The following is a 56,516-nucleotide window of genomic DNA, read 5'->3' on the forward strand; positions in this document are numbered from 1 at the left end:
CCCAGCAGCGCGGCCAATGCGGGCGCGCTGCCGTTGTAGGGCACGTGCACCAGGTCGATCTGCAGTTCGCTCTTGAGCATTTCGCTGGCCAGCTGCAACGGGTTGCCCAGCCCGACCGAACCGTAGTTCAGGCGCCCGGCATTGGCCTTGGCGTAGGCCTGGAACTCCTTGAGCGTGCGCGGCGGCGCCTTGTCGTTGGTGACCACCACCAGCGGCGCCTCGGCCGCCACCGCCAGCACGCGGTAGTCCTTCTGCGGCACGTAGCTCATCTTCTTGTAGAGCTGCGGGTTGAGCACCATGCTCGCGCTGCTGGCCAGCAGCAGCGTGTAGCCGTCGGCCGGCGCGCGCGCCACGCCGCTGGCCGCCACCATGGTGTTGGCGCCGGGCTTGTTGTCGACCACCACGGCCTGGCCGATTTCCTTCGACAGTTCGGTGGCGAGCGCGCGCGCGACTATGTCGGCCGAGCCGCCCGGGGTGTAGGGCACGACGAGCTTCACGGCGTGGTCGGGGTAGTCGGCATGGGCCGAGCCGGCCAGGCCGGCGAGCAGGGACAGCGAGAGCGCGATGCCGCGCAGGAGAGGGGTCTTCATTTGTCTCTTCCAGTCTTTGTTTTGGGGGATGCGAAAACGGTCCATGGGGCCTGCTAGACGCGGCGCGCCTGGCCCTGCCAGTGCAGGTCGCGCAGGCGGCGCTTGGCGATCTTTCCGTTGTCGTCGCGCGGCAGCGGCGCCATCTCGATGCTGCGCGGCACCTTGAAGGACGACAGGCCGGCCTGCAACCAGGCACGCAGCGCTTCGCTTTGCAGATCGGTGCCGGGCACGGCCTCGACCACGGCATGCAGGCGCTCGCCGTACTCGGCGTCGGGCACGCCGAACACCGCGCAGTCGGCCACGCCGGGGAAGGCCAGCAGGCGGTGCTCGATCTCGGCCGGGTAGATGTTCACGCCGCCGGAGATCACCATGTCGGACGCGCGGTCGCACACGTACAGATAGCCGTCGGCGTCGAGGTAGCCCATGTCGCCCAGGCTGATGAAGCCGTCGCGCTCGATGGCCCGGCGCGCGGCGTCGTTGTGGCGGTAGCTGAAGTCGGGGTAGGCGGGCTGGCGCACGTAGATCAGGCCGATCTCGCCGGTGGGCAGTGCCGCGCCCTGCTCGTCGAGGATGCGCACCTGCGCGTCGAGCACCGGGCGGCCGGCGCTGCCCGGGCGCGCGAGTGCTTCCTCGGCGCCGATGGAGGTGATCATGCCGGCCTCGCTGGAGGCGTAGGTCTCGTGGATCACCGGGCCGAACCACTCGATCATGGCGCGCTTGACGTCGGGCGCGCAGGGCGCGCCGGTGGAGGCCACGAAGCGCAGCGACGACAGGTCGTAGCGCGCGCGCACCTCGCTCGGCAGGCGCAGCAGCCGCACGTACATGATGGGCACGAGGTAGACGGTGTCGATGCGGTGCTGCGCGATGGCGGCGAGCAGCGCCTCGGCGTCGAAGCGCGCCATGAGCACCACGCGGTCGGCCAGCAGCAGCGCGTTCTGCAGGAACAGGCTGGGGGCGCTGTGGTACAGCGGCGCGGGCAGCAGCGCGCGGCAACCCGCGCGCAGGCCGAAGGTCAGCGCGACCACCTCGCGGATGCGGGCCTGGCGCGCCTCCAGCTCGGCCACCGGGATCGGATGGCGCACCACGCCCTTGGGCCGCCCGGTGGTGCCCGATGTGTAGGCCATGTGGCCGCGCGGCGAGACCAGCGGGCCGTCGTACGGGGCCTGCGCGGCCAGCCAGCTTTCATAGGGCCTGGCGCCGGGCGTGCGTGCCTCGCCCGCGGCCAGCAGCGCCGTGCCCTCGGGCACGACATGCGCTACCGCATCGAGCAGGTCGCCGTGCGCCAGCAAGGCGCGCGCGCCGCTGTCCTGCAGCAGCACGCCGACCTCGTCGGGCGTGAAGTGCCAGTTGATCGGGCAGAAGTAGATGCCTGCCTGGCGGCAGGCATGCACCACGTCGACCTGCGTCTCGTCGTTGCGCAGCAGCACGGCCAGCACGTCGCCTTCGCGCAGGCCCAGGCGCAGCAGGCCGCCGGCCAGGCGCGCGCCGCGCGCGAGTTGCGCGGCGGCGTCGAGCACGCGGCCTTCGAAGTGAAATTCGGGCTTCACGGTGGTCGTCGTCATGCGGCGCCGCGCTGCGCCTTGTCGGACGCGTTCAGGGCCTGGATCTTCTCGCGCGCAGCCTGCCAGTCGGCGTCGCCCCATTCCTGGTACTGCGTGAAGTAGGCGCCGTTGGCCAGTGCGTCGGCACCGTCGAGGGTGATGGTCTGGCCGTTGATCCAGCTGTTCTGCGGTGCCAGCAGGAACGCGGCGAGCCGGCCGATGTCGCCGCCCTCGCCCAGGCGGCGCGTGGGGTTCTGCGTGGCCATGGCGTTTTCCTGGCTGTCGACCGGGCGCAGGCGGCCCGACGCGCCGGCCGTGGGAATCACGCCGGGCGCAATGGCGTTGAGCCGGATGCCCTTGGGGCCCCACTCCACCGCCAGCGACTTGGTCATGACGTCGATGCCGGCCTTCGACATGGCCGAGGGCACCACGAAAGGCGCGCCGGTGGCCACCCAGGTGACCACGATCGACAGCACGCTGCCGCCGCGCCCGGCCGCGATCCAGCGCTTGCCCGCGGCCTGCGTGGCGTAGAAGGTGCCGCGAAAGACGATGTCGGAAATGGCGTGGAAGCCGTTGGGCGACAAGTCTTCGGTGCGGCTGATGAAGTTGCCGGCGGCGTTGTTGACCAGGCTGTCGAGCGGGCCGTGGCGCGTCCAGATGGTTTCCATCATGTCGTCGACCGCCTGCGGCGAGCGGATGTCGAGCACGTGCGTGCCGACGGTCACGCCGAAGCGCGTGCGCAGCCGCTGCGCGGCCTCGTCGAGCACGCTGGCACGGCGCCCGCACAGGTGCAGTTCGGCGCCCAGCGCGGCCAGCTGCTCGGCCATCGCGAAGCCCAGGCCGGTGCCGCCGCCCGTGACGAGCACGCGCTGGCCGGCGAACAGGCCGTCCTTGAAGATGTTGTCTGTGTCCATGGTGTCTCCGGGGAATCTGATGGCATCGATCTTTATCGTTCACCCCGGTTCATACAATTCCCGTTCATTGACTCAGTCTGTATCTCCTGTGTTGACAATCCGATGGACTTGGACCTGAACCTGATCCGCACGCTGGTGGACATCGTGGACGCCGGCAACCTGAGCGAGGCCGCGCGCCGGCGCGACGTGACGCGCTCGCAGATCAGCAAGGAGCTGAAGAACCTGGAGCGGCAGGTGGGCGCCACGCTGCTGCGCCGCACCACGCGCAAGCTGGCGCCCACCGAGCAGGGGCGCACGCTGTACGAGCACGGGCTGCGCATGCTGGCCGAGGTGGAGTCGGCGCGCGCGGCCATCGACCGCCTGGGGCAGACCGTGCGCGGGCACGTGCGCATCAGCATCCCGACCGGGCTGGGCGAGTTCTTCGTGGGGCCGCGGCTGCTCGACTTCCAGCGCGCGCACCCGGAGGTGTCGCTGCGGGTGCTGTTCTCCAACCGGGTGTTCGACCTGATCGGCACCGAGATCGACATTGCGCTGCGCATCACCTCGGAGCCGCCGCTGGACCAGGTGGCGCGGCGCATCTGCGCGATCCGCTGGGGACTCTATGCGGCGCCCTCGTACCTCGCGGGGCACGCGCCCATCGCCGAGCCGGAAGACCTGGCGGCCTGCGTGGTGCTGTACGTGCCGGGGCCGGAGCGGCATTTCATGATGCCGATGCACCGGGGAGCGCAGCGGCGCGACCTGCGGCTGAAGCTGAACCTGCAGACCGAGCACTTCCCCTACCTGCGCAGCGCGGTGCTGGCCGGCACGGGCATCGGCCTGCTGCCGCGCTACGCGATGACCGACGACGTGCGGGCCGCACGCGCGGTGCCGGTGCTGCCGCAGTGGGAGCCCGAAGGGCTGGGCAATGCGCTCTACATCCTGACGATGCCCGATCGCCACCCGTCGCACGCCGCGGTGGCGGTGATGGACTACCTGCGCGAGGTGCTGGCGTCGATGGACGACGGCGATGTGCCCGATGTGCCCGATGTGCCGGCGGCTACGCCGTCATCTGCAGCGGGATCGTGACGGGGCCGTCGTTCAGCAGGTGCACCTGCATGTCGGCGCCGAACTCGCCGGTGGCCACCACCGGGTGCGCGGCGCGCGCCTGCGCCACGAAGTAGTCGTAGAGGCGCCGGCCTTCGTCGGGCGGCGCGGCCTGGGTGAAGCTGGGGCGGTTGCCGCCGCTCACGTCGGCGGCCAGCGTGAACTGGCTCACCACCAGCAGGCCGCCGCCGATGTCCTGCACGCTGCGGTTCATCTTGCCGGCCTCGTCGGAAAAGATGCGCAGCTTGAGGATCTTGGCGAGCATGCGGTCGGCCAGCGCGTCGGTGTCGCCACGTTCGGCGCACAGCAGCACCAGCAGGCCGGCGTCGATGGCGCCGACGGTGCGCCCGGAAATGTCGACGCGTGCATTCGCGACGCGCTGGAGAACGGCTTTCATAGGGGGTGGTGTTCGCCGGCCTGGGTGGCGCGGGCTTCCATGGTGAGGGGCAACAGCTGGATGGTGACGCGCAGGCCGGGCACGGCGTTCATGAGGGCCTGCTCGAGTTCGTCGCGCATGCTGGCGGCGTGCTGCAGCGTCCACTCGCCGGGCACGTGCATGTGCAGGTCGGCGAAGCGGCGCTGGCCGGCGCTGCGGGTCACCATGTCGTCGAAGCGCAGCCGCGTGCCCTCTGGCGTGCGCGCGGCGAAGTCGCCGATGGTGGCGCGCACGGTGGCCAGGGTCTCGGGGTCGACGGCTTCGTCCATCAGGCCCTGCGACGAGCGCCACACCAGCTTGACGCCCTCGCGCACGATGTTGAGCGCCACGCCGATGGCCAGCAGCGGGTCGAGCCAGAGCCAGCCGCTGAGCTGCACGCCGACGATGCCCACCACCACCGCGGCCGAGGTCCAGACGTCGGTCATGAGATGGCGGCCGTCGGCCTCCAGCGCGATGGAACGGTGCGTGCGCGCCGCGCGGAACAGCAGCACGGCCAGGGCGCCGTTGAAGGCCGAGCTGAGCACCGACAGCGCCAGGCCCCAGCCCAGTTGCTCGAGCGGCTGCGGCGACAGCAGGCGCTGCACGGAGACCCAGAGGATCGCGATGGCGGCGCCGACGATCAGGATGCCTTCGAAGCCCGAGGAGAAATACTCGGCCTTGTGATGGCCGTAGGGATGGTCGTCGTCGGCGGGGCGTTCCGCGATGGTCACCATGGCCAGTGCGAACATCGCGCTGGCGAGGTTGACGAAGGACTCCATCGCGTCCGAGATCAGCCCCATCGAGTTGGTCAGGTAACCTGCATAGCCCTTGAGCAGGATGGTGATGAGCGCAACCGCAACGGAGACGCGAAGCAGCGTCTTAGGGGTAAACGTCATGGGAAATCCAGCTGGAATTGGGGAAATGGCCACGCGAAAAGCGGTAAAAGGCCGCAGGAAGAACCTGAATTATCGGGTGCGTGTCTACATGTAACGCCTTCGGCTTAGTATTTCTGCCCATTGCGAAACATTCTTCGCAGACAGTCAGACCCGGATGATGAAAAACCTACTGATCGCCTTGTACAGCCTCGCCATTGTGGGCTCGGCCACGTTGGCCCAAGCCCAGCCCCAGACCCAGACGCCGCCGGCGGCGCCGGTCGCAGCACCAGCAGCCGCTGCCGCTGCAACACCCGCAGCAGCCGCTGCCGCAACGCCGGCACCCGTGGTCGCAGTGCCTGCCGCGGCGCCGCCCGCAACCACCGCCAAGGCCGACCTGCAGGCCGGCTTCGTGAAGTCGGTGCGCGGCAACGTGCAACTGCTCAACGGCTCCGGCACCACCCGCGCCGCGAACCCCGGCGACGCGCTCGGCGCCGTCGACCGCATCGTGACCGGACCCGACTCGTCGGCCTCCGTCGTGCTGCGCGACGACACCACGCTGGTGGTCGGCCCCTCGTCGCGGCTGGACCTGAAGGAGTTCCACTTCGACAGCACCACGCACGAAGGCGGCATGCTGGTGTCGCTGCTGCGCGGCTCCATGCGCATGATCACGGGCCTCATCGGCAAGACCAACCCCGACGCGGTGCGTGTCGAAACGCAGACCGCCACCATCGGCATTCGCGGCACCGACTTCATCGTGCAAGCCGACGGCCAACCATGAAGATGACGATGTCCCGACCCGGCTCCCGCCTCGCCCTGCTCACCGTCACGCTCGCGGCCGCGTTGCTCGCCGCCTGCTCCACGCCCGGCACGCGGGTGGTGCTGCTGCCGCAGGCCGACGGCAGGCCTTCCGCCGTGGTGGTGCGCGCCAAGGATGGCGAGGAAGTGCTCTCCCAGCCCTACCAGCGCGCCACGGCCGCCGTCGGCGCGCGCGGCGCCCCGGTCGTCGACCAGGCCGACGCGGCCAAGGTGCAGGCCGAGAACAAGCCGCTGTTCGACATGCGCCCGCCCCCGCCGCAGCGCTACACGGTGTACTTCGAACTCGGCGGCACCACGCTGACGCCGGCGTCGCAGCAGATCATGAACGAGGCGCTGGCCGCGGCGCAGTCGCGCAGCGGCAGCGACATCGTGGTGACGGGCCACACCGACACCAAGGGCAGCGGCGAGCAGAACGACCAGCTGTCGCGCCGGCGCGCCCAGGAAGTGGCGCAGCTCTTCGTGGAGCGGCAGTTCCCGGCCAAGCGCATCGAGGCCGTGGGCCGCGGCGAGCGCGAGCTGGCCGTGCCGACCGCCGACGAGGTCGACGAGCCGCGCAACCGGCGCGTGACGATCGAGGTCCGCTGACCGGCGTTTCGCGCCGGTCAGTTCAACTCAGCTCAGGGTTACGCGAGCGAACTTGCGGCGGCCAACCTGCACCACATAGGTTCCGGCAGGCAACTTCAATCCCTTGTCGCTGATCACCGCAGAGTCGACGCGGACACCACCGCCGTCGATCAAGCGATTGCCTTCTCCCGCTGAAGCCGTCAGGTTCGCCTGCTTGAGCATCTGGCCGATGCCCATCGGCGCACCCGACAGCGACACCTCCGGGATTTCGTCCGGCACGCCGCCCTTGCTGCGGTTGATAAAATCCTGCTCGGCCGCGTCCGCCGCCGCCGCGCTGTGGAAGCGGGCGGTGATTTCCTTGGCCAGCGCGACCTTCGCGTCCTTCGGGTTGCGCCCGCCGGCAATCTCGGCCTTCAGCGCCGCGATCTGCTCCAGCGACTGGAAGCTCACCAGCGTGTACCAGCGCCACATCAGGTCGTCGGAAATCGACAGCACCTTGGCGAACATGGTGTTGGCGTCTTCGCTGATGCCGATGTAGTTGTTCTTGCTCTTCGACATCTTTTCGACGCCGTCGAGGCCTTCCAGCAAGGGCATAGTGAGTATGCACTGCGGTTCTTGACCATACTCCTGCTGGAGATGACGACCCACGAGCAGGTTGAACTTCTGGTCGGTACCGCCCAGTTCGAGGTCGCTCTTGAGCGCGACCGAGTCGTAGCCCTGCATCAGCGGGTAGAGGAACTCGTGCACCGAAATCGACTGGCCGGCCTTGAAGCGCTTGCTGAAGTCGTCGCGCTCCATCATGCGGGCCACCGTGTACTTGGCGGCCAGCTGGATCATGCCGCGGGCGCCCAGCGGGTCGCTCCACTCGGAGTTGTAGCGGATCTCGGTCTTCTCGGGGTCCAGCACCAGGCTGGCCTGCCTGTAGTAGGTCTGGGCGTTGGCCTCGATCTGCTCGCGGGTCAGCGGCGGGCGGGTGCTGTTGCGCCCGGACGGGTCGCCGATGGTGGTGGTGAAGTCGCCGATCAGGAAGATCACCCGGTGGCCCAGGTCTTGCAACTGGCGCATCTTGTTGAGCACGACGGTGTGGCCGATGTGGATATCGGGGGCCGTCGGGTCCAGGCCGAGCTTGATGCGCAGCGGGGTTCCGGTGGCTTCGGAGCGCTGCAGCTTGCGCACCCACTCGTCCTGCGGCAGCAGTTCGTCAGCGCCTCGGAGGGATATTTCGAGCGCGCGTCCTACACTATTTGAGAGGGCCATGGATGTAACAGATTCGGCGTTCATGGGCTTTTTTAGCTGATTTTGGGGGTGCCGAAGCTATACTCAGCCCGACTTTTCAAGCGCCGAATTCTAAGCGGCGCTTCTTCCGCACCGTCTCCTGCCGCCCCGAACGTCCTGGGCCTTGCAGCACGGATTTGCAGAACCTGAGCTGGAATTCAAAGTTTGATCAACGGCATTCTTGCCGCCGAGGAGCTCCTTGCTTCTCGCGTGGCCTATACATTTCGAACCTACCCCAAGCAGATCACGGCGATGATCGCCGCCGCCCTGCTGAGCGCCGGCACCCTCGCGGTGGCTTCGCTCGGTCCGGACGCATCCGACCTCCCGGTCCACCAGATCCTCGAAGCGACGACCCCCGTGTCGTTCGCCGACCAGAGCCAGTCGCTGGAGAACTTCAGCTTCACGCTGTTCCGCACCGACGTCACGCGTTCGAGCGACACGGCCGAAGCGCTGCTGAAGCGCCTGGGCATCTCCGACCCCACCGCCACCGCCTTCGTGCGCGGCAACTCGGAAGCCCGCAACGCCCTCTTCTCGCGCGCCGGCCGCACCGTGACAGCCGAGGCCACGCAGGAAAACCAGCTCAAGAAGCTCAGCGCCCGCTGGATTCCCGACGGCGACGGCGGCTTCAAGCGCTTTGTCATCGAACGCACGCCCACCGGCTTTGCCGGCGTGACCGAGCGTGACGCGCTCACGCCGGGCACGCGCCTGGCAAGCGGCACCATCCGCACCTCGCTGTTCGCCGCCACCGACGACTCGCGCATTCCCGACGCGGTGGCCAGCCAGCTGGCCGACATCTTCGCGGGCGACGTCGACGTGCGCGCCCTGCGCAAGGGCGACCGCTTCGCCGTGGTCTACGAGACCTTCGAAGCCGACGGACAGGCGCTGCGCAGCGGCCGCGTGCTCTCGGCCGAGTTCGAGAACAACGGCAGGATCCACCAAGCCGTCTGGTTCCAGCCTCCGGGCGCGGGCCAGAAGGGCAGCTACTACCGCCCGAGCGGCGACAGCCTGCGCAAGGCCTACCTGGCGACGCCGGTCGAGTTCTCGCGCGTGTCCAGCGGCTTCGCGATGCGCATGCACCCGATCCTGAACAGCTGGCGCCAGCACAACGGCATCGACTACGCGGCCCCCACGGGCACGTCGGTGCGCACGGTCGGCGACGGCACGGTCGACTTTGCCGGCACGCAGAACGGCTACGGCAACATCATCATCATCACCCACCGCAACAACCAGCAGACGGCGTATGCGCACCTGAGCCGCATCGACGTCAAGGCCGGCCAGAGCGTGAGCCAGGGCCAGGCCATCGGCGCGGTGGGCTCCACCGGCTGGGCGACCGGCCCGCACCTGCACTTCGAATTCCGCGTGGGCGGCGTCTACCAGGACCCGGCTTCCATCGCGCAAGAAGGCGGCGCGCCGATCACCGCGGCCCTGCGCCCGGCGTTCGAACGCATCGCCGTGGGCGCGCGCACCGAGCTGGCGGCCGCCTTCTCGGTGGTGCAGGCCAGCGCCGACTGATCCGGTCGCGCAGCCCGCTTCTCTAGAGTTGATCCGGAGATGGCTGCCGACCTTTTCATCGGCCTGATGTCGGGCACCTCGCTCGACGGCGTGGACGGCGTGCTCGCCGATTTCTCCGACGGCCGCATCGCGGTGAAGTCCTACGCCACGGCGCAGTTTCCCGTGGCGCTGCGCGCCGAGCTGCTGGCGCTGAACACCCCGGGCGATAACGAGTTGCACCGCGCGGCACTGGCCGGCAACGGGCTGGCCCGCGCCTACGCCGGCGTCGTCGAGCAGTTGCTGGCGAACAGCGGCACCGCCGCCAGCACCGTCGCCGCCATCGGCGCGCACGGCCAGACGGTGCGCCACCGGCCGCTCGAGTTCGACGAGGTCGGCTACACGCTCCAGCTCAACAACCCCTCGCTGCTCGCCGAGCTGACCGGCATCGACGTGGTCGGCGACTTCCGCAGCCGCGACCTCGCGGCCGGCGGCCAGGGCGCGCCGCTGGTGCCGGCCTTCCACAGCGCCCTGTTCGCGCGCCCCGACGAAACCGTGGCCGTGCTGAACATCGGCGGCATCTCCAACCTGAGCCTGCTGCCGCCCGCCAACGCGACCGAAGGCGCCATCGTGCTTGGCTTCGACTGCGGCCCCGGCAACGCGCTGATGGACCACTGGTGCCAGACCTACCAGGGCCAGCCCTTCGACCGCGGCGGCCAGTGGGCGGCCAGCGGGCAGGTGCTGCCCGAACTGCTCGCCCGGCTGCTGGCCGACCCGTACTTCACGAAGGCACCGCCCAAGAGCACCGGCCGCGACCTGTTCAACCCGACCTGGCTGGCCGCGCAACTCGGCACCACGGCGATGGACCCGGCCGACGTCCAGGCCACGCTGACCGAATTGACCGCTCACGCTTGTGCAGTGGACGTGTCACGCTACGGAAAAGATAGCAAGTTGCTGATCGTCTGCGGTGGCGGCGCGTTGAACGACCACCTGCTGGGCCGGCTGCGCGCCGTGCTGCCCGGCGTGACCGTGGCGGCATCCGACGCGCACGGCCTGCCACCGCAGCAGGTCGAAGCCGCGGCCTTCGCCTGGCTGGCCCGCGCCACCGTGCGGCGGGAGGCGGGCAACCTCGCCAGCGTGACCGGCGCGCGCGGCGCGCGGGTGCTGGGCGCGATCTACCCCGCCTGAGCGTCCGCGGTCAGCCCTGGCCGGAAACTTCCGGCTGCGCGGGACGCGGCGCCCGCACTTCCGACGGCAGATGCCAGAAGATGAGCGCCGAAGCCACTGTGATCAGCCCCATGCTGGCAAAAGTGGCCTGGAAGGCGTCCAGCGTGTGCGCGGGCGAATCGGTACCGAAGATGCCGTTGTAGCCCGCCAGCACCGCGCCCGCCGCGGCCACGCCCAGGCTCATGGCCAGCATCTGCACCATCGACAGCAGGCTGTTGCCGCTGCTGGCCATGCTGCCGTCCAGGTCCTTCAGCGTGATGGTGTTCATGGCCGTGAACTGCAGCGAGTTGACCGCACCGAAGGCCAGCAGCTGCACCACGTGCAGCGCCATCGGCTGGCCCGGCGCCGTGAGGCCGAAGCTGGCCATGGTGCAGCCCACCAGGATGGTGTTGACCACCAGCACGCGGCGGTAGCCGTGGCGCGTGATGAGCGGCGTGGCCACGCGCTTCATGGCCATGCCGGCCATCGCGATCGGCAGCATCATCAGCCCGGCGCGCACCGGCGAATAGCCCATCGACACCTGCAGCAGCAGCGGCACCAGGAACGGCATGCAGCTGCTGCCCAGGCGCGAGAACAGGTTGCCGATCAGCCCGATGCTGAGCGTGGGCACGTGGAAGAGCGAGGGCGCGAACAGCGGCTCGGGCGTGCGCGAGGCGCGCAGCCAGTAGGCGACGATGCTGGCGAAGCCGAAGATCAGCAGGACCATCACCCCGCCCTGGCGCAGGCCCACGCCGTCGAGCGACAGCGAAATCGCGACCATGCCGAAGGCCAGCATGGCGTAGCCGACGCTGTCGAAGCGCTTCTGCACCGCGCCGCGCAGGTCGGGCATGTACTTGAGCGTGGCAAGGCAGCCCAGCAGGCCGACGGGCACGTTGATCAGGAAGATCCAGTGCCAGGAGGCGTACTGCACCAGCCAGCCGCCCAGCGTGGGGCCCAGCAAGGGCCCGATGAGGCCCGGAATGGCCACGAAGCTCATGGCCTGCAGGAACTCCCCGCGCGGCACCGTGCGCAGCAGCGCCAGGCGCCCCACGGGCAGCAGCAGCGCGCCGCCCAGCCCCTGCACCACCCGCGCGGCCACCAGCTGGCCCAGGCCGTGCGACAGCGCGCAGAGCACCGAGCCGGCGGCGAACAGCACGATGGCGCAGAAGAAGATGCGCCGCGTGCCGAAGCGGTCGGCGATCCAGCCCGAGGCGGGGATCAGCATCGCCATGGTCAGCGCGTAGGCCACCACCACCGATTGCATGCGCAGCGGGCTCTCGCCCAGGCTCGCGGCCATCGCCGGCAGCGCGGTGTTGATGATGGTGGCGTCGAGTGTCTGCATGAAGAAGCCGACGGCGACGAGCCACAGCAGGCTCTTGCGAACGGGATCGACGGGGGTTTCAGCCTCTGAGGTCATGGGCAGGCGAGGGAGAGGGAAAAGAGGAGAAACAGAAACTGGAGCGGAAACGAAAAAGCCGCCCGGAGGCGGCTTTCTGGGGAGGCTGGGTCAGCAGCATCCAGGCATCAGGCCGAGAAGCTCGATCCGCAGCCGCAGGTGCTGGTGGCGTTCGGGTTCTTGATGACGAACTGGGCGCCCTGCAGGTCTTCCTTGTAGTCGATCTCGGCGCCGACCAGGTACTGGTAGCTCATGGCGTCGATCAACAGCGACACACCGTTCTTGGTCATGGTGGTGTCGTCTTCGTTGGTGATTTCATCGAAGGTGAAACCGTACTGGAAGCCCGAGCAGCCGCCACCTTGCACGAACACGCGCAGCTTGAGGTCGGGATTGCCTTCTTCGGCGATCAGGTCGGCCACCTTGGCTGCCGCACTGTCGGTAAAGACGATGGGCTCTGGCATCTGGGTCTGGATGTTTTCGGCTACGGCGCTCATGGGGTAATCACTCCTTGGGGCCGTACATGCGGCCAATGGAACCAATGCTACTGCAATGCCGCAATTTCGGCAGGCGGGGTGTGGCGTGCACCCCAACGCAAGTGGGGTCGGATGCGACCTCGGCAACGAAAAAGCAATCCGAAGGCAGCCCTGCAATGAAAAGGCAGCCCGAAGGCGGCCCTGCAATGAAAAAGCCGCCCGAGGGCGGCTTCGTGTTCGCAGTGAACAGATCAGCGCTTGCTGAACTGCTTGCGGCGACGGGCGGAGTGCAGACCGACCTTCTTACGTTCGACTTCACGCGCATCGCGCGTCACGAAGCCGGCTTGGCTCAGCACGGGCTTGAGCGTTGCGTCGTAGTCGATCAGGGCACGGGTGATGCCGTGGCGCGTGGCGCCAGCTTGACCCGATTCGCCGCCGCCGTTCACGTTGACCATCACGTCGAAAGCTTCGAGGTTGTTGGTCAGCGCCAGGGGCTGCTTCGCGATCATGATCGAGGTTTCACGGCCGAAGAACGCTTGGATGTCCTTGCCGTTGACCGTGATCTTGCCGGTGCCTTTTTTCAGAAACACGCGGGCGACGCTGGATTTGCGACGGCCGGTGCCATTGTTCCATTCACCAATCATTCTCAAGGCTCCTTACAGTTCCAGCACTTTGGGCTGTTGGGCGGTATGCGGGTGCTCAGCGCCACCGTACACCTTGAGTTTCTTGATCATCGCGTAACCGAGCGGGCCCTTGGGCAGCATGCCCTTGACAGCCTTTTCCAGGGCGCGGCCCGGGTGCTTGGATTGCATGTCGCGGAAGTTCGTCGCCGTGATACCGCCCGGGTAGCCCGAGTGACGGTAGTACACCTTGTCGATCGACTTGGCGCCGGTGACGCGCAGTTGCGCGGCGTTGATGATGACGATGAAGTCACCGGTATCGACGTGAGGCGTGTAAATGGCCTTGTGTTTGCCGCGCAAACGGAGAGCAACTTCGCTGGCTACTCGTCCGAGGACCTTGTCGGTCGCGTCAATCACAAACCACTCGTGCGTCACGTCAGCGGGCTTGGCGCTGAACGTTTTGGTCATGAGTTTTTCTCTTTGAAGAGGGTTTGGCGAGCCCTTTTCCACGGTCGGCGTTCCTCTGGTGGGAATCTCTTAGGTGGTTTGAAGTCTTCGCCGCGGGGCTACAAAAACGCTGCGAAGCCCGCGATTATATAAAGAATGGCCTTGTGCTGGCAAATGCGCATATGCAGGGCCCAACACCGTTACCATCCTCCCCCTATGTTCAGTTACCGCCACGCGTTCCATGCCGGCAACCACGCCGACGTGCTCAAGCACACGGTGCTGATTGCCACGCTCGAGCACATGCTCGAAAAAGAAGCCGCCCTCACGGTGGTCGACACCCACGCCGGCGCCGGCCTGTACCGCCTGGATGGCGACTACGCCGGCACCAGCGGCGAAGCGGCCGAAGGCATCCTGCGCCTTCTTTCAGGCAAGAAAGCGCCCGGCACGCCCGCCCCTGCTGCGAAGTCCGCTACCAAAAAGGTAGCGCCCGAAGCCGAAGTCCCGGTCGCGGACGCCATTGCGCGCTACCTGGAAGTGATTCACGACTTCAACCCCAACGGCGGCGCCCGCGTCTACCCCGGCTCGCCGTTCATCGTGCAGCACCTGCTGCGCGACCACGACAAGCTCAAGCTGTTCGAGCTGCACCCGACCGACGGCCGCACGCTGAGCGCCAACATCGCCCAGCTCGAGGCCGGCCGCCAGATCGCCGTGCTGAACGAAGACGGCTTCGGCAGCGCCACCAAGTTCCTGCCGCCGCCCTCGCGCCGCGCGCTGGTGCTGATGGACCCGAGCTACGAAATGAAGACCGACTACGGCCGCGTGCTCGACTTCGCGGCCGAGGCGCTCAAGCGCTTCGCCACGGGCACCTACGCGGTCTGGTATCCGATCATTCCGCGCCCCGAGGCGCACGACCTGCCGCGCCGCCTGAAGACGATGGCGACCAAGGCCGGCAAGTCGTGGCTGCACGCCACGCTGACGGTCAAATCGAGCAAGATCACCAAGGACGCTGCCTCTGGCGCCACGCAGCGCCCGGGCCTGCCGGCCAGCGGCATGTTCCTGATCAACCCGCCCTACACGCTGAAGCCGCTGCTCGCGGCCGCGCTGCCGCAGCTGGTGGAGCGCCTGGGCCAGGACCGCAACGCGGCCTTCTCGCTCGAATCGGGCGGCTGAGCCTCCGGGCCCAAGCCCAGTCCCGGGCCTCGCCGGGCTCCCGGGCTTACTTGCGCCGACGGGCCGGCACGACCGCCTTGCGCCGCGCCGGAACCTGCACCCTGGCGCGCTGCTTCGGCTCGGCGGCCGCCACCGGCGCCTGCGCATCGCTCGCTTCCACCGGCAAGCCGCCGCAACGCATGCCGTCGCGGTCGACCACCGTCAGCGCCACCTGCTTGATGCCCAGCCCGGTCAGGCCGATGCGGTCGGCCGCCGCGCGGCTCAGGTCGATCACGCGGCCCAGCGCATAAGGGCCGCGGTCGTTGATGCGCACCAGCACCTCGCTGCCGTTGACGAGGCTGCGCACGCACACGCGCGTGTTGAAAGGCAGGGTCTTGTGGGCCGCCGTCATGGCGGTCATGTCGAAGCGCTCGCCGCTGGCGGTCTTGCGCTGGTGGAACTGGATGCCGTACCACGACGCGCCGCCGCGCTCGAACACCTCGCGCGGGCCGTCGTCGCCGGGCACGCCGTCGTCCGGCGTCAATTCACCGGAGCCGGACACGGCGAGGTCATAGCGCACCGAGGGCACGCTGGAGCGCGGCGCGGCGCCCGGCGGCACCGCGATGGCGCGCGGCAGCGGCTGCAGCTTGCTGCCGTCGCTGGCCGGCGGCATGGCGCAGCCTGCGAGCGCGCAAGCCGCCGCGACAAGGGCCAGGCGAAGCCCCCCGCGCAGCGAACCCGCCGCCAGCGCCGCGCGCCGCCCTCTCAATCCAGGCGCTCCAGCACGGCCAGCGTGGCCGCCGACTGGTTCATCGTGTAGAAGTGCAGCGCCGGGGCGCCGCCTTCCTGCAGCCGCGCGCACAGCTCGGTGACCACGTCGAGGCCGAAGGCCTTGATCGACGCCGTGTCGTCGCCGAAGCCCTGAAGCCGCAGGCGGATCCAGCGCGGGATCTCGGCGCCGCAGGCGTCCGAGAAGCGCATGAGCTGCGTCGAGCTCGTGATGGGCATGATGCCCGGCACGATCGGCGTGTCGAGCCCCAGCTTGCGCGCGTCGTCGACGAAGCGGAAGTAGGCTTCGGCGCTGAAGAAATACTGCGTGATCGCAGAGTCGGCACCCGCCTTCACCTTGGCGGCGAAGGCCTGCAGGTCGGCTTCAGGCGAGCGGGCCTGCGGGTGGATCTCGGGGTAGCAGGCCACCTCGATGTGAAAGTCGCGGCCGGTCTCTTCACGGATGAAGGCGACCAAGTCGCTCGCATACAGGAACTCGCCGCCGATCCCGTAGCCGCTCGGCAGGTCGCCGCGCAGCGCCACCAGGCGCTTCACGCCCATGGCCTTGAGTTCGGCGAGCTGCTCGCGCACCGTGGCGCGCGTGGCGCCGATGCACGAGAAGTGGCTGGCCGCGTCCACGCCTTCGGACAGAATCTCCTGCACCGCACCGAAGGTGCCCTGGTGCGTGGAGCCGCCCGCGCCGTAGGTGACCGAGCAGAACTGCGGCTTGCGCACGTACAGCTGCTGGCGCGCGGCGCGCAGCTTGACCGCGCCTTCGGGCGTCTTGGTCGGGAAGAATTCGAAACTCAGCGGAAGGCGCACCTGCGTCTCCTCAGGAAGCGTCGTTCGCCCGGTCGGCACGAACGGCGTGAATGAAAAACTCGCGGTTGCCGTCGCCCCCGGCGATCGGGCTGTCGAACCAGCGCAGCACCTTCAGCTCGAGCGCCGCGCAGGCGTCGTGCAGGCGCTTCTCGACCACCGCATACATGGTCTCGTCGCGCACGATGCCGCCCTTGCCGACCTGGCCAGGCTGCAGTTCGAACTGCGGCTTGACCAGCATCAGCAACTGGCCGTCGTCGGCCAGAAACTCCACGACCGCCGGCAGCACCAGCGTGAGCGAGATGAACGACAGGTCGCCCACGATCAGGTCGAAGCGCGGAGCAGAAGACTCGCCTGCGCCTTCTTCCGGCTCGCCCTCGTCGCCCTCTTCAGGCTCCTCGGCGAGGTCATCGGCCGACAGCGCCCGCGCATTGACGCCTTCGATGGCGACCACACGCGCGTCTTCGCGCAACTTCGCATGCAGCTGCCCGTGGCCGACGTCGACGCCCACCACCTTGGCGGCACCGCGCTGCAGCAGGCAATCGGTGAAGCCGCCGGTCGACTGGCCCACGTCGAGGCACAGCTTGCCGGCCGGGTCCACGCCGCTCACCGCCAACGCGCCTTCGAGCTTGAGCCCGCCGCGCGAGACGTAGCGCGCCTCGGCCGCGTCGTCGAGCTCGAGCTCCGCGGATTCGGGCACTTCGTCCTTGTTCTTGACGACCGAGCGCCAGGCGTCGCTCGTGCCCGCGTCGCGCCAGCGCATGCCGCCGGCAATGAGCCGCACGGCCTGCGAACGCGACGCGGCCAGGCCGCGCTCTACCAACAGTTGATCGGCGCGCATGCGCGGATCAGTAGCGGTACGTGTCCGGCTTGTAAGGGCCGTTCTTGCTCACGCCGATGTAGGCGGCCTGCGAGTCGGTCAGCTCGGTCAGCATGGCGCCGACCTTCTTCAGGTGCAGGCGCGCGACCTTTTCGTCCAGGTGCTTGGGCAGCACGTAGACCTTGCCGGCCTGGTAGGCGTCGGGCTTGGTGAACAGCTCGATCTGGGCGATGGTCTGGTTGGCGAACGACGACGACATCACGAAGCTCGGGTGGCCCGTGCCGCAGCCCAGGTTCACCAGGCGGCCCTTGGCCAGCAGGATGATCTTCTTGCCGTCCGGGAAGGTGATGTGGTCGACCTGCGGCTTGATCTCTTCCCATTCGTACTTCTCGATCGACGCGACGTCGATCTCGTTGTCGAAGTGGCCGATGTTGCAGACGATCGCCTGGTCCTTCATCTTGGCCATGGTGTCGTGCGTGATGACGTCCTTGTTGCCGGTGGTCGTCACGAAGATGTCGGCCTTGTCGGCGGCGTATTCCATCGTCACGACCTTGTAGCCTTCCATGGCGGCCTGCAGGGCGTTGATGGGGTCGATTTCGGTGACCCACACCTGGGCGCTCAGTGCGCGCAGTGCCTGTGCCGAGCCCTTGCCCACGTCGCCGTAGCCGGCCACCAGTGCCACCTTGCCGGCGATCATCACGTCGGTCGCGCGCTTGATGCCGTCGACCAGCGACTCGCGGCAGCCGTACAGGTTGTCGAACTTGCTCTTGGTGACCGAGTCGTTCACGTTGATGGCGCGGAACAGCAGCGTGCCCTTGGCCGACATTTCGTTCAGGCGGTGCACGCCGGTGGTCGTCTCTTCGGTCACGCCGATGATTTCGGCCGACTTGCGGGTGTACCAGCTGTCATCGACAGCCAGCTTGGCCTTGATGGCGGCGAACAGGATGCGTTCTTCTTCGCTGGTCGGATTGGCGAGCACGCCCAGGTCCTTCTCGGCGCGCTGGCCCAGGTGCATCAGCAGCGTGGCATCGCCGCCGTCGTCCAGGATCATGTTCGGGCCTTCGCCCTTGGAACCCTTGGGGCCGAAGTCGAAGATGGCGTGGGTGTAGTCCCAGTAGTCCTTCAGCGACTCGCCCTTGATGGCGAACACCGGCGTGCCCTTTTCGGCGATGGCGGCGGCGGCGTGGTCCTGCGTGGAGAAGATGTTGCACGACGCCCAGCGCACGTCGGCGCCCAGGGCTTGCAGCGTCTCGATCAGCACGGCCGTCTGGATGGTCATGTGCAGCGAGCCCGTGATGCGCGCGCCCTTGAGCGCCTGGCCCTTGGAGAACTCTTCACGGATGGCCATCAGGCCGGGCATCTCGGTTTCGGCGATGCGGATTTCCTTGCGGCCCCAGGCGGCGAGGGAGAGGTCGGCAATCGCCTGGTTGGCGGTCGAAACGGGGTTGGGCTTGAGAACAGCGCTCATGAGGACTCCAAAACTGGTTTGAAAGATGCCACTGCGTACGGGGAAGGACTCACCGCGAGAACAGCGGGTGAGCGTGGTTGCGATGTGGTCCGAGCCTCACGCCTGATGGCGCTGCAACGCTCCTCGGAACCGCGGATTGTAGACGCGGCGGCAGGCGCAGCCAATCCGGGGGATTTGCGCCCCCGGGCAGGCTGACATTCGCCACCCTGCGGGTTCAAGACACCTCTTTTTACGATTTCCCCAGGGTTCGGTTCAGCAGCCAGCCGGCTTTCTGCCGAGCCCCTCGTACAAGAAAGAGGGCTCACATGAGGATGACGAGATATCTCACGGGTTGCGGTCTGGCGGCCTTGCTGGCGGCCTGCGGCGGCGGGGGTGAAGGCGCGGGTGGCGGCCTGCCGCTGGCGAGCGGCAGCGGCAATGCCGCGCCGAACACGCAAGCCGCGGCGCCGGCGCCCGCACTGGTCAAGGCCAAGGCAGCACAGGGCACCCAAGGCACCCAGGACATCGCCGACGCGCGCAACGGCACCTACCGCGTCTACGCGGCCAACGGCACGCAGCAGCAGTTGACGGTCGACTTCGACGCCGGCAGCTACACGATGACGGACAGCCCCAACCTGCCCGAGTCGGGCACGTTCGGCGAGGACTTCACCGAGCCCGGCACCTACGTGTTCGCCAGCGGCCGCGTCACGACCGCGGCCAACACCTCGCGCTTTCGAGTCACGGCGGACGCCATCGTGGGCGCCTTCCCGTTCGCCACGGCGTATGCGAGCCCCGTCGCCTACGCCGCGCAGCCCTTCGTGGCGGCCCGCGAGTTCGTCGCCACCGCGGCGCTGCTGGACGGCACCTACAACCGCTTCAGCGTCACGCGCAGCCCGGGCAACGCGCAGGACTCCGCGATACTGTCGATGCGCCTGTCGGGCAGCGGCACCGTGCTCGAGATCTGCAACGACGCGGTGATCTACAAGATCGACCTCTGCCCCGCCGCCTCGAAGCGCACCTACGCGGTCGCGTCCGGCACCGACGACACCTGGGTCGGGACCAACGTGGCCAACGCCGGCGACGTCGCGAACTTCCGCATGGCGCGCATCGGCGGGCAGAACGTGTACCTGGCCGGCGGCGTCAGCACCGCGCCGGCCGTGCAGTTCATGCGCATCGGCCTGCCCGAGTCTTCGAGCTGGCCCGCCACGCGCGGCGTCGGCGCATCGACCACGGGCAGCTGGGGCAGCAACCTGATCGACAGCGCGAACTCGGTGCGCACGAGCACCGGCACGGACGGCACCTACGCCAGCCTGGCGATGCCGGTGGGCGGCACCTTCGCGCTGCAGCCCGAAGGCATCCGGGGCGTCAACAGCGGCGGCACGAGCCGGTACTTCGCGATGCAGGGCGGCGCGCTGTCGGTGCTCGTGGGCTCGCGCAACCCGAACACGCAGGGCTACCTGCAGCTCAACCTGATCGACACCGGCGCGGCACCCGACGCGCGCAACGGCCGCTACAAGGTCTACGCCAGCAACGGCACGCGCCAGGCGCTGGCGCTGAACCTGGACAGCAAGCGCTACGAGATGACCGACGAGACCGGCACGGCCGCCTCGGGCAGCTTCGCCGAGGACGCGGCCGAAGCCGGCAGCTTCGTGTTCGACAGCGCGCGGATCGCCAGCCCCGTGAACACGGCGCGCTTCCGCCTGGCCGCGGACACGGTGGTCGGCTCGTTTCCGTTCGCGGTGGCGCAGGTCACGCCGGTGAGCTACGGCGTGCGGCCCTTCGTGGCATCGCGCGCGCTGGTGAAGACGCAGGCGGCGCTGGACGGCGTCTACAACCGGCTGGGCGTCAACCTGACGGCCGCGGGCGGCGACTCGTCGATCACGCAGATCCAGGTTGCCAGCGGCGGCACCGCGCTCTACCTGTGCAACAACAGCACGATCTACCGCATCGACACCTGCCCCGCGGCCACGCTGCTGACCTACACGGTGTCGCCCGGCGCCAGCGTCGACACCTGGAACATCGTGAACGTGAGCAACCCGGCGGACCGCGGCAGCTTCGCGATCGCGCGCGTGGGCAACGAGAACGTCTACCTCTCGGCCGGCATCGTGCCGTCGACGCCCACGACGTCGGTGTTCCGGATCGGCCTGGCGGAGCGCGCCACCTGGCCCGCCGTCACGGCACGCGGCGGCGCCACCAACGGCAGCTGGGGCGGCACGGCCATCGACGCATCGGGCTATGCACGCACGCAGGTGCTCCCGGGCGGTGCCACCGGCACGTTCAGCGCCACGCTGGGCTCCATGGGCGCGGTCGGCCCGGTCAACATGCGCGCGGCATCGTTCGGCACCGCCTTCCATTTCGCGAGCCAGGGCAGCAAGCTCTTCGCGATGGTCGGCTCGCGCAACCCGGCCACGGCGGGCGCGCTCGAGATCGGGCTGATCGACTGACGGGGTGAGAAGCTGAGAGGCTGAGAGGCTGACAAACCGGCCCTTGCCTGAAAAGGGCCGCATGCCGCACCGCCCGGCCTGCGGCCCTTGCTCATTCCGCCGTAAGTCGGCCGCGGGCACGATTGGCCGGCGCGACGTACATTGGCCGCACCTCCACCAGCCTCCCCACGCCGCCATGCCGACCCTCACGTTCCGCGCCTCCAGCGCACTGCTTGCCGCCACCGCCCTGTGCCTGGGCGCCGCCCTCCCCGGCGTTGCCGCGGCCCAAGGCGCCGACACCGTGCGCATCCGCGGCACCATCGTGCGCGTCGATGCCGGCACCCTCGTGGTCCAGGACCGCGGCGGCGAAGTCGTCTCGCTCGCGCGGCCGGCCGGCATGCCGGTCTCGGAGGTCTATCGCATCAAGCTGTCCGACATCAAGCGCGGCAGCTTCATCGGCACCGCCGCCATGCCGCAGCCCGACGGCACGCAGAAGGCGCTCGAGGTGGTGGTGTTCCCCGAGGCCGCGCGCGGCACCGGCGAAGGCCACCGGCCGTGGGACCTGCTGCCCGACAGCACCATGACCAACGCCACGGTCGCCGACCTGGCCTCGGCGCCGAAGTCGGTGCGCGGCGGGCAGCAGCTGCGGCTGACCTACAAGGGCGGCGAGAAGACCGTCATCGTGCCGCCCGACGTGCCGGTGGTCACCTTCCGCCCCGGCACCGACGCGCTGCTGGTGCCCGGCGCCAAGGTGATGATCAGCGCGCAGGAAAAGAACGGCACGCCCACCGCGCTGCGCGTGACGGCCGGACGCGACGGCTTCGCGCCGCCGATGTAAGGCGAAAGCAGGCAAGCCCGGCCTCCAAGGGAAATCCCGCAGGCATTTTTGTCGCGGCGGCAAGCCCCGGGCGCGCCTGTGCGCGTATCGTGGCGAGGGACTTTGCCGTCCGGCCGGTCCCAGCCACCCACCCGTTCACCCGACACAGGAGATTCCGCACCATGGCCACTGCCAAGAAAGCCGCCGCCAAGAAGACCACCTCCAGCAGCAGTAGCACCAGCAGCACCGCCAGCGAGAAGAAGGCGATGCCGGACGCCGCGGACATGCTCAATCCGCTGAAGGGCATGGCCGACCGGCTGCAGAACCTCAACCTGACCGGCGGCGCCGGCAAGCTGCTGGACAGCGGGCGCAAGGACCTGCAGGCGCTGATGCAAGCCAACGAGAAGTCCTATCAGGGGCTGCAGGCCGTGGTGCAGCGGCAGACCGAGATGATCAAGACCGCCATCGGCGAGTGGCAGACGGCCGCCAAGGGCATGCCCGGCAAGGACCCCAAGGAAAACCTGGCCAAGCTCGACGAGCTCGGCCGCCAGTCGTTCCAGCGCGCCGTCGACGACATCAAGGAGCTGGCCAACCTGGCCGCCAAGTCGCAGGCCGATGCCTTCGACGTGGTGCGCCAGCGCATCCAGGCCAACGTCGACGAAGTCACCAAGATGCTGCAGCGCAAGTGAGCCGGAGCTTTCTGGCATGAGCGCCGCCGCGCCACGCGTCGAGCGGCGCACGCGCGCCAACGGCATCGAGCTCGCCTGGGACAGTTTCGGCGACCCGGGCGCGCCGCCGATGCTGCTGGTCATGGGCCTGGGCGCCCAGATGGTCGCGTGGGACGACGCGTTCTGCGCCCGCCTCGCCGAGGCCGGCGGGCTGCGCGTGATCCGTTTCGACAACCGCGACATCGGGCACTCGACCTACCTCACGCACCTGGGCGTGCCCGACATCCAGGCGCTGATGCTGGACGCCATGGCCGGCCGGGCGCTGCAGGTGCCCTACACCCTGCGCGACATGGCCGCCGACTGCGTCGGGCTGCTCGACGCGCTGGGCATTGCGCGCGCGCACGTCGTGGGCGCCTCCATGGGCGGCGCCATCGGGCAGGAGCTGTGCATTCACCATGCGCACCGGCTGCTGTCGTTCACCAGCATCATGTCGACCACCGGCGCGCCGGGCCTGCCGCCGCCCACGCCGGAAGCCATGGCCATGCTGTTCTCGCCGTCGCCCACGAATTTCGAGGCCTACCTGCCGCACTACGCCAAGGTGTGGCGCGTGCTGCGCGGCCCGTCGGCCTTTCCGCTCGACGAGGCGCGCGACACCGAAAGAGCGCAGCTCGTCTTCCTGCGCGGCCTCAATCCGCCCGGCGTGGCGCGCCAGCTCGCGGCCATCCTGGCCTCGGGCAACCGCGGGCCCGCGCTGCGCGGCGTGCGCGTGCCCACGCTGGTGATCCACGGCGACGCCGATCCGCTGGTGCCGGTGGCCTGCGGCGTCGACGTGGCCGATGCCATTCCGGGGGCGACGCTGCTGCGCATTCCGCGCATGGGGCATGCGCTGCCGGTGTCGATGTGGCCGCAGATCGTCGAGGCGATCGCGGGGCACGCGGGTCGGCATCCGGACGCCTGAACCCTCGCCTGCAGCCGTCCGGCTGCAGCTGTCCGGTCGCTTATTCGATCAGCGCGCGCCGCACGTCTTCCTGCAGGCTGCGCAGGTGATCGCGCATCGCCGTGCGGGCGCGCTCCGCGTCCCGCGCACGCAGCGCGCGGATGATCTCGCCGTGCTCGTCGTGGTTCTCCGGCTGCCTGTGCAGCGGGCTGTGCAGGCGGAACAGCCGCGCGTTGACGCGCAGTTCCTCCACCAGCCGCGGAAACACCACGTTGCCGCTGGCCGTGGCGATCAGCAGGTGGAAGCGGTCGTCGAAGTGCCAGTGCTCGGTTTCGCTGTGCTCGCCGCCGCCGAGCGCGGCGATGTCGGCCTCGAGCGCGTCGATCTCGGCGTCGGTGATCTTGCCGACGGCCAGCGCGATGGCTTCGCCCTCGATCACCTCGCGCGCGCGCATGCAGTCGAAGTACTCCTTGGTGCCCAGCGCGCGCACGGCGTAGGAACGCGCGTCGCGCCGCACCAGCAGCCCTTCGCCCGCCAGCCGCACCAGCGCCTCGCGCATCGGCGTGCGCGAAATGCGCAGGTCTTCCGCCAGCCGCGCTTCCTGCAGCGGGCTGCCGGGCGAGATCTGACGGTCGAGGATGAGCGTGCGCAGCCGCTCGTAGGCCTGCTCGGCCAGGCTGGCCGAGCGCACCTCCAGGGGTGCGATCGTGATGGTGGCGGGCTGCGTGGGGCTGGGAAGGCTGGGCATGCGGAAAATGGCGTGGGCCACAAGGGCGGGTGAGCTTATCAGGGCCGCATGGCGGCGCGGCCCGGCGGCTTCAGAGCCATTTGTCCAGCGGATTGCCGTCGTTCGGCGCACGCGGACGCAGGCACGGAAGGAACTGGCCCGAGCCCGGCTCGGCCAGGAACTCGCCGTCTTCCCACACCACGCGCCCGCGCGACACGGTGATGCCCGGCCAGGCGCGCAACGCCATGCCTTCGTACGGCGTGTAGTCGACGGCGTGGTGGAGCATGTCGTTGGTGAGCCGCTTCTCCTGCCCCTTGGCGTACACGTCCCACACCACGAAGTCGGCGTCGCTGCCGACTGCAATGGTGCCCTTGCGCGGGTACAGCCCGTACAGCCGCGCCGGGTTGGTGGCCGTGAGCTCCACGAAGCGGTGGATGTCGATGCGCCCCTTGAGCACGCCCTCGCTCATGAGCAGCGGCAGGCGGGTTTCCACGCCGGGAATGCCGTTCGGGATGCGGTCGAACGAGGCGTCGTCGCCGGCCACGCGCTTGCCGTCGCTGCCGTTCATGTTGAAGGGCGCGTGGTCGGACGAGAAGATGGTGAACAGCCCGCTGGACAGCCCGTTCCAGATGAACTGCTGGTTGGCCTTGTCGCGCGGCGGCGGGCTGCAGATGCAGCGTGCGCCGTGCATCGGATCGTCGGGGTCGATGCCCAGGTCCTCGGCGCTCAGGAACAGGTACTGCGGGCAGGTTTCCGCGTGGATCGGCAGGCCGCGCCCGCGCGCCCAGTGGATCTGCTCGACGGCCTCGCGGCCCGACACGTGCACGATCAGGATGGGCGTGTCGACCAGCTCCGCCAGCGCGATGGCGCGGTGCGTTGCCTCGCGCTCCACCGCCATCGGCCGCGAGCTGCCGTGGTAGCGCGGCGCGGTGAGGCCCGCGTCGAGCAGCTGCTCGGTGAGCCAGGCGATGCAGTCGCTGTTCTCGGCGTGGATCATCGTCATCGCGCCGTGGCGGCGCGCGGTGGCCAGCACCTCGATGATCTGGCGGTCGTCCAGCTTGAGGTCGTCGTAGGTCATGTAGATCTTGAAGGAGGTGTAGCCCTTCTCGATCAATGCGGGCAGCTCCCGCTGCGTCACGTCGCGCGTGGCGTCGGCCACGATCAGGTGGAAGGCGTAGTCGATCACGGCCTTGCCCTCGGCGCGGCGGTGGTAGTCGTCCACCGCTTCCTGGATGCTGTGGCCCTTCTGCTGCGCGGCGAAGGGCAGCACGGTGGTGGTGCCGCCGCAGGCCGCGGAGCGCGTGCCCGTGAGGAAGTCGTCCGCGAAGCGCGAGCCGTCGCTGGTCGGCTGGTCGAAGTGGCAGTGGCCGTCCACGCCGCCCGGCGTGACGAGGCGGCCGCGCGCATCGATCTCGCGCGCGGCGCTGGCGTCCAGGCCTTGCGCGATGGCGCAGATGCGCCCGTCGCGCACGCCGATGTCGGCGGTGTAGCGGTCGCCCGCGGTGGCGATGTCGGCGTTGCGCAGGATCAGGTCGTAGGTGCTCATGGGCGTTCTCTTCTGTCTAGCGCTGCTCGAGCGCGGGTTCCGCGGGCACCACCGGCGCGCTCGCATTGCCGTAGGCGCGGCCGTAGTGGCGCTCGATGCGCCGCTGGATGAAGTCCCAGGCGGTGGTCATCAGCAGGTAGTAGATGGCCGCGACGACGAACAGCTCGAGCACCATGAACTTCTCCTGGATCAGCACCTGGGTGCGGCGCAGCAGCTCCTCCATCGAGATCACCGAGGTGATCGAGGTGGTCTTGAGCAGCCCGTTGATGCTGTTGCCCAGCGTCGGCACGATCAGGCGCATGGCCTGGGGCATGACGATGTAGCGCATGGTCTGCGCGCTGCTGAAGCCCACGGCGCGCGCCGCGTTGGTCTGCCCGGCGGAAATCGACTGTATGCCGCCGCGCACGATCTCCGCCAGGTAGGCGGCCTCGTTGAGGATCAGGCCCAGCAGCGCCGACTCGATCACCGACAGCTTCAGCCCGAGCTGCGGCAAGCCGGTGTAGATGATGATCAGCTGCACCAGCAGCGGCGTGCCGCGGAACACCCAGATGTAGAAGTGCGCCGGCCCGGCCACCCAGCGGCGGCTGGACAGGCGGGCCAGGGCCAGCGCGCACCCCACGACCAGCCCGCCCGCGATCGCAGCGAGCGTGAGCCACAGCGTGGTGACCGCGCCGCTGAGGATGTACGGATTGAACAGATAGTCGATGAACCCCGACCAGCTCCAGCCTTGTCCCATGAACGTTCCTTCGTGTGCTCGGTGACGGCGCGGCTCAGCCCGCCGGGCCCTTGACGGCCACGGCGCCGTCGACGGCCTTCACGCCGTACTGGTCGAACAGCTTCTGGAAGCTGCCGTCGGTCTTCATGTCGTTCATGACCTTGGCCATCGCGGCGGCCAGGTCCTTGTTGCGCGAGGCCAGCGCCACCGGCGTGGGGAACAGGCCGTGCAGCACGCGCTCGAAGTCGCCGCGCTTCTGGTATTCGGCGCCGGTCGAGTCGATCGACAGGGCCACGTCGACCTGGCCCGCACGCAGCGACTGGAACGCCATGGCGAAGTTCTCGAAGGTGCGGATGGTCATGCCCTTCATGCCCTTGTCGGTGAGCGCCTTGTCGAGCTCGCGCGCCTTGCGCTCCTCGAAGCCGCCGAGCTCCACGCCGATGCTCTTGCCCGACAGGTCTTCGGGCTTGGCGATCTTCAGCGGGTTGCCCTTGGCGGTGCTGATGCTGATCGCCTGGTCTTCGTAGATGAGCATCTGCATCAGCTTGGCGCGCTCTTCCGTGTAGAAGATGCCGGTGTTGATGACGTCCCAGCGCCCGGCCTGCAGGCCCGGGATCATGGCCGAGAACTCGATGCGCACGTACTCCGGCGTGAGGCACAGGCGCTTGGCGATCGCCTCGCCGAGCTCCACGCGCATGCCCTTGAGCGCGCCGGTCTGGTCGACGAACTGCATCGGCGGCAGCGTCGGGTTGACCGACATGGTCAGCGTGCCCTTCTTGACGAGGGCCGAGTCGGGCACCGGCGACTTGCACGCCTGCGCGTTCGCGGCGCCCGCGCAGAAGATGAAGAGTGCCGTTGCCGACGCGAGAGCGGGGAGCAGTTTCATGGTGAAGTCCTTCAGGGAATGAACGAGGCGACGAAAGGAAAAGGCAGGAGCCAGGAGGCAGAAGGCAGAAAGCAGGAAGGGGTGCGGCGGCGCCGGCCCTCAGGCGCGGATCGAGTCCAGCAGGTCGAGGCGGGCCAGTTCGCGGCGCAGGTCCGCCACGTCGGCGTCGGGCAGCGGCAGGCGCGGCGCGCGCGGCTTGCCCACCGGCAGGCCCATCATCGAGAGGCCGTCCTTCGAGGCCGCCACGTAGCGGTGGCCGCCCACCCAGCGCACGATCGGCAGCATCTGCTTGTAGAGCGCCAGCGCCGCGGGCATGTCGCGCTCGTCGGCCACCAGCTCGAACAGGCGCGCCGACATCTTCGGAATGAGGTTGGAGCACACCGCCACCCAGCCCTGCGCGCCGAGCCAGAACGACTCGTAGCCCAGGATGCCGGCGAACACGGTCATGCGGTCGCCGCACAGCTCGATGATGTCGCGCACGCGGGTCACCTCCAGCGTCGACTCCTTGATGTACTTGCAGTTGTCGATGCGCGAGAGGCGCGCCACCAGCTCGGGCTTGAGGTCGACGTTGGCCGTGGCCGGGTTGTTGTAGACCATGATCGGAATGCCGATCGCCTCGCCCACCTTGCGGTAGTGCGCGAACAGCTCGTCGTCGGTGGGCGTGCTGTAGAACGGCGGAATGATCATGACGCCGTCGGCGCCCATGGTCTCGGCCTCGCGGCTCAGCCGCACGCACTCGTCGGTCCACTCCGCACCGGTGCCGATCAACACGGGCACGCGTTTTGCAGCGGTGCTCACGCAGGTTTCGATCACCAACTGGCGCTCATCGGGCGTCAGCGACAGGAACTCCCCGGTGCTCCCCAGAGGAATCAGCCCGTGGATCCCCTCCTCGATTTGCCAATTGACCAGCTTCTTCAGTGCCGGCACGTCCACGTGCAGGCCGTCGTCGGTCATGGGGGTGATGAGCACCGTATAGGTGCCTCGGAACGCTGTCATGGGGCAGTCCTTGGAAAATTCGATGACGAAGTATACGTATACGTGTAGTATACGTATACATTCAATCGCGTCAACGTCGTTTTCCGTTTTCCCTCGCACCTGCCCATGAGCGCCAGACTGACCCACCCTTCCATCACCCCGGCCGGGCGCCCCGTGCGCTTCTGGTACGACGGGCAACCGGTCGAAGGCCTGGAAGGCGAAACCATCGCGGCGTCGCTCGCGGCCGGCGGCATCAAGGCGATGCGCCACACCCGCGGCGGCGAGCGCCGGGGTCTTTATTGCGGCATGGGGGCGTGCTTCGACTGCCTCGTCACGGTTGACGGACGGACCAGCCAGCGCGCCTGCCTCACGAAAGTGGCCGACGGCCAGCAGGTGCGCTCCACCCCACCGGCCGGCACCGCGGAAGACCCGCTGCAACCGCTGGCACCCGCCGCCGGCGCCGAACCCGCGCGGCTGCAGGTCGACGTGCTGGTGATCGGCGCGGGCCCGGCCGGCCTTTCGGCGGCGCTTTCGGCGCGCCGGGCCGGCGCCGGGGTGCTGGTGCTCGACGAACGCCTGGAGCCGGGCGGCCAGTTCTACAAGCCGCTCGCGCCCTCGCACCGCTCGGCCACGCCGGCCGACCGCCAGTTCGCGCAGGGGCTCGCGCTGGAACACGACGTGCGTGCCGCCGGCGTCACCATCGCCCAGGGCGCGCAGGTGTGGGCCGCCTTTTCGCCGCGCGAGGTCGCGGCGCTGATCGACGGGCGGGCCCACGTCATCAACTGCAGGCAACTGGTCATTGCCCCGGGCGCCTACGAGCGCCCCGTGCCCTTCCCCGGCTGGACCTTGCCCGGCGTGATGACCACCGGCGCCGGCCAGACGCTGGCCCGCGCCTACCGGGTCGCCCCGGGCCGCCGCGTGGTGATCGCGGGCAACGGCCCGCTCAACCTGCAACTGGCGGCCGAGCTGCTCGCCGGCGGCGCCAAGGTGGTTGCCGTGCTGGAATCGGCCGCGCGCCCGTCGCTGCGCCAATGGCGCGACCTGCTGGCCGCGGCGCGCACGGCACCCGACCTGCTGCGCGACGGCTGGCGCTACCTGCGGCAGCTGCGCGCGCACGGCGTGCCCGTGCTGTGGGAGCACACCGTCGTGGCGGCGGAAGGCGAGGCTGACGAAGCCGGCGTCACCAACGGCACCGCCGGCCTGCGCGCCGTGCAGGTGGCGCGGATCGACCGCCAGGGCCACATGGTCGCCGCGACGGCGCGGCGCCTCGAGGCCGACACGCTGTGCCTGGGCTACGGCTTCATTCCCTCCACCGAACTCGCGCGCATGCTGGGCTGCAAGCACCGGCTCGCGCCACGGCATCTGGGCCACCTGGCCACCGTCACGCTGGAAGACGGCGCCACCAGCGTGCCCGGCGTGTACGTGGTGGGCGACGGTGCCGACCTGGGCGGCTCGCGCGTGGCCCTGGCGCGCGGCGCGCTGGCCGGCACCGCCGCGGCGCGCAACCTCGGTCTGGTCGCCGCCGCCACGCCGGCCGGGCCCAACGGGCTCGCCGGGCCCACCGAGACGGAGACGATCTCCCACCTGCGCCGGGCCGAGTGCTTCCAGCAGGCGCTGTGGTCGCTCTACGCGCCGCCGCCCGTCACGCTGGCGGCGGTGCCCGACGACACCCTGCTGTGCCGCTGCGAGGAGATCACCTTCGGCTCGGTGCGCGAGCAGATCCGCGCCGGCAGCGACACGCTGGCCGCGCTCAAGCGCAACACGCGCCTGGGCATGGGCCGTTGCCAGGCGCGCTACTGCGCCGCCACCGCGGGCCGGCTGCTGGCCGAGCTCACGGGCCGGCCACCCGAGGTCGAGCAGTACTTCGCCCCGCGCCCGCCGGCCAAGCCGGTGCCGGCCGGCGCGCTCGGTTTCGAGAAACCCGAGTGGGGCGGGCACAAGCCGGCCATCACGCCCAACCTCGCGCGGTCCGTGGAGCACGCGCCCTTCGCGCCGCTGCGCACCGACGTGCTGGTGATCGGCGCCGGCGTGCTCGGCTCCTGCCTCGGCTACTACCTGTCGAAGGCCGGGCAGGACGTGACGGTGGTCGACCGCGACGACATCAACCTGCAGGCCTCGGGCGCCAACGCGGGCAGCCTGCACGTGCAGCTGCTGTCCTTCGATTTCGGCGCCAAGGCGCAGGAAGGGGGCGGCCCGGCCGCGGCCACGCTGCCGCTGGGGCCGATGTCGGTGCGCCTGTGGCAGGAGATCGAGGCCGATTGCGGCGAAGACCTCGAGATCAAGATCACCGGCGGCCTCATGGTCGCCGACAGCCAGGCCGGCATGCGCTTCCTCGAGGCCAAGGCCGCGCTGGAACGCAGCCACGGCATCGACGCGCAGGTGATCGACGGCACCGACCTGCGGCGCCTGTCGCCCGCGCTGTCCGGCGAACTGCTGGGCGCGGAGCTGTGCCCCATGGAGGGAAAGATCAATCCGCTGCGCGCCACCTACGCGGTGGCTCGGCGCGCGCAGCAGCAAGGCGCGCGGATGCTGCGCGGCTGCGACGTGCAGGCCATCGAGGCGCTGCCGGGCGACGGCGCGGGCTACGTGGTGCGCACCTCGCGCGGCGTGATCCATGCCGGGCGCATCGTGAACGCGAGCGGCGCGTGGTCGAGCGCCATCGGCGGCATGCTGGGCGTGACGGTCCCGGTCAAGGGCGCGCCGCTGCAGATGATCGTCACCGAGCCCGCGCCGCCGCTGGTCGACCACCTCGTCGCGCATGCCGACCGGCACCTGAGCCTCAAGCAGGCGGCCAGCGGCGGCCTCATCGTGGGCGGCGGCTGGACGGCCGCCTTCCATGAAGACATGCGCCTGAACCGCGCCGAGCGCGACAGCATCGAAGGCAACCTGTGGGTGGCCGCCCGTGTGCTGCCCGCCGTGCGCGGCCTGCACATGGTGCGCTGCTGGGCCGGCATGAACGTGAACATCGACGGCGCCCCCATCCTGGGCGAGGTGCCGGGCCGCCCCGGCTTCTTCAACGCCGTGACCTCCAACGGCTACACGCTCGCGCCCGTCACCGCGCGGCTCGTGACCGACCTGATCGTGCACGGGCGCACCGACGTCGACATCAGCCCCTTTCGCATCGACCGCTTCCTCTGAACGCCCTGACCGCCCTGACCGCCCTGACCGCCACGACCGCCATCACTGCCATGACTGACTCCACGCCCGCGCGCGACACCCTGCGCCAATTCATCGACACCCACTTCGACGAGCAGGTGCGCACGCTCGCCGAGCTGGTGCGCTGCCCCTCCGACAACCCGCCCGGCGACTGCGCGCCGCATGCCGAACTCACGGCACGCCTGCTCGAGGCCATGGGCTTCGAGGTCGAGCGCCACGCGGTGCCCGCCGAGTTCGCGGCCGCGCACGGCATGCGCAGCGTGACCAACCTGATCGTGCGCGAACGCTTCGGCGACGGCCCGGTGGTGGCGCTCAACGCGCACGGCGACGTGGTGCCACCGGGCGCGGGCTGGAGCGTCGACCCCTACGGCGGCGAGGTGCGCGACGGCTGGCTCTACGGCCGCGGCGCCGCGGTGTCGAAATCGGACTTCACCACCTACGCCTTCGCCATGCGCGCGCTCAAGCACCTGGCGGCCTCGGGCACGCCGCTGGCCGGCACGGTCGAGCTGCACCTGACCTACGACGAGGAAACCGGCGGCGTCACCGGCCCCGGCTGGATCCTGTCCAAGGGCCTGAGCCGGCCCGACTTCGTGCTTTCCGCCGCGTTCTCGCACCACGTCGTGGTGGCGCACAACGGCTGCCTGCACCTGGAGGTCGTGGTGCGCGGCACCTCGGCGCACGCCGCCCGGCCCGACACCGGCCACGACGCCATCGAGGCCGCGGCCACCCTGCTGCCCGCGCTCTACCGCTACCGCGACGGCCTGGCCGAGCGCCCCTCGCTGACGCCGGGCATCACCCATCCCACGATGGTGGTCGGGCTGATCGGCGGCGGCATCAACACCAACGTGGTGGCCGACGCGCTGAGCCTGCGCATCGACCGGCGCATCGTGCCCGAGGAATCTCCCGAGGCCGTGGAGGCCGAACTGCGCGAAGTGATCGAGGCGGCCTGCCGCCCGCTGCCCGGCATCTCGGTGGACATCCGCCAGATCCTGCTGGCCCGCCCCTTCGCGCCCGCGCCGGGCGCCGACGAGCTGGCGGCGCTGGTGTGCCGCGAGGCCGGCGAGGTCATGGGCAAGCCAGTGACGCAGATCGGCGTGCCGCTGTACACCGACGCGCGCCTGTACAGCGAGGCGGGCATTCCCACGGTCATGTACGGCGCCGGCCCCGAGTCGCTGCTCGAGGCCAACGGGCACCGCGCCGACGAGCGCGTGCCGCTGGACGAACTGCGCAAGGCCACCCGGGTGGTCGCCAACACCCTCCACCAACTCCTGACGCGCTGAAAGGCGCCGCGGCGAACGCCCATGATCGACATCAGCCATGTGAACAAGAGCTACGGCGCCTTCCAGGTGCTGACCGACTGCAGCACCGAGATCCGCAAGGGCGAGGTGGTGGTGGTCTGCGGGCCTTCGGGCTCGGGCAAGTCCACGCTCATCAAGTGCGTGAACGCGCTGGAGCCGTTCCAGCAGGGCCGCATCACCGTCGACGGTGTGTCGGTGGGCGACCCCAGGACCGACCTCAACAAGCTGCGCGCCCGGGTCGGCATGGTGTTCCAGCACTTCGAGCTGTTTCCGCACCTGTCGATCGAGGAGAACCTGTCGATCGCGCAGCTCAAGGTGCTCAAGCGCACGGCCTCCGAAGCCCGCGCCGCCTCCATGGCGCTGCTGCAGCGCGTCGGCATGCGCGCGCACGCGCACAAGTTCCCCAGCCAGCTGTCCGGCGGCCAGCAGCAGCGCGTGGCCATCGCGCGTGCCCTCGCCATGAACCCGGTGGCCATGCTGTTCGACGAGCCCACCTCGGCGCTCGACCCGGAAATGGTCAACGAGGTGCTCGATGTGATGGTCGAGCTCGCGCGCGACGGCATGACCATGATGTGCGTCACCCATGAAATGGGCTTTGCGCGCAAGGTGGCGAACCGGGTGATCTTCATGGACCGCGGCCGCATCGTGGAGGACTGCGCCAAGGAGGAATTCTTCGGCAATCCGTCGGCGCGCTCGGACCGCGCGCAGCAGTTCCTGTCGAAGATCCTGCAGCACTGAAGCCGCTGCCGCGGGCGGGTTTGGGGCGGCCTTCTAAAATCGGGGCAATTCCCCTGCAGATTGCCCACCTTGTCTTTTCTCGCCGAAACCCGCCGCCGTCGCACCTTCGCGATCATTTCCCACCCTGACGCCGGCAAGACCACGCTGACCGAAAAGCTGCTGCTTTTCTCCGGCGCGATCCAGATCGCCGGTTCGGTGAAGGCGCGCAAGGCCTCGCGCCATGCCACCTCCGACTGGATGGAAATCGAAAAGCAGCGCGGCATCTCGGTGGCCTCGTCGGTCATGCAGATGCTGTACCGCGACCACGTGATCAACCTGCTCGACACGCCCGGCCACAAGGACTTCTCGGAAGACACCTACCGCGTGCTCACCGCCGTCGACTCGGCGCTGATGGTGATCGACGCGGCCAACGGCGTGGAAGCGCAGACGCGCCGGCTGATCGAGGTCTGCCGCCAGCGCGACACGCCCATCATCACCTTCGTCAACAAGATGGACCGGGAAGTGCGCGAGCCGCTGGACATCCTGGACGAGGTGGAGCGCGAGCTCGGCATGCCCTGCGTGCCCATGACCTGGCCCGTGGGCCAGGGCAAGAGCTTCCGGGGCATCATGAACCTGCGCACGCAGACGATGACGGTGTTCGAGTCGGGCAGCGAGCGGCTGCCGCACGACTTCGAGACCATTGCGCTGAGCGAGCGCGAAACGCTCACCAAGCGCTTCGGCGCCGACTTCGAGAGCGCCATGGACAGCATGGAACTCGCCACCGGCGCCTCGCCCACCTGGGACCGCGAGGCCTTCCTGGCCGGCAAGCAGACGCCCGTGTTCTTCGGTTCCGGCGTGAACAACTTCGGCGTGATGGAAGTGCTCGACGCGCTGGTCGACCTGGCGCCGCAGCCGCAGTCGCGCACCAGCACCACGGTGGTCAACCGCCAGCCGGTGGTGAAGGAGATCCAGCCCGAGGACAAGGACTTCGCGGGCGTGGTCTTCAAGGTGCAGGCCAACATGGACGCCAACCACCGCGACCGCATCGCCTTCGTGCGCATGGCCTCGGGCAAGTACACGCCGGGCATGAAGCTCAAGGTGCAGCGCACCTCGAAGGAACTGCGCCCCACCAGCGTGGTGACCTTCATGAGCCAGCGCCGCGAGGCGGTGGAAGAGGCCTACGCGGGCGACATCGTGGGCTTCACCACGCACGGCGGCGTGCAGCTGGGCGACACCATCACCGACGGCGCGAGCCTGCAGTTCACCGGCCTGCCCTTCTTCGCGCCCGAGCTGTTCATGACCGTCATCCTGAAGAACCCGCTGCGCACCAAGCAGCTGCAGCAGGGCCTGGCCCAGCTCGGCGAGGAAGGTGCCATCCAGGTGTTCCGCCCCGAGGTCGGCGGCCCGATGCTGCTGGGCGCGGTCGGCCAGCTGCAGTTCGAAGTGGTGCAGCACCGCCTGAAGGCCGAGTACGACGCCGACGTGCGCCTCGAAGGCTGCCAGTACACCGGCGCGCGCTGGATCACGGCCGACACCCCGGCCGAGCTGCGCGAGTTCGTCAATGCGTACCCGGTGCGCATGGCCAAGGACGCGGCGGACACGCTGGCCTTTCTGTGCACCTCGCCGTACGACGTGCGGCTGGCGCAGGAGCGGTTCCCGAAGATCCACTTCCATCCGCTGCGCGAGCATGCGGGCTTGGCGCTGCAGAGCGCGGGATAAGAAACATCCATGGAGACCTACATCCAGGTCGCGGGGCTCGGCGATTTGGTCGAAACGGTCGTCGAGCAGCGGGCCACGCTGACGATCACCGTCAAGGCATCGAAGACCGAAGTGGCGCTGGCCGAAGCAAGCAGCCTGCGCAACGACGCGATCCGCACGCTCAAAGAGGCGGGGCTGACCTCCGACGAAATCTCCGAAGGTGGACGCGACGCCTGGCAGCCCTGGTACCTGAAACGCAGCGTGGGCCAGGAAGTGGCGCACCGCGTGCTGATCGCCTGCCGGGAGACGCGGCGCCTCTATCAAGCGCTCGATGCGCTCGAGCCCCTGTTCACGAACGCGCGCTACACGATGAGCGTCGACATGCAGCAGCCTTGCTTCGAGGCACCGGAAGGCGCCGAGACCGCGGCACGCACCGCGGCCATCCGGCAGGCGCGCGGCAAGGCCCTGGTCCTGGCGGAAGAAGCCGGCGTCACGCTGGGCGCGGTTGCGCAGGTCGAGGAGCTGGGTTCGCAGGCACAGAACTCGGGGGCCTACGGCGACTACCAATGGGCGTCGGCAGGCGGTGCCGCGGCATCGATGGGCGGAGACGACAACTTCGAGGAACTGGGCGGCGCCAAGCGCACGCGCACGCTGCGCTACCGCGTGCGATTCCTGATCGGCTGAGCGCCCGGCTCAGCTTCCGGTGGACGCATAGCGGCGCAACCCGAAGCGCCAGGCCCCGAACGCCGCCGCAAGGAACAAGAACCCCGCGAGCGGCGACACCCAGCCCGTCCACCCTGGCGCCCCCAGCGGGTCGGGCTTGCCCAGGATCGCCAGCACCGGGTAGTACGCCACGCAGGCCAGCGGCACCATGAAGGTCAGCACCCGGCGGAACCACTGCGCATACAGCGCCAGCGGAAACTGCGCCGCCTGCACGCCGCCGTAGGTCAGCACGTTGGCGACCTCCAGGCTTTCCACGGTCCAGAACGACAGCGTGCCCTGCAGCACGAGGATGCCGAGGAACAGCGCCACGCCGCCGGCCAGCGCGAACAGCGCGACGGCCACCGCGCCGGGCGTCCAGGCGATGCCGGCCTGCGACGCGCCGAAGGCCAGCACCAGCGCGCCCTGCAACAGGCGGCCCACGCGGCTGATGCGCAGGTCGTGGCCCATCAGCTGCAGCGCCAGCGGGCGCGGGCGCAGCAGCAGCCGGTCGAACGCGCCGGTGCGCAGGAACTCGGTGCCCAGCACGTCGAAGCCGCGGCCCAGCGCATCGGCGATGGCGAACATGCAGTTCACCAGGCCGTAGAACACGGCCACCTCGCCCAGGGTCCAGCCTTGCACCTCGCCGAAGCGATGGAACAGCGCCCACACGGCGACCACCTCGATGCCGGTCGCGAGGAACTGCCCCAGCGTTCGCATCAGCGCCGAGGCGGGGTAGTGCGCCTGGCCGCTGAGCGACGCCCCGACGAGGCGGAAGAAGAGGCTCAGGGAATTCATCCCGGCGCCTTGTCTGCGCCATGCGTTCTCGGGCAGCAAGATTTCATCTAGCCCCCCTGCACTTCCAGCTTGCGCATCGTGCGCCCCATGGCCACATGGCCGAACCCGACAAGCACCACGATCCAGAAGCACTGCAGGCCCAGGCCGACCAGCGCCTGCGGCCCGCTCATCAGCCCGAAGTACAGTCGCGCGGGAATGTCGACCACGCCGGCGAAGGGCTGCAGCAGCAGCGCCGTCTGCCAGGCGTCGGGCAGCAGCACCAGCGGCAGCAGGTTGCCCGAGAACACGATGACGACCGGGCCCGCCAGCGCGTTGATGCCGCGCTCGTTGAGCGCCGCGGCCGTCGCGATGTTCAGCAGCATCACCATCGAGGTCGACAGCAGCAGCGCGAGCACGCTCGACGCCAGGAACGCGACCCCGGCGGCCACGCTCGACGGCGGCTGCCAGGCCCAGTCGCCCAGGCCGGCCAGCGGCAACGCGACCGCGGCAAAGGCCGCCATCAGCACCAGGCGCGGCAGCACGCGCGCGGCGATCCAGCCCGCGCTGCGCACGAACCACAGCGCATAGGCATCGACCGGCCGCAACCGGTCGTAGGCCACGGCGCCGGTGCGCACCGCCTGCGCCACTTCAGGGTCGCCGAGCCACGGCAGCAGCGCGAGCAGCCCCTGCGCGAGCCAGGAGTAGGTGATGGCCTGCGCGAGCGACATCGGCGCACCGGCCATCGACGCGCCGCCGTAGAACGCGGCGAGCACCATCACCTTGATGCCGCCCCACCAGCACTGCGTGACGAAGCCCGCGAGCGCGGCGGTGCGGTACTGCAGCATCTGCAGGAAGCGCGACGCGAAGGCCGCGACGTAGGGGCGCGCCAGCTCGCGCAGGGCCGTCACGCTTCGCCCGCTCCATGCATGGCGTAGAAGCGCGCGATGACGGCTTCGATCGCCAGGCCCTCGAGGCGAATGTCCTCGACCGCATGCTCGGCGGCGATGCGTGCAATGAGCGCGGGAGCCGTGCTCACCGCCGGGTCGAAGTCGAGCACCAATGTCTGGCCGTCGCGCGAATGCACTCTGGCGCCGGCCACCTGCAAGGGCAGTTGCGCGTCCTGCGCGAAGTCGACCACCAGCCGCCGCTCGGCCATCACCTGCGCGCGCAGCGCCTCGACCGGGCTGTCGGCCAGCACGCGGCCGTGGCCGATGATGATCACGCGCCGGGCCAGCGCCTCGATGTCGTGCATGTCGTGCGTGGTCAGCAGCACGGTGGTGCCGCGCTCCTGGTTGGCGCGGCGCACGAAGTCGCGCACGGCCAGTTTCGAGGGCGCATCGAGGCCGATGGTCGGCTCGTCGAGGAACAGGATGTCGGGCTCGTGCAGCAGCGCCGCGGCAATCTCCGCGCGCATGCGCTGGCCCAGCGACAGCTGCCGCACCGGCTGGTCGAGCACGCGCTCCAGGTGCAGCAGCGCGACCAGTTCGTCGCGGGTGCGGCGGTAGCGCGCGGGGTCCACGCGGTAGATGTCGCGCAGCAGGTCGAAGCCGTCGCCCACCGGCAGGTCCCACCACAGCTGCGTGCGCTGGCCGAAGACCACGCCGATGCGCGCCACGTGGCGCTCGCGGTCGGCGAAGGGGTCGCGCCCGTCGACCGTCACGCGCCCGCCGTCGGGCCGCAGGATGCCCGCAAGGATCTTGATGGTGGTCGACTTGCCCGCGCCGTTCGGCCCGATGAAGCCCAGCAGCTCGCCGCGCTCGAGCGAGAACGACACGCCCGACAGCGCCTCCACCGTGCGGTGGCGGCGCTGCACGAGCCCGCGCAGCGCCCCCATCACGCCGGGGTCGCGCTCGGAGATGCGGTAGGTCTTGAGAAGTTGGTCGACGACGATATGGGACATGGAAGGCGCCGCACCGGCCTCGGTGACACGAGACGGCGGTGGGGGGCGGGATGCTACACGAAAGCGCCTTCGGAAAGCGCTGTTGGGGAGCGCCGTTAGGATCGCGGCTCCCCACAGACTCCTGCCGCGTCCCCGCCATGCCTTCGTCGTCGTCCCTGCCCTCCTCGCCCCATCACCTGTTGCCGCTGACCCGGTGGGAGGCCGCCGCGCGCCGCGCGCTCGTCGGCGTGTTCACCGACATCGACGACACGCTGACGCACGACGGCGCGATCACGCCCGATGCATTGCAGGCGCTCGGCAACCTCAAGGCCGCGGGACTGTCCGTGGTGGCGATCACGGGTCGCCCGGTGGGCTGGAGCCTGCCGTTCGTGAACACCTGGCCGATCGACGCCATCGTGGCGGAGAACGGCGCGGTGGCGCTGCTGCCCCAGGCCGACGGACAGATCGAGAAGCGCTACCAGCAGGACGCCGCCGCGCGCGCCGCCAACTTCGCGCGCATGCAGGCCGTGCTCGCGCGCATCGAACGCGAGATCCCGGGCGCCGCGCGCGCCACCGACTCGCCGGGCCGCGAGACCGACATCGCCATCGACCACAGCGAGTTCGTTCAGCTGAGCGACGCCACCATCGCGCAGGTGGTGGCGCTGATGCGCGGCGAAGGCATGCACGCCACCGTGAGCAGCATCCACATCAACGGCTGGTACGGCGACAACGACAAGCTCGAGGGCGCGCGCTGGATCACGCGCGAACTGTGGGGCCGCAGGCTCGACGACGAGATGGACCGCTGGGCCTACGTGGGCGACTCGACCAACGACCAGCTGATGTTCCGCAGCTTCGCGCACAGCATCGGCGTGGCGAACGTGGCGCGCTTCGTGCCGCAGCTGGAGCACCTGCCGCGCTATGTGACGCTGGGCGAACGCGGCACCGGGTTTGCCGAAGCGGCACGCGCCGTTCTCGAAGCGCGCTGAGCATCGCGCCGCGGATAGCGCGGCAAAGAAACAACAAAGAAAAAACACGCGGACGAAAAAAAGCCCGCACGAGGCGGGCCGAAAAAGGAACGTTTGAAGGCCCCTTGGAGAAACGGGTGAAGACCTTCCTGGTTCAGAAGGCGTGGCGAATGCCGAACTCGTAGCCGGTCGACGTCCTGGCCTGCAATGCGGTGCCGTTGAACGCGGTGCTGTACGACGGTCCCGCGCCCACCGTGAGACCCGCGCCGTTCTTGTTGCTGACGCGCGCGATGGTCGCGTACAGCGCAGTGCGCTTCGACAGGTTGTGCACGTAGCCCAGCGCGAGCTTGTTCGCCGTGGGATCGGCGGCGTTGACGCCGAAGAGGGTCGGCACGCGGTTGAAGTCGTACTTCACGCGCGAATACGAAGCGCGGATCTGGCCCGGGCCGATCGGCACGGTCACGCCGATCAGGTAGCCGGCGAGGTCGACATCGGGCACCGTCGTGAAGGGATTCAACGGATCGCGCTGGTCCTTCGAACGCGAATACTCGCCGTACAGCTTGGCCACGCCGAAGTCGTAGGTCGCGCCGAGGTTGAAGGTCTTGATCTTGCCGGGACGCGCCACGGCGGCGGCACCGGTGCCGGTGGTGAAGCTCGTGTCGTTCTGCGCGTAGCTGGCAGCCACGTCGAGCGGGCCGGTCGCGTAGCCGAAGCGCCCGCCGATGTGGCGGCCGGTGTTCAGCGTGCCCGCGGTGGCGAAGCTGGCCGACGTGCGGGTGTTCTCGTGCAGCGCGTAGGCCACGTTGCCGTAGAAGCCGCCCAGGTTGCGCGGCAGGTAGTACTGCACCATGTTGCCGGCGCGCTTGTACGTGCTGTTGCTGCCGTAGCCGGTGCCCGACACGCCGGTTTCGTTGGCGTCGATGATCAGCGAGCCGCCGATGCCGGTGTCGCCGAACGGGTCGAACTGTTCTTCGTTCAGCACCGTGGTGGTCTTGTCGCGGCCCAGGCGGATCTCGCCGAAGCTGCCCGCCACGCTCACCGTCGAGCGGCGGCTGAAGCTGGCGACGCCGGTGGCGCCGTCGTCGTTGGTGATCGGGGCTTCGAGCCAGAAGCTGGCCGACAGGCCGCCGCCCAGGTCTTCCACGCCGCGGAAGCCGAGGCGGCTGGAACTCAGGCCCGAGTTGGCCAGTTCGGTGCGGCTGGCCTTCACGCTGTAGCCGGTGCCGAACGCCGTCGACACACTCTTGTTCGAGACGTTGCGCACGGCGGCGTCGACCACGCCGAACAGGGTCACGGTCGATTGCGCCGATGCGGCACCGCACGCCGCGAGGGCGGCCAGAACAAGCAGGGATTTTTTCATTCGTATCACTCCAGGAAAGAGAAATGCCGTGCCGGCCTGCGGCGCGGCTGTCAAAAGCGCTCGGGCTTTATCGCCCCGAGACGATTCCGAGTGTTCTTTCCAGTGAAGACATACGAATTACATAGGGTTAGTACTTAAACCTCGAAGGGGTACGCGACTTGACACCCGCGCATCCTCGCGCACTGCCTCTCTCGATGGGTTACTCGCCGGACGGCGCAACGCGCGGCTGGCGGCGCAAGCCCGCCCACTGGCGCCAGGTACCGAAGGCCGCGATCAGCAGCAGCACCGCCGCATAGCCTTCCACCGTGTTCAGCAGCCCCACGGGCGCCACCAGGAAGCCCGCCAGCATCGCGGGCAGGCTGAACGCCAGGTAGCTCACCACGAAGATCGCCGCGAACAGCTCGCCGCGCTCGTGCGGCTGGGCCAGCGGCGCGAGCGTCTGCACCAGCGCCGAGAACGCGCCGCCGAAGCCCACGCCCGCCACCGCGGTGCCGACGAAGAACAGCGCGAGCGAGCGCGTGGCCAGCGACACGAGCAGCAACACCAGCCCCGCCGCCATGCTCGCCATGCCGAAGATGGCCGGCCGCGGTGCGGCGAAGCGTCCGAGCAGCGTCGGTGCGAGAGCGCCCATGCCCGAGAGCACCGCGATCGTGAGGCCGTTGACCACGCCGTTGTCGATGCCGAACACATGCAGCATCAGCGACGGCGCCAGCGACAGGAACAGCCCGCCCAGCGCCCAGACCGCGATGAACACCGGCAGCCCGCGCACGAACTCCGCCCGCGCCTTCGCGGGGATCGACACGCGCGGCACCAGCGAGGCGAGCGCGCCGGGGCGCGGCGTCACGGTTTCGGGCATCCACAGCACCACCGCCGCGCCCAGTGCAAACACCGCGCCCAACACGCCGAACACCAGCACCACCGGTTGCACCGACAGCTTCACCGCCATGCCCGTCAGCAGTGCGCCCACGGCCAGGCCGGCCAGCGGCGACACGCTGGTGATCAGCCCACCCAGCCGCTTGCGCGAGGCCGGCGCGGCCTCGACCACGGCCGCGCTCAAGGCGCCGCTGGCGACGCCCGTGGCCACGCCCTGCACCACCCGCGCGACGATCAGCCCGCCGATGTCGTGTGCCAGCAGGAACAGCCCCATCGCCACCGCCTGCAGCACCAGCGCCGCCAGCACCACCGGCCGCCGCCCGATGTGGTCGGACAGCGAGCCGGCCACCAGCAGCGAGAGCAGCAGCGCGATCGCGTAGATCGCGAACGCCACCGTGAGCATCGACGACGAGAAATGCCATGCGTGCTGGAACACCACGAACAGCGGCGACGGCGCGCTGGCGGCGAAGAAGAACGCGAACAGCACGGCCGCCAGCAGCGCAAAGGCCACGCCTTGCGGCAGGCGCCTGGGCTTGGCGCGCGCAGCCACGGCGGCGGTGGCTGCAGTGCTGACGGCGAGATCGGGGCAGGGGGACGGCATGTCGGATCCTTAATGCAACTTTTTTTGCTTTTGCGATTCTAGACCTGCGAATCACCTAAAGCAAATATCTTTGCGTTAAAGTCCAAAACATGAACGACGCCTCACTTGCCGCTCCTCTTCCCCACAAGCGGCCCGGCGGCCGCAGCGCGCAGGTGCAGGCGCTGGTGCGCACCGCCCTCGAGGAACTGGTGGCCGAGCAGGGCCGGGAACGGGTCACCGTGCCGGCCGTGGCCGAGCGCGCGGGCGTCAGCGCCTCCAGCATCTATCGGCGCTGGGGCGACCTGCAGGGGCTGCTGGCCGAAACGGCCACCCACAAGCTCGACCCGAACCGCCCGCTGCCCGACACCGGCGATTTGCGCGCCGACCTGGAAGCCTGGGCGCGCGAACTCATCGTGCATTTGGCACAGCCGTGCAACACCTCCTTGCTGAAAGCCGCGGCCGCGCTGGCCAACGGCGACTCGGACACGGACTGCCTGCGCAACCGCAGGAAGGAAGCGCTGGCGCTGGTCGAACAGGCGCGCGCGCGTGGCGAGCGCGCCCCGGAGCCGCAGCAGGTGATCGATCACCTGATTGCGCCGATCGTGTTCAGGCTGGTGTTCGGGGGGGAGCCGGTGCAGCCGGTGTTGGCGGCGCGGCTGGTGGAGGAGCTGTTTGCGATCGGGGCGGCAAGCCGTTGAATCTGCGCGGTTTTCTGTGCACGCGATGATCGACGTGTATAGAAAATCGAGTTTTCTATACATATCAGGCCTACCATGTATAGAAATCTTTAATTCCCATGCACATGCTTGCGCGCCTCGATCACCTGGATCCCGCCCGCTTCGACACGCCTGCGATTCTCAAGAAGCTCGCGAGTGCCAGCCGTCAGTTGGCTGAGCTCAAGGGCATTGCGGCTGCCATTCCCAACCAAGAGATCCCGATCAACACATTGGGGCTCAAGGAAGCCAAGGACAGTTCAGAAATCGAGAACATCGTCACGACCCACGACGAGCTGTTCAAGGACGATGTGTTGCCTGAAGCCTTTGCCAATCCGGCGGCCAAAGAGGTGCTGCGATACAGGCAGGCCCTGCGCGTGGGCTTCGAGCAAGTGCGCGAAAGCGGCCTGATCACCTCGAATCACATCGTCCATATCCAGTCCGAACTGGAGAGAAACAATGCCGGACTGCGCAAGCTGCCGGGAACCGCGCTGAAGGACAGGGCGGGCCGCGTTGTCTATATGCCGCCGCAGGATCCCGACGAGATCGTGACCTTGATGCGTGCACTCGAGCGCTTCGTCAACGAGGCCGAGCTGTTCGCCGTCGACCCCTTGATCAAGATGGCGCTCATCCATCACCAGTTCGAGAGCATCCACTCGTTATACGACGGCAACGGTCGCACGGGGCGCATCCTCAATGTGCTGTATCTGGTGAAAGAACGGCTGCTCGACATTCCGGTGCTCTACCTGAGCAGTCACATCATGCGAACCAAGGCCGATTACTACCGGCTGCTGCAGGCCGTGCGAGACGACGACGCCTGGGAAGAGTGGGTGTTGTATCTGCTCGAAGCGGTGGAGGAAACAGCCGGTCAGACCATCGAAACCATCAACGCGATCAAATCCGCACTGTTCGACTACAAGCACCGCATTCGCGAAAGCTACCGGTTCTACAGCCAGGATCTGATCAACAACCTCTTCATGCATCCCTACACGAAGATCGAGTTCGTGCAGCGCGACTTGCAGGTCTCACGCCTCACGGCCACCAAGTACCTCGACGCGCTGGTCGAGGGCGGCTTCATCCAGAAGCACAAGATGGGGCGCGGCAACTACTACGTCAACACAGTGCTCACGCCCATCCTGCAAGGCGGCAAATAGGCCGGCTCACTTCTCCTTCGCCAGCCCCAGCTTCTCGATCACCACCTTCTCGCGCACCACCGTGTCCTGCGCGAACTTGGTGTACGTCGCCGAGCTCATGTAGTTCGGCTGCATGTCGTAGCGCCCGAGCGAGGCCACGTAGCTCGGCTCTTCCATCGCCTGCTTGAACGCGTCGTGCAGCTTCTTCACCACCTCGGGCGGCGTGCCCTTGGGGGCGCCGATGCCGAAGGGCGAGTTCTGCACGATGTCGTACCCCAGCTCTTTCAGCGTCGGCGCGTCGGGGAACTTGGCCAGGCGCTTCTCGCCCCAGGTGTTCAGCACGCGCAGCTTGCCGGCCTCGACCTGCGGCGCAAAGCCGGTGCTGTCGGCGGCGGCCATCAGCTGGCCGCTGACCACGGCGAGCATCAGGTCGGCGCTGCCCTTGTAGGGCACGTGCTGCAGCTCGATGCCGGCCTTCTGCGCCACGATCTCGGTCGTCAGGTGCGGGCTGGTCAGGGTGCCGGTGGAGCCGTAGGTCAGCTTGCCGGGGTTGGCCTTGGCGTAGGCGACGAAGTCGGCCCAGGTCTTGAAGGGGCTGTTGGCGGGCACCACGATGCCGAAGGCATAGCCGGTGACGTTCAGCACGTACGTGATGTCCTTCAGCGGGTCCCAGTTGATCTTGGTGGTGTAGCCCAGGCGGAACACGCCCAGCGGGATCTGCGCGACGGTGTAGCCGTCGGGCTGCGAGGTCTGCAGCGCCTGCGCGGGCAGCGTGCCGCCGGCGCCGGGCTTGTTGTCGATGATCACGGGCTGGCCGAGGATCTTGCTGGCGTTGTCGGCCAGCTGGCGCATGGTGATGTCGGTCGGGCCGCCCGCCGGGAAGGCGATGACCAGCTTGATGGGCTTGGCGGGAAAAGCTTGCGCGAAAGCCGCCAGCGGAGAAACGAGGCCGCACGCGGCGAGCGTGGCGGCACAGAGGAAAGATGAGCGGCGCAGCATGGCTGACTGGATCCTGACTTGAAGAAGCGCCGATTGGGCCTTGCCGGGTCGGCAAAGGCAATCGGGGCTCCCCTGATTGCCCGCCGGAAACAAGGCCATTCCCGCGTTCCGAGTCGCCTGCGCGTCAGCGCATGACAGCGCATCCCCGCGCATCCCCGCGCAGGTCGGCAGCTACGCCTGCGCGAAGCCTTCCAGCACGTTCACCGCGTTCACGCCCACGTCGTCCACCGCGTAGCCGCCCTCGAACACGAACACGGTCGGCAGGCCGGCGCGCGCCAGGTCTTCGCCCATGCGCAGGTAGTCGTCGCTCCGGAGCTTGAAGCCCGAGATCGGGTCGCCCTCGAAGGTGTCGACGCCCAGCGAGACCACGAGCGCGCCGGCCTTCACTTCGGCGATGCGCGCCAGCGCGGTCTTCAGCGCGGCGCGCCAGGCCGTGAAGTCGGTGCCGCGCGGCAGCGGCAGGTTGTGGTTGAAGCCCTCGCCCTTGCCCGCGCCGCGCTCGTCGGCATGGCCCAGGTAGTAGGGGTAGTCGGTCAGCGGGTCGCCGTGCAGGCTCGCAAAGTGCACGTCGTCGCGGTCGTAGAAGATGGCCTGCGTGCCGTTGCCGTGGTGGTAGTCCACGTCGAGCACGGCCACGCGTTCGACACCCGCGTCGCGCAGTGCCTGCGCGGCGACGGCGGCGTTGTTGACGAAGCAATAGCCGCCGAAGAAATCGGCGCCCGCATGGTGCCCCGGCGGCCGCGTGAGCGCGAAGGCCGCGCGCTCGCCGCCGATGACGCGCTGCGCGGCGGTCCACGCGCAAGCGGCGCCGTGCCGCGACGCCGCCCAGCTGCCCGCCATCAGCGGCGTGCCCGCGTCGAACGAGAACAGCCCCATGCGCGCCGGAAAGCTTTTCGGCAGCACGTCGGTGCGCATGCCGCGTGTCGGCCAGTACGACGGCAACGCGTCGCGCGTCGCATTGGCCGGGTCCAGCGCCACCCACTCGTCCCAGGCATGCGCGATGAAGTCCAGGTAGCGCGGCGCATGCACCTTGGCCAGCAGCGCGTCGTCGAAGGCGTCGGGCGCATGCAGCGCGCCGAGCCTGCGGCGCTCCAGTTCATGCCTCACATGGTCGACGCGGGCGGGCACCTCGAAGCACGGCACGAGCTCGCCGCGGAACATCTCGACTTTGCCCTGGTGAAGAACGTGCCGGTCGTTGTAGATGGTGAGCATGGATCGGGAGAGGCCGGGCCGGCGGTGGTGAAGCCGCCCATCATGCCGCACGCCGCAGCACCGCCCGGCGCCTGCCCGAGGCCGTGAGGCCGAACAGGTCCTTCGGGTCGTCGAGCTCGGGCACCAGTGCGATCTGCTGGCCGATGCCGCGCTCGGTGGCGATGCGCTGGATGTAGCGCAGCGCCGTGTAGTCCTCCAGCGCGAAGCCCACCGAATCGAACAGCGTGACCTGGCGCGGACTCTCGCGGCCCGGCACTTCGCCCAGCAGCACGCGCCACAGCTCGTGCACCGGAAAGTCGGCCGCCACCTGCTGGATCTCGCCCTCCACGCGGGTCTGCGGCTCGTACTCGACGAACACGCGCGCCAGCCCCATCACGCCGGGGTGCAGCTCGGTCTTGCCGGGCGAGTCGCCGCCCACGGCGTTGATGTGCATGCCGGGCTCGATCATCTCGGGCGTGAGCACGGTCGCGTGGCCCTGGTAGGCGGTGATGGTGGTGACGATGTCGGCGCCGCGCACCGCGTCGGCCACGGAAGCGGCGCGCACGATGTCCAGCGGCGTGCAGGCCGAGAGATGGCGCACCAGCTTGTCGGTGGCGTGCGGATCGGTGTCGAACACGCGCACTTCCTCGATGCCCAGCAGGGCGTGGAAGGCCAGCGCCTGGAACTCGCTCTGCGAGCCGTTGCCGATCAGCGCGAGGCTGCGCGAATCGGGCCGCGCCAGCGCCTTGGCGGCCATGGCCGATGTGGCGGCCGTGCGCAAGGCGGTGGTGAGCGTGAGCTCCGACAGCAGCACGGGGTACCCCGTGTCCACCTCGGCCAGCACGCCGAAGGCCATGACGGTCGGCAGCCCGACCTGCGTGTTGTGCGGATGGCCGTTGACGTACTTGAAGGCATAGGCGCCGTCGTCGGCCACGGGCATGAGTTCGATCACGCCCAGGTGCGAATGGCTGGCCACGCGCGCCTTCTTGTCGAACTCGCGCCATCGCAGGAAGTCGTCGCGCAGCGCGTCGGACAGCGCGGCGAGAAACTCCGCAACGCCGGTCTCGTCGACCAGGCGGACCAGGCTGTGAACATCGATGAAGCGGGTCATGACATGGCTCCTTGCGTAGCCCCGCCGCGGCGCTTCACCCTCTCGCATGTTCACTCCACCATGGCTGATTCAGGATGCGCCTGGGCCAAGGGTCGAAGTCATTGTGCGCCCGTTTGCACACGTTCGCGCGAGTTTGCGCGAACGTGGCGAGGCCCACGAAAGGCCTATGCATTCAGCTGGAAGGACACGTCCGCGAACGTGCCCCTCCCTGCATCAGCGCGCCAGCACCGGCGCCAGCGCCACGCCCGTGTGCGTGCCCAGCCGCACCACCTCTTCCGGCGGTGCCGCGGCCACGATGCGCCCGCCCGCGTTGCCGCCTTCCGGCCCCAGGTCGATGATCCAGTCGGCCTCGGCGATCACGTCGAGGTCGTGCTCGATCACCACCACGCTGTGGCCGCCGTTCACCAGCCGGTGCAGCACGTGGATCAGCTTCTCGACGTCGGCCATGTGCAGGCCCACGGTCGGCTCGTCGAGCACGTACAGCGTGTGCGGCGCCTTCTGGCCGCGGCGGGTGATGTCGTCGCGCACCTTGCTGAGCTCGGTCACCAGCTTGATGCGCTGCGCCTCGCCGCCCGACAGCGTGGGCGACGGCTGCCCCAGCGTGAGGTAGCCCAGGCCCACGTCCTTCAGCAGCTGCAGCGGATGCGCGATGTTGGGCATGCTCGCGAAGAACTCGACGGCCTCGTCGACCTCCATCTTCAGCACGTCGCCGATGCTCTTGCCGCGCCAGCTCACGGCCAGCGTCTCGGGGTTGAAGCGCGCGCCGTGGCACACCTCGCAGGGCACCTTCACGTCGGGCAGGAAGCTCATCTCGATGGTGCGCACGCCCGCGCCTTCGCAGCCCGGGCAGCGGCCTTCGCCGGTGTTGAAGCTGAAGCGCGCCGGGCCGTAGCCGCGCGCCTTGGCCTCGAGCGTGTCGGCGAACAGCTTGCGGATGGTGTCCCAGAAGCCGATGTAGGTGGCCGGGCAGCTGCGCGGCGTCTTGCCGATGGGCGTCTGGTCGACCTCGAGCACGCGGTCGACGCTCTCGTAGCCTTCGACCTTCGTGCAGCCGGCCCAGGCCGGGCGCTTGCCCGCGGCGTCCGCGTCGCGGCCGGCCTTGGTCATGCGCTGCACCACGATGCCCTGCACGTTGGCCAGCAGCACGTCGCGCGCGAGCGTCGACTTGCCCGAGCCGCTCACGCCGGTGACCACCACCAGGCGGTGCAGCGGCAGCGTGGCGGTCACGTCCTGCAGGTTGTGCAGGTCGGCACCGTGCACGGTGAGCCATTGCCCGCTTTCCTCGGCCTTGGGGTCGGGCGACGGCACCAGGCGGCGCGCCTGCAGCGGGTGCTTGATGGCATCGCGCAGGTAGCGGCCGGTCTGCGAATCGCCGGCGGCCTCGATGTCGGCCACCGAGCCCTCGGCCACCAGCCGGCCGCCGCGCTTGCCCGCGCTCGGGCCGATGTCGATGATGTGGTCGGCGCGGCGGATGGTGTCTTCGTCGTGCTCCACCACCACCAGCGTGTTGCCCTTGTCGCCGAGCTTGTGCAGCGCGTCGAGCAGGATCTGGTTGTCGCGCGCATGCAGGCCGATGGTCGGCTCGTCGAGCACGTAGCACACGCCCTGCAGGTTGCTGCCGAGCTGCGCCGCCAGGCGGATGCGCTGCGCCTCGCCGCCGGACAGCGTGGGCGCGCCGCGGTCGAGCGTGAGGTAGCCCAGGCCCACCTCTTCGAGGAACTCGAGCCGGCTCTTGATTTCCGGCACCAGGTCGCGCGCGATCTCGGCTTCGCGGCCCGACAACGTCAGCCCGTCGAACCACCGGCGCACCTCGGTCACGCTCATGCGCGCGAGTTCGGTGATGCCGATGCCGCTCAGGCCGTCGGCCGGCGAGGCGCCGAAGCTCACGGCGCGCGCCGTGGCGTTCAGGCGCGTGCCCTGGCAGGTCGGGCAGGCGGTGTCGGCCAGGTCCTCAATCTCGGGTTCGGCGAAGGTCTGCTCGCGGCCCTTGCTGTCGTCGTCGCGCACGGAGTCGTCGAACACCTTGCGCTGGTCCTTGCTGAGCTTCACGCCCGTGCCCACGCAGTCGGGGCACCAGCCGTGCTTGCTGTTGTAGCTGAACAGGCGCGGGTCGAGCTCGGCGTAGCTGGTGCTGCACACCGGGCAGGCGCGCAGCGTGGAGAACACGTTGACACGGCCGATGCCCGCGGCGGACACGCCCGCCATCATGGCGGCGCGCAGGCCGCCGAGGTCGCTCAGCACGTGCAGCACGCCCTTGCCGTGCTCCAGCGCCTTGGTCAGCGCCTCGCGCAGCTCGGTTTCCTTCGAGGGCAGCACGTCGAGGCTGGCCACCGGCAGCTCGATGCTGTGCTCCTTGAAGCGGTCGATGCGCGGGAAGCCGGTGGTCGGCAGAAAGTCGCCGTCCACGCGCAGGTGGGTGAAGCCGCGCGGGCGCGCCCAGTCGGCCAGCTCGGTGTACACGCCCTTGCGGTTGGTCACCAGCGGCGCGAGCAGGCCGATGTGCTGGCCCTTGAAATTGCGCATGAGCTGCGCGGCGATGCTGTCGGGCGTCTGCGGCTGCACGGCGGCGCCGTCGTGAATGCAGTGCTGGATGCCCAGCTTCACATACAGCAGGCGCAGGAAGTGCCACACCTCGGTGGTGGTGCCCACCGTGCTCTTGCGGCCGCCGCGCGACAGGCGCTGCTCGATGGCCACGGTCGGCGGAATGCCGTACACCGCGTCCACCTCGGGCCGGCCCGCCGGCTGCACGATGCTGCGCGCATAGGCGTTGAGCGACTCGAGGTAGCGGCGCTGACCTTCGTTGAACAGGATGTCGAAGGCCAGCGTCGACTTGCCCGAGCCGCTCACGCCGGTGACCACGCTGAACTTGCCGCGCGGAATGTCCACGCTGAGGTTCTTCAGGTTGTGCTCGCGCGCGTTGACGATCTCGATGGCGTTGGCGCCCGGCGCCGTCTTGGCCGTGGCGATGTAGCGGCGCGCGGCGCGCTCGGCCACCTTGTAGGCGTCGGGGCCGATGGCCAGCTCGTAGTCGGCCAGCGCGGCGCCGGTGAGCGAGGCGCGGTTCTCGCGCATCTGCTCGGGCGTGCCTTCGGCCACCACCTGGCCGCCGCCCTCGCCACCTTCGGGGCCGAGGTCGATCAGCCAGTCGCTCGCGCGGATCACGTCGAGGTTGTGCTCGATGACGATCAGCGAATGCCCGGCGTCGAGCAGCTTGCGCAGCGCGCGCATGAGCCGCGCGATGTCGTCGAAGTGCAGGCCGGTGGTCGGCTCGTCGAACAGGAAGAGCGTGCCCTTGCGCGCCAGCAGCTGCTTGCTCGACGTGGCGTTCTTCGCGGCTTCGGCCAGGAAGCCCGCGAGCTTCAGGCGCTGCGCTTCGCCGCCGCTGAGCGTGGGCACGGGCTGGCCGAGCTTCACGTAGTCGAGGCCCACGTCGGAGATGGGCTGCAGCACGCGCAGCACGTCGCGGTCGCCTTCGAACACGGTCGCCGCTTCGGCCACGGTGAGGTCGAGCACGTCGGCCACGTTGTAGCTCTTGCCCTTGCGCTCCACGCGCACTTCCAGGATTTCAGGGCGGTAGCGCTTGCCGTCGCAGTCGGGGCAGCGCAGGTACACGTCGGACAGGAACTGCATCTCGACGTGCTCGAAGCCCGAGCCGCCGCAGGTCGGACAGCGCCCGTCGCCGGAGTTGAAGCTGAACTTGCTCGCGGTGTAGCCGCGCTGGCGCGACAGCGCCGCGGTGGCGAAGATCTCGCGGATGGCGTCCCACGCGCCCACGTAGCTCGCGGGGTTGGAACGCGCCGTCTTGCCGATCGGCGACTGGTCGACGAAGACCACGTCGCCCAGGTGATCGGCGCCCAGCAGGCGGTCGTGCGCGCCAGGCGTTTCCGTGGCCTTGCCGAAGTGGCGCATGAGCGCGGGCGCCAGCACGTCCTGGATCAGCGTGGACTTGCCCGAGCCGCTGACGCCGGTGACGCACACCAGCCGCGCGAGCGGGAACTCGACGGTGACGTTCTTCAGGTTGTGCTCGCGCGCGCCTTCCAGGATGAGCCGGTGCGTGTTCTCGCTCACGAGCCGCTTGAAGCCCATGCCGATCTTCTTGCGCCCGCCCAGGTACTGGCCGGTGAGGGTGTCGGCGTCGCGCAGCTGGTCGGTGGTGCCGTCGAACACGATCTGCCCGCCGCGCGCGCCGGGGCCGGGGCCCATGTCGATCACGCGGTCGGCGGCCAGCATCACGGCCGGGTCGTGCTCGACCACCACCAGCGTGTTGCCCGCGTCGCGCAGGCGCAGCATGGCCTCGGTGATGCGGTTCATGTCGCGCGGGTGCAGGCCGATGCTGGGCTCGTCGAGCACGAACAGCGTGTTGACCAGCGACGTGCCGAGCGCGGTCGTCAGGTTGATGCGCTGCACCTCGCCGCCGCTCAGCGTGCGGCTCTGGCGGTCGAGCGTGAGGTAGCCGATGCCGACGTCGTGCAGGTAGCGCAGGCGGGTGGTGATTTCCTCGAAGAGGAGCTTCAGCGCTTGCGCCTCGCCTTGTTGTCGTGCTCCTTCCCCCTCCGGGGGAAGGTTGGGATGGGGGCTCTCGGCCTCCACCACAGTCACGGCTTTTGCAGAGGCCGCGTGCCCCCACCCCTGCCCTCCCCCGGAAGGGGAGGGAGTCATGCCGCCGCGCATGCCGTCGAAGAACCTGCGCAGCCGCTCGATCGGCAACAGCATCAGGTCATGCAGGCAAAGCCCAGGCAAGGCTTCGAGCTGCGCCCGCGTCCACTTCGCCCCCGTCGGCATGAAGCGCTTCTCGGGCGGCAGCACCGCATCGGCGTCTTCCTTGCTGCCGATGCGCCAGATCAGGCTGTCGAGCTTCAGGCGCGCGCCGCTGCAGGTCGGGCACGGCGTGTAGCTGCGGTACTTGGACAAGAGCACGCGGATGTGCATCTTGTAGGCCTTGCTCTCCAGGTAGCCGAAGAAGCGGCGCACGCCGTACCACTGCTTGTTCCAGTTGCCTTCCTTGTAGTTGGGCGTGCCTTCGATCACCCAGTGCTTCTGCTCCTCGGTGAGCTTGTTCCAGGGCGTGTCGCGCGGAATTCCGGCGGCCTCGGCGTGGCGCATGAGGTCGTCCTGCGCTTCCTTCCAGGCGGGCGTCTGGATGGTCTTGATGGCGCCCGCGCGCAGCGTGAGCTTGTCGTTCGGAATCACCAGGCCCAGGTCGACGCCGATGACGCGGCCGAAGCCGCGGCAGGTGTCGCAGGCGCCCACGGCCGAGTTGAACGAGAACATCGACGGAATGGGGTCGGCGTAGCGGATGTCGCTCTCGGGGCAATGCAGGCCGGTGGAGAACTTCCACACGTCGGCCGGCGCGTTCTCGTCCGCACCTGCGGCGTGCACGGTGACGCGCCCGCTGCCGCGCTTGAGCGCCACCTCGATGGCCTCGACCACGCGCGCGCGCTCGGCGCTCGATGCGCGGAAGCGGTCGGCCACCACGTCGAGCACCTTGCGCGGACCGGTGGGCGTGGCCACCTCGCGCTCGGCCTGCACGCGCGTGAAGCCGCTGGCCGACAGCCATTGCGTCACTTCGTCGGCCGTGGTGGTGGCGGGCAACTCGACCGGGAAGGTGACCACCAGCCGCGGATCGCCCGCGGCGGCCGCGCGCTCGACGATCTGCGCATAGATGCTGTCGGGCGAATCGTGGCGCACCGGCAGCGCGGTTTCGCGGTCGAACAGGTTGGCCGCGCGCGCGAAGAGCAGCTTCAGGTGGTCGTTCAGCTCGGTCATGGTGCCGACCGTGGAGCGCGAGGAGCGCACCGGGTTGGTCTGGTCGATGGCGATGGCGGGCGGCACGCCCTCCACCTTGTCGACGGCCGGCTTGTCCATGCGGTCCAGGAACTGGCGCGCATAGGCGGAGAAAGTCTCCACATAGCGCCGCTGGCCTTCGGCGTAGAGGGTGTCGAAAACGAGACTGGACTTGCCCGAGCCGCTGGGCCCGGTGACCACGGTCATCTCGCCGGTGCGGATGTCGAGGTCGAGGTTCTGGAGATTGTGCTGGCGCGCGCCGCGAATCCGGATGGAGCCCTGTGTCATGAATGCCTTGAGGGGTGGGGCAAACATTCTAGGGAGTGGGCGATGACGGCCTTGTGCATTGCGTCACAAGGTCGGCCACTGCGCAGGGGTTTCTACGAATGGCATGAATGTCACTTCTGGAAACAAATACGACGTTTGTTTGCATCGGCTTCCCAATGGCCGCTGAATTGCCCCGAAAGGTTTCCATGACGAAGACGCGCACCCTTTGCGCTACCGCCCTGCTGGCGCTGCTGGCCCTGACCGCCACGGGCGCGTCGGCCCAGATCCTCATCGGCCAGACCGCCGGCATGACCGGCTCGGTGGCCGCGAGCGTGAACGAGACCATCGGCGGCGCGCAGCTGGTGATCGACGCGGCCAACGCCCAGGGCGGGATCCACGGCGAGAAGATCGAGGTGATCCGCATGGACGACGCCTTCGACGTGAAGCGCGCCGGAGACAACGCCCGCGCGCTGATCGAGGACAAGAAGGTGCTCGCGCTCTTCATGAGCCGCGGCACCCCGCACTCGCAGGCCATCGTGCCGTGGCTCGACAAGTACGACGTGGCGCTCGTCGGCCCCTCGACCGGCGCGATGGTGCTGCACAAGCCGCTGCAGAAGCACGTGTTCAACGTGCGCGCCACCTACCAGCGCGAGGCCGAGAAGGCGGTGCAGCACCTGCTGACCATCGGCCTCACGCGGATCGCCGTGGTGCACGTGACCGACTCGTTCGGCACCGACGCGCTCGAAGGCGCCATGGCCGGCTTCACCAAGGGCAAGGCCAAGCCGATCGTGACCATCCCGGCCGACCGCGACAAGCCCGACTACAAGGCGATCGTGCCCGCCATCAAGGGCGCCGAGGCGCAGGCCGTGGTGTGGATCGGCTCGGGCGTCGCGGTGGTCGACGGCATCAAGGCGCTGCGCGCCGCGGGCTCGGCGGCGCAGGTGGTCACGCTGTCGAACAACGCGTCCTCGGGCTTCATCAAGCAGCTGGGCGACGCCAGCAAGGGCGTGATCGTCACGCAGGTGTTCCCGAGCGAGCGCGCCATCGGCCAGCCGATGGTGAAGGAAGCGCTGGCCCTCGCGCAGGCCAAGGGCCAGGCGGAACTCTCGCCGGCCGCGCTCGAGGGCTTCGCCTCGGCCAAGGTGCTGGTGGAGGCCCTGCGCCGCGCGGGGCCCAAGCCCACGCGCGCCAGGATGGTCGCCGCGCTCGAGAGCATCCGCAACTACGACCTGGGCGGCGGGCTGGAGGTGAGCTATTCGCCGCAGGACCACAGCGGCATCGACTTCGCGGACCTGTCGATCATCAGCGACGGGCGCTTCAAGCGCTGAGCCCCTTCTTCCAGGCTTTTTTCGCAACGGCCCGCCGGCATTCCGGCGGGCCGTTTGCTTTCGAGGGCCTGCAGGAGCCTTGGAAACCTTGGTTTGACAGGGTTTGCGCGAGCTAGCGGCCAGTCACGTTCAGCAACACATTACACACCTGCTGACACCGGCACCCGCTCCTTGGAAAGGCTTTGCTCGATGAAGAAGACGTTGACGTCCTGCGCCGCGGCGCTCCTGCTGGCCATGGCGGCGCCCGGCGTGCAGGCCCAGATCGTGATCGGCCAGTCGGCCGACCTGTCGGGCCCGGTCGCGGCCAGCGTGAAGGAAACCATTGCCGGCTCGCAGCTGGTGATCGACGCGGTCAATGCACAAGGGGGCATCAACGGCGAGCAGATCGAGGTGATCCGCATGGACGACGGCCTCGACGCCAAGCGTTCGCTGGAGAACACCCGCGTGCTGATCGAAGACAAGAAAGTGGTGGCGCTGCTGCTGAACCGCGGCACGCCCAACACGCTGGCGGTGATTCCGCTGCTCGACAAGTACGGCGTGGCGCTGGTCGGCCCGTCGACCGGCGCGATGGCGCTGCACAAGCCCGTGCAGAAGAACATCTTCAACGTGCGCTCGACCTACCAGCGCGAGGCCGAGAAGGCGGTGCAGCACCTGCAGACCACCGGCATCCAGCGCATTGCCGTCGTGCAGGCCGACGACTCGTTCGGCAAGGACGCGATGGAAGGCGCGAGCAAGGGCTTCGAGAAGGCCAACCTCAAGCCGGCCGTGGTGGCGCTGGCCGACCGCAACAAGCCCGACTACGCGGCCATCGTGCCGCAGCTGACCAAGGCGAACGCGCAGGCGGTGCTGTGGATCGGCTCGGGCACGGCGGTGACCGACGGCATCAAGGCGCTGCGCGCAGCGGGCTCGGCGGCGCAGATCATCACGCTGTCGAACAACGCGGCCTCGGGCTTCATCAAGGAACTGGGCTCGGCCAGCGCGGGCGTGATCATCACGCAGGTGCTGCCCTACGAACGCGCGGCGGCGCACCCGCTCATCAAGGAGGCGATGACGCTGGCCAAGGCCAAGGGCCAGACCGAGCTGTCGCCCGCGCTGCTCGAAGGCTTCGTGGCCACCAAGGTGCTGGTGGAGGCGCTGCGCCGCACCGGGCCCAAGCCCACGCGCGCCAAGCTGATCGCCACGCTCAACGCCTTCCAGTACGACCTGGGCGGCGGCCTCGACGTGAGCTACTCGCCCACGGACCACACGGGCATCGACTACGTCGACCTGTCCATCGTGAGCGACGGCAGGTTCAAGCGCTAGGGTTCGTCCCCCCGTTTCTCCGTGCCCCCCGGCCAGCGCCTTGCGTCGGCGCCGCGGCCGGGGTTCTACTTCGGCGCCGCAGCCGGGGTTTTACTTCGGCGCCGCGGCCGGCGCGGGCTCATGCGCGGTGGTGTCGCCGCCGTGCTTCTCGCCCGACATGTCGACCTTGTCACCGGCCTTCGAAATCACATACAGGGCAAGGGCGGCGAAGATGACGAAGCCGACGACGAGTTTCCACATGGGTGCTGTCTCCTGAAGAACGGATGGATCGATGAAGCGCTGAAGC

Annotated in this window: 49 protein-coding genes and 1 riboswitch (1 of these 50 running past the window's edge); of the genes, 20 read left to right on the forward strand and 29 right to left on the reverse strand. The window is 69.0% G+C overall.

All coding sequences use genetic code 11. From position 1 onward, the window contains the following. The 3 genes in view from BM004_RS25895 to BM004_RS25905 are tightly spaced (at most 53 nt apart) and all read right to left on the reverse strand, a layout consistent with a single transcriptional unit that may run on beyond the window. Positions 1-590, reverse strand: partial view of a Bug family tripartite tricarboxylate transporter substrate binding protein gene (locus BM004_RS25895; protein ID WP_093217901.1) — the 5' portion only. 388 nt of this gene lie to the left of the window's left edge; only the first 590 of its 978 coding nucleotides appear in the window; its start codon is at positions 588-590; its stop codon lies off the left edge, out of view. 53 nt (positions 591-643) lie between these two features. Next, positions 644-2,152 carry an AMP-binding protein gene (locus BM004_RS25900; RefSeq protein ID WP_093217902.1) on the reverse strand — a complete coding sequence of 503 codons (1,509 nt, stop codon included), beginning with the start codon at positions 2,150-2,152 and terminating at the stop codon, positions 644-646. Continuing rightward, complete coding sequence (locus BM004_RS25905) at positions 2,149-3,030, reverse strand: SDR family oxidoreductase (protein ID WP_093130611.1); 882 nt, start codon at positions 3,028-3,030, stop codon at positions 2,149-2,151. The genes BM004_RS25900 and BM004_RS25905 overlap by 4 nt, the downstream gene beginning before the upstream one ends. A 123-nt stretch (positions 3,031-3,153) precedes the next feature. Here BM004_RS25905 and BM004_RS25910 point away from each other — a divergent pair, with 123 nt between their 5' ends. After that, positions 3,154-4,110 (forward strand): LysR family transcriptional regulator, encoded by a 957-nt coding sequence (locus BM004_RS25910; protein ID WP_093217968.1) that lies wholly within the window; start codon positions 3,154-3,156, stop codon positions 4,108-4,110. Here BM004_RS25910 and dtd read toward each other — a convergent pair. Then, positions 4,082-4,525, reverse strand: a complete 444-nt coding sequence (gene dtd / locus BM004_RS25915) for a D-aminoacyl-tRNA deacylase (RefSeq protein ID WP_093217904.1) — start codon at positions 4,523-4,525, stop codon at positions 4,082-4,084. The genes BM004_RS25910 and dtd overlap by 29 nt on opposite strands. Next, positions 4,522-5,439, reverse strand: a complete 918-nt coding sequence (locus tag BM004_RS25920) for a cation diffusion facilitator family transporter (protein ID WP_093130487.1) — start codon at positions 5,437-5,439, stop codon at positions 4,522-4,524. Before BM004_RS25920 ends, dtd begins: the two co-directional genes overlap by 4 nt. 154 nt (positions 5,440-5,593) lie before the next feature. On the opposite strand from BM004_RS25920, the gene BM004_RS25925 reads away from it, so the two are divergent. Together BM004_RS25925 and BM004_RS25930 are read left to right on the forward strand one after the other, a co-directional pair. Next, entirely contained in the window at positions 5,594-6,196 is a 603-nt protein-coding gene (locus BM004_RS25925) for a FecR family protein (protein WP_093217905.1), read from the forward strand. An 8-nt stretch (positions 6,197-6,204) separates the two neighbouring features. Continuing rightward, positions 6,205-6,819, forward strand: coding sequence for an OmpA family protein (locus tag BM004_RS25930; RefSeq protein ID WP_093130613.1), 615 nt, complete (start codon positions 6,205-6,207; stop codon positions 6,817-6,819). Between the two features lie 27 nt (positions 6,820-6,846). Here the strand turns inward: BM004_RS25930 and tyrS are convergent, their stop codons facing one another. Then, positions 6,847-8,079, reverse strand: coding sequence for a tyrosine--tRNA ligase (gene tyrS, locus BM004_RS25935; protein ID WP_093217907.1), 1,233 nt, complete (start codon positions 8,077-8,079; stop codon positions 6,847-6,849). A gap of 159 nt (positions 8,080-8,238) precedes the next feature. Here tyrS and BM004_RS25940 point away from each other — a divergent pair, with 159 nt between their 5' ends. Both BM004_RS25940 and BM004_RS25945 read left to right on the forward strand, forming a co-directional pair. After that, positions 8,239-9,585 (forward strand): peptidoglycan DD-metalloendopeptidase family protein, encoded by a 1,347-nt coding sequence (locus BM004_RS25940; RefSeq protein ID WP_093217908.1) that lies wholly within the window; start codon positions 8,239-8,241, stop codon positions 9,583-9,585. Positions 9,586-9,624: 39 nt separating this feature from the next. Further along, a complete protein-coding gene (locus BM004_RS25945) occupies positions 9,625-10,749 on the forward strand; it encodes an anhydro-N-acetylmuramic acid kinase (RefSeq protein WP_093217910.1) in 1,125 nt (374 codons plus the stop codon). Positions 10,750-10,759: 10 nt separating this feature from the next. Here BM004_RS25945 and mdtD read toward each other — a convergent pair whose 3' ends face one another. The 4 genes from mdtD to rplM all read right to left on the reverse strand — a co-directional run bounded on the left by mdtD (position 10,760) and on the right by rplM (position 13,724). Then, positions 10,760-12,184: a multidrug transporter subunit MdtD gene (mdtD, locus tag BM004_RS25950; protein ID WP_093217911.1), complete on the reverse strand. Its 1,425-nt coding sequence runs from the start codon at positions 12,182-12,184 to the stop codon at positions 10,760-10,762. Positions 12,185-12,291: 107 nt separating this feature from the next. Beyond that, positions 12,292-12,657, reverse strand: coding sequence for an iron-sulfur cluster insertion protein ErpA (erpA, locus tag BM004_RS25955; protein WP_007827949.1), 366 nt, complete (start codon positions 12,655-12,657; stop codon positions 12,292-12,294). Positions 12,658-12,887: 230 nt separating this feature from the next. Beyond that, positions 12,888-13,280: a 30S ribosomal protein S9 gene (gene rpsI, locus BM004_RS25960; protein WP_056577474.1), complete on the reverse strand. Its 393-nt coding sequence runs from the start codon at positions 13,278-13,280 to the stop codon at positions 12,888-12,890. A 12-nt stretch (positions 13,281-13,292) separates the two neighbouring features. After that, positions 13,293-13,724 (reverse strand): 50S ribosomal protein L13, encoded by a 432-nt coding sequence (gene rplM, locus BM004_RS25965; RefSeq protein ID WP_028259766.1) that lies wholly within the window; start codon positions 13,722-13,724, stop codon positions 13,293-13,295. Between the two features lie 195 nt (positions 13,725-13,919). Here rplM and BM004_RS25970 point away from each other — a divergent pair, with 195 nt between their 5' ends. After that, on the forward strand, positions 13,920-14,873 hold the full coding sequence (locus tag BM004_RS25970; protein WP_093217913.1) for a 23S rRNA (adenine(2030)-N(6))-methyltransferase RlmJ: 954 nt from the start codon (positions 13,920-13,922) through the stop codon (positions 14,871-14,873). Between the two features lie 46 nt (positions 14,874-14,919). On the opposite strand, the gene BM004_RS25975 is transcribed toward BM004_RS25970, so the two are convergent. From BM004_RS25975 to ahcY, 4 genes are all read right to left on the reverse strand, one after another. Next, entirely contained in the window at positions 14,920-15,525 is a 606-nt protein-coding gene (locus BM004_RS25975; protein WP_093217914.1) for a septal ring lytic transglycosylase RlpA family protein, read from the reverse strand. A gap of 92 nt (positions 15,526-15,617) precedes the next feature. After that, a complete protein-coding gene (gene metF, locus BM004_RS25980) occupies positions 15,618-16,442 on the reverse strand; it encodes a methylenetetrahydrofolate reductase [NAD(P)H] (protein WP_093130495.1) in 825 nt (274 codons plus the stop codon). Positions 16,443-16,452: 10 nt separating this feature from the next. Then, entirely contained in the window at positions 16,453-17,280 is an 828-nt protein-coding gene (locus BM004_RS25985) for a TlyA family RNA methyltransferase (RefSeq protein ID WP_093130496.1), read from the reverse strand. Between the two features lie 7 nt (positions 17,281-17,287). After that, positions 17,288-18,727 (reverse strand): adenosylhomocysteinase, encoded by a 1,440-nt coding sequence (gene ahcY / locus BM004_RS25990; protein WP_093130497.1) that lies wholly within the window; start codon positions 18,725-18,727, stop codon positions 17,288-17,290. Between the two features lie 62 nt (positions 18,728-18,789). Further along, a riboswitch (S-adenosyl-L-homocysteine riboswitch) is annotated at positions 18,790-18,858 on the reverse strand. A 174-nt stretch (positions 18,859-19,032) separates the two neighbouring features. Between ahcY and BM004_RS25995 the strand changes: the two genes are divergently transcribed. From BM004_RS25995 to BM004_RS26010, 4 genes are all read left to right on the forward strand, one after another. Continuing rightward, positions 19,033-21,150, forward strand: coding sequence for a hypothetical protein (locus BM004_RS25995; RefSeq protein ID WP_143072514.1), 2,118 nt, complete (start codon positions 19,033-19,035; stop codon positions 21,148-21,150). Between the two features lie 175 nt (positions 21,151-21,325). Then, the gene (locus BM004_RS26000) at positions 21,326-21,967 is read left to right on the forward strand and encodes a hypothetical protein (RefSeq protein ID WP_093217917.1); all 642 of its coding nucleotides are present in this window, start codon (positions 21,326-21,328) and stop codon (positions 21,965-21,967) included. Positions 21,968-22,128: 161 nt separating this feature from the next. Beyond that, complete coding sequence (phaP, locus tag BM004_RS26005) at positions 22,129-22,635, forward strand: TIGR01841 family phasin (protein WP_093217919.1); 507 nt, start codon at positions 22,129-22,131, stop codon at positions 22,633-22,635. A 16-nt stretch (positions 22,636-22,651) separates the two neighbouring features. Then, the gene (locus BM004_RS26010; RefSeq protein ID WP_093130501.1) at positions 22,652-23,572 is read left to right on the forward strand and encodes an alpha/beta fold hydrolase; all 921 of its coding nucleotides are present in this window, start codon (positions 22,652-22,654) and stop codon (positions 23,570-23,572) included. 40 nt (positions 23,573-23,612) lie between these two features. Here the strand turns inward: BM004_RS26010 and BM004_RS26015 are convergent, their stop codons facing one another. The 5 genes from BM004_RS26015 to BM004_RS26035 all read right to left on the reverse strand — a co-directional run bounded on the left by BM004_RS26015 (position 23,613) and on the right by BM004_RS26035 (position 28,421). Beyond that, on the reverse strand, positions 23,613-24,299 hold the full coding sequence (locus tag BM004_RS26015; protein ID WP_093130614.1) for a GntR family transcriptional regulator: 687 nt from the start codon (positions 24,297-24,299) through the stop codon (positions 23,613-23,615). 70 nt (positions 24,300-24,369) lie between these two features. Then, positions 24,370-25,824 (reverse strand): dihydropyrimidinase, encoded by a 1,455-nt coding sequence (hydA, locus tag BM004_RS26020; protein WP_093217920.1) that lies wholly within the window; start codon positions 25,822-25,824, stop codon positions 24,370-24,372. A 16-nt stretch (positions 25,825-25,840) separates the two neighbouring features. Further along, on the reverse strand, positions 25,841-26,560 hold the full coding sequence (locus BM004_RS26025; protein WP_093130503.1) for an amino acid ABC transporter permease: 720 nt from the start codon (positions 26,558-26,560) through the stop codon (positions 25,841-25,843). A gap of 34 nt (positions 26,561-26,594) precedes the next feature. Further along, a complete protein-coding gene (locus BM004_RS26030) occupies positions 26,595-27,425 on the reverse strand; it encodes an ABC transporter substrate-binding protein (RefSeq protein WP_093217922.1) in 831 nt (276 codons plus the stop codon). 99 nt (positions 27,426-27,524) lie between these two features. Continuing rightward, the gene (locus BM004_RS26035) at positions 27,525-28,421 is read right to left on the reverse strand and encodes a dihydrodipicolinate synthase family protein (protein WP_093130505.1); all 897 of its coding nucleotides are present in this window, start codon (positions 28,419-28,421) and stop codon (positions 27,525-27,527) included. A 105-nt stretch (positions 28,422-28,526) separates the two neighbouring features. Between BM004_RS26035 and BM004_RS26040 the strand changes: the two genes are divergently transcribed. The 5 genes from BM004_RS26040 to BM004_RS26060 all read left to right on the forward strand — a co-directional run bounded on the left by BM004_RS26040 (position 28,527) and on the right by BM004_RS26060 (position 35,953). Then, entirely contained in the window at positions 28,527-31,538 is a 3,012-nt protein-coding gene (locus BM004_RS26040) for an FAD-dependent oxidoreductase (protein WP_093217923.1), read from the forward strand. A 50-nt stretch (positions 31,539-31,588) separates the two neighbouring features. Then, positions 31,589-32,836, forward strand: a complete 1,248-nt coding sequence (locus BM004_RS26045) for a M20/M25/M40 family metallo-hydrolase (protein WP_093130507.1) — start codon at positions 31,589-31,591, stop codon at positions 32,834-32,836. 21 nt (positions 32,837-32,857) lie between these two features. Next, on the forward strand, positions 32,858-33,592 hold the full coding sequence (locus tag BM004_RS26050) for an amino acid ABC transporter ATP-binding protein (RefSeq protein WP_093217925.1): 735 nt from the start codon (positions 32,858-32,860) through the stop codon (positions 33,590-33,592). Positions 33,593-33,661: 69 nt separating this feature from the next. Continuing rightward, complete coding sequence (locus BM004_RS26055) at positions 33,662-35,290, forward strand: peptide chain release factor 3 (protein ID WP_093217926.1); 1,629 nt, start codon at positions 33,662-33,664, stop codon at positions 35,288-35,290. Between the two features lie 9 nt (positions 35,291-35,299). Then, positions 35,300-35,953, forward strand: coding sequence for an SIMPL domain-containing protein (locus BM004_RS26060; RefSeq protein WP_093130510.1), 654 nt, complete (start codon positions 35,300-35,302; stop codon positions 35,951-35,953). Positions 35,954-35,962: 9 nt separating this feature from the next. On the opposite strand, the gene BM004_RS26065 is transcribed toward BM004_RS26060, so the two are convergent. The 3 genes from BM004_RS26065 to BM004_RS26075 are packed head-to-tail and all read right to left on the reverse strand — an operon-like array spanning position 35,963 to position 38,645. Next, complete coding sequence (locus BM004_RS26065; protein WP_093130511.1) at positions 35,963-36,766, reverse strand: ABC transporter permease; 804 nt, start codon at positions 36,764-36,766, stop codon at positions 35,963-35,965. A 47-nt stretch (positions 36,767-36,813) separates the two neighbouring features. After that, the gene (locus BM004_RS26070; RefSeq protein WP_093217970.1) at positions 36,814-37,590 is read right to left on the reverse strand and encodes an ABC transporter permease; all 777 of its coding nucleotides are present in this window, start codon (positions 37,588-37,590) and stop codon (positions 36,814-36,816) included. Positions 37,591-37,649: 59 nt separating this feature from the next. Beyond that, positions 37,650-38,645: an ABC transporter ATP-binding protein gene (locus tag BM004_RS26075; protein WP_093217928.1), complete on the reverse strand. Its 996-nt coding sequence runs from the start codon at positions 38,643-38,645 to the stop codon at positions 37,650-37,652. A 137-nt stretch (positions 38,646-38,782) separates the two neighbouring features. Between BM004_RS26075 and BM004_RS26080 the strand changes: the two genes are divergently transcribed. Then, positions 38,783-39,610, forward strand: a complete 828-nt coding sequence (locus BM004_RS26080; RefSeq protein ID WP_093217929.1) for an HAD-IIB family hydrolase — start codon at positions 38,783-38,785, stop codon at positions 39,608-39,610. 133 nt (positions 39,611-39,743) lie between these two features. Here BM004_RS26080 and BM004_RS26085 read toward each other — a convergent pair whose 3' ends face one another. Both BM004_RS26085 and BM004_RS26090 read right to left on the reverse strand, forming a co-directional pair. Continuing rightward, positions 39,744-40,949 carry a porin gene (locus tag BM004_RS26085; RefSeq protein ID WP_093217931.1) on the reverse strand — a complete coding sequence of 402 codons (1,206 nt, stop codon included), beginning with the start codon at positions 40,947-40,949 and terminating at the stop codon, positions 39,744-39,746. Between the two features lie 199 nt (positions 40,950-41,148). Beyond that, positions 41,149-42,423, reverse strand: a complete 1,275-nt coding sequence (locus tag BM004_RS26090) for an MFS transporter (protein ID WP_093217932.1) — start codon at positions 42,421-42,423, stop codon at positions 41,149-41,151. Between the two features lie 89 nt (positions 42,424-42,512). Here BM004_RS26090 and BM004_RS26095 point away from each other — a divergent pair, with 89 nt between their 5' ends. Beyond that, positions 42,513-43,100, forward strand: a complete 588-nt coding sequence (locus BM004_RS26095) for a TetR/AcrR family transcriptional regulator (protein ID WP_093130516.1) — start codon at positions 42,513-42,515, stop codon at positions 43,098-43,100. Between the two features lie 98 nt (positions 43,101-43,198). Next, a complete protein-coding gene (locus tag BM004_RS26100; RefSeq protein ID WP_093217934.1) occupies positions 43,199-44,269 on the forward strand; it encodes a Fic family protein in 1,071 nt (356 codons plus the stop codon). A gap of 6 nt (positions 44,270-44,275) precedes the next feature. On the opposite strand, the gene BM004_RS26105 is transcribed toward BM004_RS26100, so the two are convergent. The 4 genes from BM004_RS26105 to uvrA form a co-directional block, all read right to left on the reverse strand. Beyond that, complete coding sequence (locus BM004_RS26105) at positions 44,276-45,247, reverse strand: Bug family tripartite tricarboxylate transporter substrate binding protein (protein WP_093217935.1); 972 nt, start codon at positions 45,245-45,247, stop codon at positions 44,276-44,278. Positions 45,248-45,418: 171 nt separating this feature from the next. Next, on the reverse strand, positions 45,419-46,459 hold the full coding sequence (locus BM004_RS26110; protein ID WP_093217937.1) for a histone deacetylase family protein: 1,041 nt from the start codon (positions 46,457-46,459) through the stop codon (positions 45,419-45,421). Positions 46,460-46,499: 40 nt separating this feature from the next. Beyond that, a complete protein-coding gene (locus tag BM004_RS26115; RefSeq protein ID WP_093217938.1) occupies positions 46,500-47,549 on the reverse strand; it encodes an ornithine cyclodeaminase in 1,050 nt (349 codons plus the stop codon). A gap of 213 nt (positions 47,550-47,762) precedes the next feature. Then, positions 47,763-53,621, reverse strand: a complete 5,859-nt coding sequence (uvrA, locus tag BM004_RS26120; protein WP_093217940.1) for an excinuclease ABC subunit UvrA — start codon at positions 53,619-53,621, stop codon at positions 47,763-47,765. Positions 53,622-53,806: 185 nt separating this feature from the next. On the opposite strand from uvrA, the gene BM004_RS26125 reads away from it, so the two are divergent. After that, entirely contained in the window at positions 53,807-54,928 is a 1,122-nt protein-coding gene (locus BM004_RS26125; protein ID WP_093217941.1) for an ABC transporter substrate-binding protein, read from the forward strand. 189 nt (positions 54,929-55,117) lie between these two features. Beyond that, positions 55,118-56,230, forward strand: coding sequence for an ABC transporter substrate-binding protein (locus BM004_RS26130; protein WP_093130523.1), 1,113 nt, complete (start codon positions 55,118-55,120; stop codon positions 56,228-56,230). Between the two features lie 90 nt (positions 56,231-56,320). Here BM004_RS26130 and BM004_RS41555 read toward each other — a convergent pair whose 3' ends face one another. Continuing rightward, positions 56,321-56,470 (reverse strand): hypothetical protein, encoded by a 150-nt coding sequence (locus tag BM004_RS41555; protein ID WP_177206608.1) that lies wholly within the window; start codon positions 56,468-56,470, stop codon positions 56,321-56,323. Between the last annotated feature and the right edge of the window lie 46 nt (positions 56,471-56,516).

The organism is Variovorax sp. OK212, from assembly GCF_900112425.1.
GTDB lineage: Bacteria > Pseudomonadota > Gammaproteobacteria > Burkholderiales > Burkholderiaceae_C > Variovorax.

Excerpts from the sequence above, each read along its gene's own strand:
- BM004_RS26110 (WP_093217937.1), bottom strand. The coding sequence starts at position 46,459 with ATGCTCACCATCTACAACGACCGGCACGTTCTTCACCAGGGCAAAGTC.
- BM004_RS26060 (WP_093130510.1), top strand. The coding sequence starts at position 35,300 with ATGGAGACCTACATCCAGGTCGCGGGGCTCGGCGATTTGGTCGAAACG.
- BM004_RS26035 (WP_093130505.1), bottom strand. The coding sequence starts at position 28,421 with ATGACAGCGTTCCGAGGCACCTATACGGTGCTCATCACCCCCATGACC.
- rplM (WP_028259766.1), bottom strand. The coding sequence starts at position 13,724 with ATGACCAAAACGTTCAGCGCCAAGCCCGCTGACGTGACGCACGAGTGG.
- BM004_RS26030 (WP_093217922.1), bottom strand. The coding sequence starts at position 27,425 with ATGAAACTGCTCCCCGCTCTCGCGTCGGCAACGGCACTCTTCATCTTC.
- mdtD (WP_093217911.1), bottom strand. The coding sequence starts at position 12,184 with ATGACCTCAGAGGCTGAAACCCCCGTCGATCCCGTTCGCAAGAGCCTG.
- BM004_RS26000 (WP_093217917.1), top strand. The coding sequence starts at position 21,326 with ATGCCGACCCTCACGTTCCGCGCCTCCAGCGCACTGCTTGCCGCCACC.
- BM004_RS25930 (WP_093130613.1), top strand. The coding sequence starts at position 6,205 with ATGTCCCGACCCGGCTCCCGCCTCGCCCTGCTCACCGTCACGCTCGCG.
- BM004_RS26065 (WP_093130511.1), bottom strand. The coding sequence starts at position 36,766 with ATGAATTCCCTGAGCCTCTTCTTCCGCCTCGTCGGGGCGTCGCTCAGC.
- BM004_RS26010 (WP_093130501.1), top strand. The coding sequence starts at position 22,652 with ATGAGCGCCGCCGCGCCACGCGTCGAGCGGCGCACGCGCGCCAACGGC.
- BM004_RS26050 (WP_093217925.1), top strand. The coding sequence starts at position 32,858 with ATGATCGACATCAGCCATGTGAACAAGAGCTACGGCGCCTTCCAGGTG.
- BM004_RS26130 (WP_093130523.1), top strand. The coding sequence starts at position 55,118 with ATGAAGAAGACGTTGACGTCCTGCGCCGCGGCGCTCCTGCTGGCCATG.
- BM004_RS26075 (WP_093217928.1), bottom strand. The coding sequence starts at position 38,645 with ATGTCCCATATCGTCGTCGACCAACTTCTCAAGACCTACCGCATCTCC.
- BM004_RS26125 (WP_093217941.1), top strand. The coding sequence starts at position 53,807 with ATGACGAAGACGCGCACCCTTTGCGCTACCGCCCTGCTGGCGCTGCTG.
- tyrS (WP_093217907.1), bottom strand. The coding sequence starts at position 8,079 with ATGAACGCCGAATCTGTTACATCCATGGCCCTCTCAAATAGTGTAGGA.
- BM004_RS25975 (WP_093217914.1), bottom strand. The coding sequence starts at position 15,525 with ATGCCGCCGGCCAGCGACGGCAGCAAGCTGCAGCCGCTGCCGCGCGCC.
- uvrA (WP_093217940.1), bottom strand. The coding sequence starts at position 53,621 with ATGACACAGGGCTCCATCCGGATTCGCGGCGCGCGCCAGCACAATCTC.
- BM004_RS25900 (WP_093217902.1), bottom strand. The coding sequence starts at position 2,152 with ATGACGACGACCACCGTGAAGCCCGAATTTCACTTCGAAGGCCGCGTG.
- BM004_RS25920 (WP_093130487.1), bottom strand. The coding sequence starts at position 5,439 with ATGACGTTTACCCCTAAGACGCTGCTTCGCGTCTCCGTTGCGGTTGCG.
- BM004_RS26080 (WP_093217929.1), top strand. The coding sequence starts at position 38,783 with ATGCCTTCGTCGTCGTCCCTGCCCTCCTCGCCCCATCACCTGTTGCCG.
- BM004_RS26025 (WP_093130503.1), bottom strand. The coding sequence starts at position 26,560 with ATGGGACAAGGCTGGAGCTGGTCGGGGTTCATCGACTATCTGTTCAAT.
- ahcY (WP_093130497.1), bottom strand. The coding sequence starts at position 18,727 with ATGAGCGCTGTTCTCAAGCCCAACCCCGTTTCGACCGCCAACCAGGCG.
- BM004_RS26045 (WP_093130507.1), top strand. The coding sequence starts at position 31,589 with ATGACTGACTCCACGCCCGCGCGCGACACCCTGCGCCAATTCATCGAC.
- BM004_RS26070 (WP_093217970.1), bottom strand. The coding sequence starts at position 37,590 with ATGCTGCAGTACCGCACCGCCGCGCTCGCGGGCTTCGTCACGCAGTGC.
- BM004_RS26095 (WP_093130516.1), top strand. The coding sequence starts at position 42,513 with ATGAACGACGCCTCACTTGCCGCTCCTCTTCCCCACAAGCGGCCCGGC.
- rpsI (WP_056577474.1), bottom strand. The coding sequence starts at position 13,280 with ATGATTGGTGAATGGAACAATGGCACCGGCCGTCGCAAATCCAGCGTC.
- BM004_RS25995 (WP_143072514.1), top strand. The coding sequence starts at position 19,033 with ATGAGGATGACGAGATATCTCACGGGTTGCGGTCTGGCGGCCTTGCTG.
- phaP (WP_093217919.1), top strand. The coding sequence starts at position 22,129 with ATGGCCACTGCCAAGAAAGCCGCCGCCAAGAAGACCACCTCCAGCAGC.
- BM004_RS26015 (WP_093130614.1), bottom strand. The coding sequence starts at position 24,299 with ATGCCCAGCCTTCCCAGCCCCACGCAGCCCGCCACCATCACGATCGCA.
- BM004_RS26090 (WP_093217932.1), bottom strand. The coding sequence starts at position 42,423 with ATGCCGTCCCCCTGCCCCGATCTCGCCGTCAGCACTGCAGCCACCGCC.
- hydA (WP_093217920.1), bottom strand. The coding sequence starts at position 25,824 with ATGAGCACCTACGACCTGATCCTGCGCAACGCCGACATCGCCACCGCG.
- dtd (WP_093217904.1), bottom strand. The coding sequence starts at position 4,525 with ATGAAAGCCGTTCTCCAGCGCGTCGCGAATGCACGCGTCGACATTTCC.
- erpA (WP_007827949.1), bottom strand. The coding sequence starts at position 12,657 with ATGAGCGCCGTAGCCGAAAACATCCAGACCCAGATGCCAGAGCCCATC.
- BM004_RS41555 (WP_177206608.1), bottom strand. The coding sequence starts at position 56,470 with ATGTGGAAACTCGTCGTCGGCTTCGTCATCTTCGCCGCCCTTGCCCTG.
- BM004_RS25985 (WP_093130496.1), bottom strand. The coding sequence starts at position 17,280 with ATGCGCGCCGATCAACTGTTGGTAGAGCGCGGCCTGGCCGCGTCGCGT.
- BM004_RS26100 (WP_093217934.1), top strand. The coding sequence starts at position 43,199 with ATGCACATGCTTGCGCGCCTCGATCACCTGGATCCCGCCCGCTTCGAC.
- BM004_RS25925 (WP_093217905.1), top strand. The coding sequence starts at position 5,594 with ATGATGAAAAACCTACTGATCGCCTTGTACAGCCTCGCCATTGTGGGC.
- BM004_RS25970 (WP_093217913.1), top strand. The coding sequence starts at position 13,920 with ATGTTCAGTTACCGCCACGCGTTCCATGCCGGCAACCACGCCGACGTG.
- BM004_RS26115 (WP_093217938.1), bottom strand. The coding sequence starts at position 47,549 with ATGACCCGCTTCATCGATGTTCACAGCCTGGTCCGCCTGGTCGACGAG.
- BM004_RS26040 (WP_093217923.1), top strand. The coding sequence starts at position 28,527 with ATGAGCGCCAGACTGACCCACCCTTCCATCACCCCGGCCGGGCGCCCC.
- BM004_RS25945 (WP_093217910.1), top strand. The coding sequence starts at position 9,625 with ATGGCTGCCGACCTTTTCATCGGCCTGATGTCGGGCACCTCGCTCGAC.
- BM004_RS26105 (WP_093217935.1), bottom strand. The coding sequence starts at position 45,247 with ATGCTGCGCCGCTCATCTTTCCTCTGTGCCGCCACGCTCGCCGCGTGC.
- BM004_RS26085 (WP_093217931.1), bottom strand. The coding sequence starts at position 40,949 with ATGAAAAAATCCCTGCTTGTTCTGGCCGCCCTCGCGGCGTGCGGTGCC.